Source organism: Gaoshiqia sp. US2, assembly GCF_059705485.1.
Window position 1 is genome coordinate 6,170,412 of the sequence record NZ_AP048550.1, and the last position, 57,671, is coordinate 6,228,082.

Sequence of the window (57,671 nt, forward strand, 5' to 3'; positions counted from 1 at the left end):
ACAGCTATTGCCTCAATAACCCGATGAAGTACACCGACCCGGATGGGGAATTGTTCTGGATATTTCCTCATATTAGCTGGAGCAAGAAGGGAGGGTTAAGTATTGGTTTTTCAGCTGTTTTAGGAATTCCGGGATTAGCCAGTGTTCAGGCAGGAGGGGGTATTAATTTAAAATCAGGTGATCCGTACGCTTTCGCCGGTACCAGTTACATGTTTAATGCAGCTTTTGTTTCCTGGTCCCCTGGGAGTGGCTGGAGTGCCGGATACACAGCAGGAGCTTCAATTTATTCCGGCTTACCCATAAGTACCAATTTCCTGACCGTTGGTGCCAATTACAATATCAGCCATAATCGTTGGAGCGGAAATTTATCTTCTTGGGACGTTAGCCGTGACGGTTTTAGTTTCAATCCTAGTATCTCGGCAGTAGTTCTGCCTGAACAGACAACCAATTTTGTCAGGGGAAAAGGGTTCAGAACAAATGATAAAGTATTGAGTAATTTTGTTGCTGCTGAAAATTATCAGGGGGCTTTGGATTATTTTGGGTTCAAAGGTGAATATGTTGGAGGAGAAGGACAAAGTTATTTCTGGTTTAATAAGAATGACCATTCAAAATATGGAATAAGGTATACAGAGGGAGCATTTGATTCTTATGGTGCATTAATGAACACTTATTTGAAAGAATCCTTTCACATGAGAAGATTTGCACGTAATGGGTTGGATGGATTTGAATTGGCTAATTCTGAGGTGTTTAGTTTTTCAAATATGCCAGAAGAACGATTAGGCGTAATACATCAATACAAGAATCAAGGATTATCTGGATATAACATGGATTATATGGGAGCAATTAGGTATACCGAAAACCGGATGAATATTTTTAATTTATTTAAAGATTATAATCCCCCTTATACATTCACGTCGTACAGTAATAAATGGTGGCATTTTATCTATAAAGTTCCAAGAAGATGGTAAAAACATTATTTTCAATTTTAATATTGATATCCGCGTTAAATGGATTTTCACAAAAGGACACAAGTATTTGTGAGATGGGGTATATATTTGATTCTGGCCCTTTATATAAAGGGGGCGAAGAGACCCTAAGGAGATTTATTCAGTCTGAAATTGTCTATCCTCCAACGGCAATTGCAGATTCGATAGAAGGAATAGTATATGTCTCTTATGTTATAGATACTTTAGGTGACACTAAAAATCATATTATTGAAAAAGGCGTTAGGAATGATTTAGATGCAGAAGCCATTAGGATTACCAAATTAATTAAATATGATAGTCCGGCAAAACTGAATGGGAAGCCTATTTTATTTCATTTTACAGTACCTGTTAGATTTGAAATTAAAAAGATCGAAGATTTCGGGAACAGTAATTTGACTCCTGATTCTTTTATACCTTAGCTTATCTCCATCGCTGGCACGGTTTTATAAACTGTACTTGTGAAAAACAAAACTGATAAGAAGCTGCCCTCTGGTTGGCGGGCGGCTTCTTTTAAACTTTTGCTAACTTAGCTAAGCGTTCTTTGAAAAACTGAAGCCAAAGCTTTTCCCCCTCCGGGGGAAACGGGGCTTTTATCTTGGCGGTGTACGTAAAACAGGGAAGCGGCAGTTGGCAGTTGCACTACATTTGCCGCGACTACCTGGGCAGCATCACCCACCTGGCCGACAGCAACGGTTCTTTGACACAGGAGCTGAGCTTTGATGCCTGGGGGCGCCTGCGCGACCCGGCCAACCAAACAGCCTATGCTCCCGGCAGCGAACCCGAGCTGTTTTTGGGGCGTGGGTACACCGGGCATGAGCACCTGAACTGGTTTGGCCTGGTGAACATGAACGGCCGGCTCTACGACCCGGCAGTGGGGCGTTTCCTAAGCCCCGACAACTACGTGCAGTTGCCCGACTTCAGCCAAAACCTGAACCGTTACAGCTATGCTCTGAATAACCCATTGAAATTTAATGATCCCGATGGAGAATTTTTTTGGTTCGCCGTCGCTATTGGAGCAGTTCTAAATGTAACTTCAAGAGCTATAAGTGGGAAAATTGATAACTTTTGGGATGCGTTTGGTGCCGCTGCTATTGGAGGTTTAGCCGGAGCCGCGGGCTATGGAGCTTTTGCGCAATTTGGAGGAACAGTAAGTTTTCTTAGCGGGGCCGCGTCAGGAGGTGCGGGCGGATTTGTTGGAGGAGCAGGCAACGCATGGCTGGATGGCGCCGGTTTTGGACAAGGGCTTTTGTCCGGTCTTGTGGGTGGTGTCAGTGGAGCAGCCATTGGTGGTATAACCAGTGGGGTTAGTGCATCCCTAAAAGGAAATAATTTCTGGAATGGAACCCCTACCGATAGAACCGTGGCAAAGGTTCTGGCTGCAAAAGTTGCCTCTCCTAAATTGGCTGATAGCTTCCCTGAGGCAAGTCTGAATGTTGGAAGAACCCAAGTGGGAAGAATGCCAGAATCGATGAGACCGTTAACGCCTCTTAGTAGGATGGTAGAAACAAGTGATTCTTATTACAATAAGCTCTATGCCCAAGAGGTTAAAGCATTGGCAGGAAAGCCATATGTTTATGGATCAAATGGTCCAGATTCTTTTGATTGTTCGAGTACCGTCTGTTATGGAATACGTAATGTAAAAAATCCTAAATTTGGAGATTATACTGCTCAGCAGTTGTTTGATTTACATACGGTTTCAACAACGAGCAGAGACCCGGGAATTTTAATGTTTTATGATTGGGGTTCTAATGGATCAATAAACCATGTGACGTCAATTATTGGTAATGGGCAAATGTTACATCCATCATCGGGTTCTGGCATATTGCAAATTATATCGACAACCAAATTAAATAATGTAAATAATCCCACTATTTATTTTAGACAGATAAAATGGTAATACTATGTATAATAAAATTATTTTAGTTGTTTTTGCAATCTTCAGTTTGAACTTTGCAAGTAGGTGTATGATAGGAAAGTCTCAAAGTAGAGAGGAAGTAGAATTTGAGCTAAAGATAGATTCGGCATTTTTACAATCTTTCTCCACAAAAGGATTAAAGCAATTAGATCCGATAAAATCAGTAAGATATGGAGAGAAAGAGAGTATTTACGAATTGTTAAAAAGAAATGCTGAATATTTTGAATATGCTGAATTTAAGGTAAGCGAAGATATTATCGGGAAGGTTATTCTAACTGATTTTACGATTAGCTTTGATGGAGAATTCAAATTGATATTTCTAGCTACTTATGATCTTTCTGGTCATCTAATTGATGCCATCCGGTTGGCAAAGTATGAACTTGTATCGGATACCTTCTATATGGAAACAGCAACTGTTTCGAATCTCCATGTTATAAGACAGATTTATTTTGAAGGTTTTGATGATGATTTTGAAAATGTGATAAAAAAGAAAAGTACAGAAAGGTATGTTATTCAAAAGAATGGAATAATACAAAAAGAGTGATCTTTCCAAAGCCGGGAATCTATTGCAGATATTACTTGAAAAAAGAAGCCGTCCGGCGATTGCCGGATGGCTTCTTTTTATACTTTCGCGAAATTCGTTGAGCGTTCTTTGAAAAACAGGGAAGCGGCAGTTGGCAGTTGTACTACATTTGCCGCGACTACCTGGGCAGCATCACCCACCTGGCCGACAGCAACGGTTCTTTGACACAGGAGCTGAGCTTTGATGCCTGGGGGCGCCTGCGCGACCCGGCCAGCCAAACAACCTTTGCCCCCGACAGCGAACCCGAGCTGTTTTTGGGGCGTGGGTACACCGGGCATGAGCACCTGAACTGGTTTGGCCTGGTTAATATGAACGGTCGGCTTTACGACCCGGCTGTGGGGCATTTCCTGAGCCCCGACAACTACGTGCAGTTACCCGACTTCAGCCAAAATTTGAACCGCTACAGCTATTGTTTGAACAACCCGCTGAAGTACAACGACCCGGACGGGGAATTCTGGCATATCATTATCGGGGCATTGGTTGGTGGGGTGGTAAACCTCGTAGCCAATTGGGATCATATTGATGGCTTTTGGCAGGGGCTGACATCTTTTGCTGTTGGCGCAGGAGCAGGAGCGTTAGTTGCTGGAACAGGGGGTGCAGGGGCCGGTTTCTGGGCCACAGCCGGGGTAAGCGCCCTGGGTGGCTCTGTAACGGCAGGTACCAATAGTATAGTTTCACAAACCGGGAAAAATTTTTCGGGCTTTGAAGATATTAACTGGGGACAAGTTGGCATCAGTTCGGCCATTGGCGGTGCAGCCGGTTTTGGAGGGGGTGCAGCTGGTTATTGGGCCGCAAACTCTTCGATACTGGTAAACAATGTTAGCAGTCCTTTAGCCAGAGCCGCCGTAGTTTCACCCCTTGCGGCCGGTGCCGGACACATAGCCGGGGGAACTGCTGCCGGATTATTTCAGAGGCAAGGCCTTGGAGAAGCATTCGGAAATTCGTTTAAAGGAATTGGCTCCAGTATGGCTCTGGGTGCAGCGCTTGGGATTGCAACAACAGTTGGAGTATCATATGCTAACGGGATAAATCCTCTGACAGGGAAACCGATTGCAACAAAATCACCAGGAGGTATATTGTCTGAGAATGGAGTTTATGGAACACAAAAAGGGCTTAATTCTGACATATCTGACATGTACCTTAAACAAATGGAATCGGGCAATTTTGATTTAAACCACAAAATTGGAGGCTATACCTCAGAGGGTAAATATTATATAGGCGATGGTCATCATCGAATGTATGCCGCTTACAGATTCTACCAGCAAACAAGCGATAGTTTTTATATAAACCATTTGATAAATACTGGTAGATGGACTCCTTCACATCCATCAAATTATGGATTGAAAATTTATAAAATTGATTGATATGCTAACAGTTGTCAGTTTTGAAGGGGATGTAGATTTATCAATAAACCCCTTTAAATTAGAGAAAGGCAGTATTATGTTGCTTTTTATGCCTCCAGGTAGAGATGTTAAGGTATGTGAGGAGCTAGTAGGTTTAACTATTTATCAATATCCATATTGGGTGAAATTTCAATCCGAAAACATAGATGAAGTTGCTCTTCAATTACTCAATAACAACATAGATTATTTGAGAAAATTTCTAACGCAACCATATTCCAAGTTCGCAAAAGAAAATATGGCTTTTCTTTCGGGATGGGATGTTCGATTAATCAATATCTTTTTAAAGAAAAGAATTGACAGCGTTAATTTTATTGAACTCAATACGGCAGGATTATCAATAGGTTCGTTAGAATTAATGTTTGATTTTCTATTAAATGAATTATCCGAGACACACATCGAGTCAACAACGTATATGATAATTGAACCTACTCAAAAAATTGGAAAGATTAATCCAATATTTATAGACAGGAATAACATTAGTACAGTTTTTCAAAAAATCTATCGACAGAAAAGTAAGTAATGTTCCTCCACTGGCGCATTATTGCAAAGTGTGCCGTGAGATAACTAAAAAGAAGCTGCTTGCCAACCGGCGGGCGGCTTCTTTTAAACTTGACAGTAATTTTCAGCACAATTAAGAACATAAAATCAACTTCAATGAAAAAAAACTTAATTTTCTCATGGCCGTACTGGTCGGATTATCGATGACTGCTAATGCCCAAACCGAAAAGGGCAATTTCCTTTTAGGCGCTTCCAGTAGCCTGGATTTTTCATCGTTTTCGGTAAAACTTAAAAACGGCCAAACCAGCGAAGATGCCGGTAAAATGTCGACCCTGGAGTTTTACTCCTGCCGCGGGTTATTTTATTGCCAACAACCTGGCCGTAGGGCTGCAATTATCAGTGAGCAGCGCAAGCGAAAAGGAAAACGGGGATAAATATACCGAAACAACGACTATGCTCCTGCCGTTTGCCCGGTTATATTTCGGCAAAAGCAATGTCAAGCCGTTTGTACAGGCAGCCGTTGGGCCCGGCTGGCAAAAGTGGGGCTACGACGAAAAAGAAACGGGAAACATCACCGGGTATGAGTTGGGCGGTGGTTTGGCAGTATTTATCAACCAGTCTATTTCACTTGATTTCAGCCTGGGGTATGCTTCGGCAACTACAAAACTTGACGACTGGAAAACAACCGCCAAAGGTATTGGTGGCAACATAGGTTTTTCTATCATTTTTTAGAAAATAGCTGATAAATTTTGGCTGATCCGCCCCCGCTGGCGTAGGTTTGCAGCCTGTGTCTTGCTTTAAAAAAGCAAAAGTTTACCTCTTCGCTGGCGCACTTTTGCAAATCGTGTCTTGCTTGCAAAAACAAAAAATGGTTTGTCCTGCTTTCAACGGAGTTTGCCCAAAAGGCCAAAGGCACAAATTGCAAATTTGCGCCAGCGGGGAATTTCATCTCACAAACACTTATTTAGAAATAATATGAATTATGAAATTTTATAAAACAAATGTTAATTGATAACCGGTTTTTCCATAAATTGTGTCGTTAAAAAACAGGAGGATGCAAAAAAACAGCTTGGATTCAGAAAGTTTTACACCAAAGTACGTATAAGAAAAAAGTTTTTCCTGATTCGGAAAGCAAGTTTAATTAATTAAATAACTTATTTTTTATGAAAAAATCCATCTCCCTTTTAATGCTTATCTCTTTTCTGGTAAGTATTTCCTGCTACGCACAACAGGAAATGGCGTTGAAAAGGAAAGTTGCTATCGGGCGTTTTTCAAACGAGACTCAATATGCAAAAAGCGTTTTCTACGACAAGGAAAATGACCCGATGGGAAAGCAAGCGAGCGACATTTTGTCGACCCGGTTAGCTGCTTCCGAAAAATTTCTTTTGATTGAACGCCAGGACTACGACAAAATTGTAAGTGAACTGAACACGAGTGGCGGTATTTCACAAAACATTGGCGCCGATTACCTCATTATTGGCTCAATCACCGAATATGGGCGTAAAAACATTGGCACACAAAAGGTTTTTTCGAGCAGTAAAGAACAAATTGTTGAAGCTGGTGTGAGTGTACGCCTGGTCGATGTATCCACCGGTATTATTATTTACAGCGGCGAGGCCAAAGGTGAAGCTACTGCCGAAGACAAACGGGTGATGGGCTTTGGCCAATCTGCCGATTTCGATGCAACCTTATCGGATAAAGCCATTTCGGCTGCTATTTCAAAGCTGGTCGAAAACATCATCAACAGCTGCATGGACAAACCCTGGAAAGCTTACTTTCTTTCGGTTGAAGACGGCACCTACATTATTTCGGGCGGCAAATCGCAAGGACTAAAAGAAGGCGATACGTTCACGATCATGGCGAGAGGGAAAATGGTGAAAAACCCGCAAACCGGGCTGAATATTGAACTGCCCGGTAAAGTGGCAGGCACAATCCGCATCGATCAAACAATGGGTTCAACGCCTGAGGATGAGATCTCCTTTGCTTCGTTAGTCGACGGAACTATTGACACAGCTGAGTTAGACAAGTATTACATTGTTGAGAAAAAATAATCCCATGAAAAAAATCATCATTTTTATACTTGCCCTGTTTGCCTTTAGCGCGTGCGGACCTCACCAGTACAGTACCCGCTCCGCAGGACAGGACAATTCGTCGTTTGTGGTGGTCGTAACAAACGGACAGGAATACGAAAACGTATCGGTAATAGTCGACGGAACCAGCTACCCGGTTGAAAAAGTGTACAAACTGAAAGCTATCCGGAAAGCCCATCCGGTAGTGATTACCCCCGGAAAACACCAAATTCAGGTGGTGTCGGGAAACAACATATTAACTGACGAAAACATCTTTATCGGATTACAAGAAACCAAAAAAATCATACTTCCATGAAATCGCTAAAGTATACTCTAATTGCAATTTTTGCTTTGGCTGCCTTTTCGTGTACCACCGAAAAACCGCTTTACAACTGGCGTGGGTACGACGATGCAGTATATGCCTATACCAAGACTGCCGACGAGCAGAGTACCGAGAACCTGATTCAGATTTACGAAAAGCTGATCAATAAACCGGGCGGAACACGCAAAGCTCCACCCCCGGGAGTCTGTGCCGACTATGGCTACATCCTGGTTCGAAAAGGCGAGGTAGCCAAAGGCAAAGAACTCCTGATCAAAGAAACCATGATGTACCCGGAATCGAAACCATTTATTGACCGAATTATCAAACGATTTGAAGAATGAAAAATCTACTCTACTTTGTCGTAGCGGCAGTGATACTTGCCAGCTGTTCGAATGCAAAACTGTTACCAAAATCCGAAGCCTATAAAAACATTTACCAGGAGAAACCGCTTTCGGTTTTGTTGCTCCCACCGATCAACAAAAGCACCAAGGTTGAGGCTAAAGAACTTTTCTACAGCTCATTGAGCCAACCCTTAACCTTAAGGGGCTACTATGTAATGCCCCCGCTTTTATCGATGGAAATCTTAAAAGAAGAAAGCGCCTATGATGCCGAACTGTTCATCAACAACTCCATGAAACAGGTTGGCGATTTATTCGGAGTTGATGCGGTGTTATTTACCACCATCCACGAATGGAATAAAACGGCCATCGCCTCGCAGATCAATGTCAAAATTGAATACCTGCTGAAGTCGACCAGAACCGACGAGATTTTGTTTCATCGTACAGGTGATATCACCCTGAACGTTTCGGTCAACACCGGAAGTATCATCGGGAACGTTGTTGGCAGCATGCTGGCCACCGCGCTTACCAAAGAAATTGTGGTTGCCCGGAATTGCAACTATTACACGGTTGCCGATATCCCGTCGGGAAAATACAGCCCCACCTTCGGGCTAGACAGCGAGCTGAAAGCTCAACCGGCTGAGTTTAAACAGGTTCTTAAAAATCAATACTAAGATCTTAGTAAACTATAACAAAGAGGCCCGCCATATTGGCGGGCCTCTTTGTTAACCCATCAAACAAATAATCTTTCCTGTTACTGACGGTTGCGGCTTAACTCCAGGCACTTAGCTCCCGGCGCTTTCCGCTCTCCTCCATTTCCAAGCTTAAGCATATGCCGTGCAAGACGGAGTACCGGAAACCTTCTCCACGAAGGCGGACAGACCACGCACCCGGCAGCTTTCTCCTCAAAAAAGGACACTTAGCCCGCATACCCGGACAGCAAAACCACGAAAGCGGAACCACACTGGCCGGACACACGGAAACAAAAAAACCGGACACGGAAACCTCCGTCACGATTGTGGAAAACTTCTCCACGAAGGTTGAAGGTTGCAGCCCGTAGGCGGAACAAGTAACCTAACCTGAACAAGACGGGTTTAAAGGGTTAAAACAGAACCGGCAGCCTGATTGGGCTGCCGGTTCTGTTTTTATGGGCGGTTTATTTTTTCGCGTTGGAGAAGAAGTCCCGCTGCGCTTTAATCAGGTTCACATAGTTCATCAGCAGGTTTTTGGTTTCGCTGATGATGTTGAAGTACAACACCGAATTGCGGGTGTTCACCTCCTTGTTTTTGATCCGTTTGATTTGGGCTTTTTCCATGATGGCCAAGCGGTTGAAGATGACGTCGCGCTGCCGGATTATGTTTTCAATTTCCTCAAACTTCTCTTCTTTCACGACATGCAGGGTCATATTCACAAAGTCGCTGATTTCGGTCATGAAGACAGACAGTTCCTTCACCTGGGTCTGGACGAACGGCTTATGGTTATTCTCCATGTGCTCGTAAAGCGGTTCCGCCAGGTAAGTCAGCGAGTGCGTGACTTCGCGCAGGTATTCAACAAGTTGTACATACGACTGGCTGATAATCAGCGAATCGCTTTGTTGCAAGGTTTCGATCACATCTGAAACCTTGGTCTTCATCTTCTTTGTCTTTTTATTGAATGTATTGATTCCATCCAGCGCTTCGCGCACATGGACCCGGTCCTCATTCAGAAAACTTTCGATACTCACCGAATACACCTGGTTAATCATCAACACGGAATTCACCACTTGTTTTTTGGTTTTTTCGATTACTTTTTCAATCTCGTCATTAAACGAGATGCTTTCTTCGTCTTCAATTTTTCGGGCCGCAATTTTCTTTTTCAGTACGGTATGGGTACGCACCACCGTGAAAACCGCCAATGCCATAAAGGCAAAAACCATGTAGTTTCCGCCAATGGCAATAATACCGGCGATAAACAGGGATATTGTAAAAGCGATCAGGGCGGTGAGAAACCAACCTCCAACTACGGCAAACACACCCGAGATCCGGTAAACGGCGCTTTCGCGTCCCCAGGCGCGGTCGGCCAGCGAGGTTCCCATCGCCACCATAAAGGTAACGTAGGTGGTTGATAAGGGTAACTTGAGCGAAGTTCCCAAAGAGATGAGGATCCCTGAAACAATCAGGTTAACTGATGCCCGAATCTTGTCGAACGCAGCTTTTTCTTCTCCCCTGACAGGGCGCGCCTCCCGGGCCTGCTCGAAACGGGAATCAATGAAGGTATTAACCCGGTCGGGCAGCCATCTCCGCAAATTTTTATTCACCTGGATGGTCTTTCTGACGATTACCCGGGATAAGATGGAAGAACCAAAACGTTCATCCCCTTCCGTTTGGCGGGATAAATCGACTGTAGTGGCCACCACGTTCCGAGCTTTCCGCGAAGTGATCAGGGTAATAATCATCACCAATCCGGCAATCACGAGCATATATTCAGGCGTCGGCAATTTCCCTTTCAGCATCTCCATCGAAAAGGCGTCGGCGCTAACTCCGCCGGCAGCCCTCCAGGCTGTGAATGACTGGAATCCGGCGAGCGGGACCCCGATAAAGTTCACCAGGTCGTTCCCGGCAAACGCCAGGGCCAGACCAAAGGTTCCAACCAGCACAATCACCTTGGGAATATCAATTTTAAATATCCAGTACAACAATTGCAGAATAATGGTCCAGCCAATGACACTGACCACCAAGAGCATGAAGATATTATTCATCAGGAAATCAACCATTTCTTCCGACATAAAGGTAGCGCCTTTGGCTCCTTTGATGAGCATGAAATAAGTCATCGCCGCAATAGAAAGGCCGCCAAACAAGGCCCCGTAATAACGTAAAGTCCGGTGCATCCGGAACGAGAACACCAGGCGGGAAAGATACTGGACGACGGCGCCTACAACAAAAGCAATGATAACCGAAACCAGGATGCCTGAAATGATCGCCAGCGCCTTTTCGCTGTTGATATATTTTGAAAGCTCTGACAGGCTGCTGCCGGCCTGCTGAATTTTTACCAGCGAAACCGCCACCGCCGATCCAAGCAATTCGAAAACAATAGACACTGTTGTAGACGTGGGAAGCCCGAAAGTATTGAACATGTCCAGCAAAATCACGTCGGTGATCATAACCGCCAGGAAAATGACCATAATTTCGGAGAAAAAGAACATATCCGGGTGGAAAATGCCTTTCCGCGCCACTTCCATCATTCCGCTTGAAAAAACTGCCCCAACCAGTACGCCGAGACTGGCAACTGTAAAGATTAACCACTTGGGAGCCGCTTTCGATCCGATTGCTGAATTCAGGAAATTTACCGCGTCGTTGCTTACTCCCACAACCAAATCAGAAATGGCCAGAGCAAACGTTCCATATACTTAAGACATAAAATGACGGGTGCAAAAATATAAGCTAAGTAACGAGCTACGGGCGTATGGGTGTTAAATTAGCGTTAACTAACCGTCAATTTACTGTTAATGAGTGCGAACATTGTTTTTTATTCTATTTTTGCCGGTAAAATTATGATGAAATGAAAACCTACCCGGTAAAGAGATTAGCTTTCCATATGGCACTGATGGTTACAGTTTTAAGCCTGTTTTTCGGACTGATTCTAAAGTATGCAGATCCCCCGTTTTATATAAACCTGGTTCTGATCGCCATTTTTTTTGCCCTGATCTACTTTGCCGTCAATTTTGTATTCATCAGGTACATCAACAACAAAATTGAACCCATTTACAAGTTTATCCGCGAAATTCCGGCCCGGAAGAAAGATAAAGGGGAGAAAGATCAGGCGAACAGCAACATCATTGGCGATGTGCAAAAAGAAGTGGAAGAATGGGCCAAAAACCAAACACAGGAAATTACGCGTTTGAAAGACCTGGAACGTTACCGGAAAGAATTCGTGGGGAATGTATCGCACGAGCTGAAAACCCCGATTTTTAACATCCAGGGTTACATTCTGACCTTACTGGAAGGCGGGCTGGACGACCCGAAAATTAATAAACTCTACCTGAAACGCACCGAAAAAAGTATCGACCGGATGATCTCCATCGTGGAAGACCTCGAATCGATTACCAAACTTGAATCGGGCGTTCTTCGACTGAGAAAAGAAAATTTCGACCTGATTAAAATGGTCGATGAAGTTTTCGAAATGGAATTGATGATGGCCAATGAGCGTAAGATCCAATTGATCATCGACCGCCCGGAAAATCCGGTCATCGTACACGCCGACAAAAAGCGGATCATGGAAGTAATGACCAACCTGGTAGCCAACGGCATCAAATACGGAAAACGGAAAGGTTTTGTAAAAGTTGGTTTTTACGATTTGAGCGATACCGTGATGATTGAGGTGATGGATAACGGCATTGGGATCGAAAAAAGTGAATTACACCGGGTTTTTGAGCGTTTCTACCGGGTCGACAAATCAAGGTCGAGAGAACAGGGCGGAACCGGATTGGGCCTGTCTATCGTGAAACACATTATTGAAGCCCACAAACAAACCATCAATGTAAAATCGGTTGTCGACGAAGGCACCACCTTCACCTTTACGCTCGAAAAAACCAGATAAACCCGGGTACTTTTAAAAAATTGAAAATTATCTGCACAAATTTGTCTTTTTTCAACCGTATTTGCATAAATTACCGCTGAAAGAGTTTATGTTCGTTCTCACAATTCTTTTAATAAAAATGTAACCCGATTGTTACAAAACAGGAATACCTTTAACCGCTGTTAATACTGCCCATATGAATGACGAAAAATATAAAATACTGCTGGTTGACGACGAAGTTGATATTTTAGAATTTATCAGTTACAACCTTGAAAAAGAAGGATTTAAGGTATACACGGCACAAAACGGGCTGGATGCCATTAAAATTGCCGAGAAAAAACTGCCTCACCTGATTATTCTGGATGTGATGATGCCCGAAATGGACGGAATCGCGGCCTGCGAAGAAATGCGCAAAATCCCGGCCCTGCAAAGCTGCATTATCGCCTTCCTGACGGCCCGGGGCGAAGATTACTCGCAGATTGCAGGATTTGAAGCCGGCGCCGATGATTACATCACCAAACCCATTCGCCCGAAAGTGCTGGTCAGCCGGGTAAAAGCCCTGCTAAAACGAACCGGAAACAGCAGCGCCGGTACTTCTGCACCTGCCGAGAACAGCAATACCATTACCATTGGCAACCTGGTGATCGACAAGGAACGATACATGATTAAGATAGACAATACGGAGATGATCCTGCCGCGTAAAGAATTTGAACTGCTTTCGCTGCTGGTATCAAAACCCGGAAAAGTTTTCACCCGCGAAGAAATTTACTATTCGGTATGGGGAGACAATGTCGTGGTTGGCGACCGTACCATTGATGTTCATATCCGAAAGCTACGCGAGAAAATCGGGAACGACCACATTAAAACCCTGAAAGGGATCGGTTATAAGTTTGTGGAATAAATAATTCCGTCTGCTGCTTCACCAGATCAGCCCAAGAACCAGGTAATTGACAAGGAACCCGAGGAAAAATCCGGCAAAAACCTGAACGAGTGTATGTTTCCCGAGCAATAGCCGCGCAGTTCCGATCAGGCCTGCAATCCCAACCAGTACAATAATCAAGACGGAGGTATTCATACCCAAACGTAAAGAAAGGGCAATGATAGCCCCGATCAGCCCGCCGATTCCGGCCATGTGGGCGCTTATTTTCCAGCGGATGGAAATAAACAGCAGCAGGACAATAATCAGCACCGATGAAATCAGGAAAACGCGGTAAACCGGGTAAATGGGCAAACGGTTCAGAAAATAATAGCCCAAATAATAAAAAATAGCCGTGTAAAGCATGGGTAATACCCGGTCGGTATGTTTATCCAGGTCGAGCTTCACTTTCTTGTTTAAGCTCATAAAACCAATGCTCACCAACGGCAGTAAAAAGGTGCTAAGGAAAACAACCAGCAGGATCAGCTTTTTGGCCTCGAAGGTGAGTAAGGCAAAGTGAAAGTTGGTATTCATCAGTAACAAAAACCCGACTGTCGGGATAATCAGCGGATGAAAGAGGATAGATACTACCCGGGCAGCGAGTTGGAGAATTTTCATCTGTTTATCTTTAAATTCGTGTTTCTATAATTTGCGTATCAATGTCGGTTTTTCAATTGAACCCTCAACGGATGGAACTCGCCAGCATAATCATTCTCTTGTGTGAGAGGTTTGGCTCTCATGGCTCGTTTCATGTTTCCGAAATTTAGAGTTCTTTACGCAAGCGGGCAACCGGAATACCCAATTGTTCCCGGTACTTGGCCACCGTCCGCCGGGCAATCGGGTACGACTTTTCCTTCAGAATCTGCGCCAGGCGGTCATCGGTCAACGGTTTTCGTTTATTTTCACCCATGATACACTCTTCCAGTATTTTTTTGATTTCGCGGGTCGACACCTCCTCGCCGGTGTCTTTTTGCATGCCCTCAGAGAAGAAATATTTCAGGGGAAAAATACCAAAATGGGTTTGAATATATTTGCTGTTCGATACCCTCGAAATGGTGGAAATATCCAACCCGGTCCGGTCGGCAATATCTTTCAGGATCATCGGTCTCATCCGGGTTTCATCACCATCCATAAAATAGTCCTTCTGGAAGTCGATAATTTCCGACATGGTAATCATCAAGGTGTGATGCCGTTGACGAATGGCATCGATAAACCATTTGGCCGAATCCATCTTTTGTTTGACAAACAGCAGGGCATCTTTCTGGTCGCGCGAAATGTTTTTCCGGTTTTCGGTGTACGATTTCAGCATATCCATGTAATGGCCGTTCATCCGCAAATCGGGCACGTTACGCTGGTTGAGCGAAAGCTGTAATTCGCCGTCGTTATTTTCGAGGATAAAATCAGGCACAATCACCTGGTTCGACTTGCTGAGGGGGTTGCTGTACGAACTTCCCGGTTTCGGATTTAGTTTCAGGATTTCGGCGATCGCGTCTTTCAGCTCGTCTTCACTAATTTCATGTTTTTTGAGGATCTTATCGTAGTGTTTCCGGGTGAATTCTTCAAAATTATCTTTGATGATATTCATCGCTAACATCGTGGCCGGGTTGCCTTTCTTTCGCTGAATCTGAAGCAGCAGGCATTCCTGTAAGTCGCGCGCCCCAATACCGGGCGGGTCAAATTCCTGAATGATATCCAGCAATTCTTCCAGTTCGCTCAAGCTCACGTCCATGTTCAGGTTAAACGCCAGATCGTCGCTGATCGAAAGCAGGTCGCGGCGCAGATAACCATCTTCATCAATGTTACCGATGATGTACTCAGCCAGTTTTCGCTGGGTTTCACTCAACTCGGCCAAACCAAGCTGTTCGTTCATCGACTCATGAAAACTGGTTCCGGCCGAGAACGGAATATCAATCTGTTTATCGTCTTTTGAATAATTATTTGCCGCGAGCCGGTATTCGGGAATATCATCCTCATCCATATAATCTTCCAGCGAGAACTCCTCGTTATCGCGGTCGTTTCCCTGATCGTCTTCCTGCATGTCGTTCTCATCCGAAGGAGATTCACTGGTCAGTTCCAATACCGGGTTTTCTTCCAGTTCTTTTTTTATGCGTTGTTCCAGCTGGACAGTCGGAATTTCCAGAAGCTTGATCACCTGAATTTGTTGCGGCGAAAGTTTCTGTAATAATTTTTGCTGTAAGCTGAGTCTCTGAGATGGCATACGTCATTACTTTCTCCAAAATTATAATTTTTATACGAACCCCGTATAGCAGATTTTTAAAATGCAGGACCGATCGGGTCTTTATTCCCTTTTTACCGGCTTGAAGGCGCTTGTTTGTCCATTTTTTTAGGTACACGAACCCGTTTTGGAACTATAAACGCCTGTTCTTTTTTAGTTTGAAGAAAGGCAGGTAAGGAACATCCTTATACTTGACCTTACGATGAAAAGGATAGTAATTGGCGCCAAAGCTAAGCGTCCGAATGTCTGAAGCGGATTTATTCAGAAAGGGCAGGACATGGTCGGTGGCGATGTAGGCTGTTCCTTTAGCCCATTTAACCTGAACCCCCAGCGGAATATTCAGGTAAGATGTGCCCATCGCCGCGTATCCACTACTCACATAAATCTGCCTGGCTACCTGCCATGTTGCCGAAAGCAGGAGGCTGTTATAAGTCAGATCTCCGTGTTTTACCAGCCTGTCGGCAATTCCGACCGACCAATTGGGACTGAACTCGTAATTTAAACCGCCAAAAAACAGCATCGGCAGGGGAACGCCAATCCCGGAAACTACCGTATCGTCTACCTCCACCAGATCACGAAAAGTGTTTTTAAGCGAGATCTCGTCCACCTTTTTCACCAAAACTTCGGTGCCGTCATCCAGCGTTTGCCCGGACACCAGGCTGCTGCTGAGCCTGTTTTGCCCGTCAAGCCTGATCGTTTGCAGGTTATTCTTAAAATTGATTTTTCCCAGGTTAGTTACGCTGGCCGTAAAAGTCAGGTAGGGGTCAATCTGATATTTCAGCCCCAAATCGAGCCCAAATCCCGTGTTTTTTGAGTTTTTCAGGTAATCCGAAACGCTGTAATCTTCGATCCGGGCTAAATCTTTCGTTCCGTCGGCCCGTTCAATAACCCGGACCGGAGCCGAAAACTTCAGGTACCCGGATGAATTGACATAAAAGTTATTGGCATTTTCGACAATCGTGCCGGAAACATCGGAGCTGACAAACGATTTCCCGAAATACAGGTTAGCCCTCGCTCCCACGATGAGTTTATCGCGGATTAGCCGAGTCGCATAACCCAGGCTGTATTGCCTGAAATGAATTCCCTCGGAGGGGAACGCCTGCTGTTTTCCAAGCACAAACAGGGTATCGGAAGCGTCAACAAAAAAGTTTAACAAATTGCCTTTAAGCCGGGCGGTGCCGTAAACACTTTCGCGGACCCTCAGGTTGAATGTGCCCGATTTTGTTTGCAAAGAAAGATTGATCAGGTTGATCTCCGTTTGCAGAAAAGCCTGTCTGGAAGAAACAAGATCTTTTACAATAGCCGTAAATTCTACTTCATCCGCGCTGTCAGGATCGATATCCAGCATTTTTCTTACTGCATCGTGATGGTTGTAACTGATGGAGGTACCTGCAAAAGGAAAAATACTGAAACTGAACTTTTCACGGGTCAGCAGCGATGCCGGATTGTCGTTCGGCCCGTCCTCGCTTTGATAAAGCAACAGGTTCGACTGCGCCCGGGACGGCCCCGCCTGCAACAGAATAAAAACAAAGAAAATGAAAGTATATGCGCTTCCCGGGTGTATCAGCGCCTTGCCCGGTTTTAACAGACTGATTAATTTACCGAAAACCATTTCGGCAAACTCGTTGTTTTTTATTTTGTTGGTTATCAGAAATTTCACGCGTCCGGTATTTGAAAGTTTATCTAAAATATCAGGTGATCCCTTACCTGATCTTATTCTTAAACCCCTACCGCCAGACACAAATATAATTACTTATCGACAAAAACAGACCAATAAATCTTAATTTACAAAAAAATAATACCGTACCGCGTCAACCAGAAAAGCTTCCGTCGATATTAAAACTCGGCATTTTTCGGCGTCCTTGGAAAGGCGATGACGTCGCGGATGTTTCCCATACCGGTAACAAAGAGGATGAAACGTTCAAATCCCAGTCCAAAACCAGCGTGAGGCACGGTCCCAAAACGACGGGTATCCAGGTACCACCACATTTCTTCGGCGGGGATACTCATTTCGTTCATGCGGGCAACCAGTTTGTCATAATCGGATTCGCGTTCCGACCCGCCGATAATCTCGCCAATCTGCGGAAACAACACATCCATGGCAGCTACCGTTTTCCCGTCATCATTTTGCTTCATGTAAAACGCTTTGATCTCTTTCGGGTAGTTGATGAGAATAACCGGTTTTTTGAAGTGTTTTTCAACCAGGTAGCGCTCGTGCTCGCTCTGAAGGTCGATGCCCCATTCAACCGGGAACTGGAATTTACCGTTTTTGTAAGGCTTCGAGTTTTTCAGAATATCGATAGCTTCGGTGTAAGTACAACGCACAAAATCGTTTTCCAGCACAAACTGAAGTTTTTCGATCAGTTCCATCGATCGCTGGTCTTGTGGTTTATCTTTTTCTTCCTGCTGGAGCCGGCTGCTCAAAAATTTGAGATCGTCCATACAGTTTTCAAGCGCGTATTTGATCAGGTATTTCAAAAACTCTTCGGCCAGGTCCATGTTATCGGTCAGCTCATAAAAGGCCATCTCCGGCTCAATCATCCAAAATTCGGCCAGATGGCGGGTGGTATTCGAGTTTTCGGCGCGAAAAGTAGGGCCAAAGGTATAAATCTCGCCCAGGGCCGTTGCTCCCAGTTCGCCTTCAAGCTGCCCCGAAACCGTCAGGTTGGTCGGGCGGCCAAAGAAATCCTGCGAAAAATCCACTTCTCCTTCTTCGGTTGCCGGCGGGTTAACAGCCGGAAGCGTCGAAACCCGGAACATCTGCCCGGCTCCTTCAGCATCCGATGCGGTAATGATCGGTGTATGCAGATAATAAAACCCTTTGTCGTTAAAATACTTGTGAATGGCGAAGGCCATCGCGTGCCGGATGCGGAACACCGCGCTGAAAGTAGCTGTCCGGAACCGCAGGTGGGCATTTTCGCGCAAAAATTCAAGGCTGTGTTTTTTCGGCTGAATCGGGTATTTCTCCGGATCAGCCTTCCCATAAATAATGATTTCACCCGCAATCAACTCCACGCTTTGTCCGCTTCCCTGCGATTCGACCAAATCACCGGTAATGCCCAGCGAGGTACTGGTATTAATATCTTTCAGGAAATCCTCCCCAAATTTTTCAACATCGGCAACAACCTGCAAATTATTAATCGTCGATCCGTCGTTTAAGGCGATAAAATTCACGTTTTTACTTCCGCGTTTGGTCCGTACCCACCCTTTTACCAGTACTTGCTGACCAACTTGTCCGCCGGCCAATACCTCTTTAATTTTCAGTCGTTTCATGTTGTTGTTTGTTTTGCAGGTTTCGATATTCCCCTGAATCTTCTTTTTGTGAAAATTGCTTGTAAGAAAAACGGAACAGGTTGATCATCCGGGTATCTTCTTACAAAATTTAACAGAGAACAAAAGTACATTTTTCTGTTGAAAAACATATGCCGCCCATCATTAAAATTTAAAGCGCTTTCGCTGGCCGGTTTTAACCGTTAAACCATTAGATTTTCAATCAGATATTACGTAAACAGAATTACATGCCAATCTGGTCTGGTCTGTTCGTATAGCAAAAGTGGGTGCATTTCCTCATTGATAACCAGAAAAATATACTTTAATTTACATCACTCTTGATACCAATTGTGGAGACGGCCGATGAAAATTGAAGACAGGATACTATTCGCAGAGATAAAAAACCAAAACAAAAAGGTTTTTGAGGCCTTGTTTCGTGAATATTACCCCTTTTTGACCCGCTTTGCCGAGGGCTTCGTGTTTAACCGGCAGTTGGCCGAGGACATCGTTCAAAACTTGTTTATTTATTTTTGGGAAAACGCCCGGCATCTGCAACTGGATTCGTCGATTAAATCGTATTTCTACCAATCGGTTAAAAACCGTTGTTTGAACCATTTACGCGACTTACAGGTATACGACAAACATAAACTGCTCTATATCGAAGCCAGTTTAAACAGCGAGGACCCGTCGAGCTGGGAGGAAATCGACATTTCCACGCAGGTTCAAGACGCGATTGAATCCCTTCCGCCCCAAATGAGAGAGTTATTTCTGATGAAATACATGCAGGGCGCAAAAACAAAAGACATCGCCGCGCTAAAAGGCATTTCGGAGAACACCATTAAAACCCAGCTGAAACGGGCTAAAGATAAACTCCGGGAAAAACTGTTCCAAACCACCTCCCTGAAATTTTTCCTGTAATTTTTGTCACCCTTTTCTTTCGGTTTCGTGTCACATGGGTAAAAGCGATACTTACACATGGGCAAAACTTATCACCCGATCGACATCGAAGTTATCTGGAAGGTCATTCAAAAGCAGGCGTCGGAAGAAGAGATGAACCGGCTTCAGGGATGGCTTCGCGAAGACGAATCTCACCGTCGTTATTTCCGCGACGCCGAAGAATTTCTCAAGAATGGTTCCTCATTGGCCCATACGCCTTTCGAAATTGACCAGGCATGGAAACAGGTGGAAGAAAAAGCAAAACGGCGTAAGTTAATTGGTCAGGCCCGTTCGGTTGCTGCCGCCGGTATTGCAGCCCTGCTGCTGATTGCTTTACTCTTTTATTATAACAATCAAACCCGGAATCAGTTACAGTATGCCGGTTACGCCGGCGTGATCGCCCCCGGAACCGAAAAAGCCAGTTTGATTTTCGATGACGGAAGAACATTCAATTTGTCGGATAAACTCGATTTCTTTCTGGAAGAAAGAGGAACGGCTATCCGGAATACCCGGGACATGCTCGAATATACCGACTTCGGGAAAAGAACCGGCGAAATGGCTTACAATACCGTGAGCGTACCTCGCGGAGGCGAATTTTCCGTCAAGTTGGCCGACGGTACCCGAATTTGGCTGAATGCAGAAAGTACGCTTCGTTTCCCGGTCAGGTTTGGAAGCGGGGTACGCAAAGTAGAACTCTCAGGCGAAGCTTATTTCGAAGTAGCAAAAGATGAGCAACGCCCGTTTCTTGTCATTTCGGGCGAACAACAGTTGGAAGTACTGGGAACAAGTTTCAATATCAGCTGCTACGAGGAGGACCCGATTATTTTTACTACCCTGGTGACGGGAAAGGTGGCGCTTAGCCTGACCAGACATCCGGAAATAACCCAATTACTTTCACCCAACGAGCAGGGATATTATGCCCGCGGCATTGATCAAATCTCCAAACGACCGGTTGATGTCAGTCAGTACACCGCCTGGAAAGAAGGGCGCTTTATTTTTGATGACGAACTGCTTTCCAATATCATGAAGAAATTATCCAAATGGTACGATGTTGACATTGTTTTTGCCAGTGAAAAAGCCAAACAATCGCGCTTTACCGGAAACCTGCAACGCTATGGCAACTTTGAAGAGGTCCTGAATAAAATAGAAAAAACCAATGAAGTAAAATTTTATGTAAATGGCAGACAAATAACCATTGAGTAAAAAAAAGCGGGAAATGTTCGCACCATCCCCCGCCCTACACTCAGTAATTAACTTAAATGTAGAATTAAACAGTTCGAATTTATGAAAAAAAAACGATGTAATCCTGCTTTTCGAAGTGGGTGGAAAAAATTCTTTCTTATGATGAGAATTACTTTATTTTTCCTCATTCTGGGACTGGTACAAGTCTCGGCGAGTGTTTACTCGCAGCAAACCAACCTAAGTGTCAAACTGGAGAAAGTAAAAGTTGAAGAAGTTCTGAAGAACATCGAAGATCAAAGTAATTTCTACTTTCTTTTCCGGTCCGACCATCTCAAAGATGTTCCGGTGGTCGATGTCGACCTGAAAGGCGCCAGTATTGAACAAATACTCGATAAGGTGCTGGTTCCTTACGGTTTTTCGTATGAAATTGACGACCGGATTGTGGTGATCAAAAAAAACGGCGAAACAACCAACCTGAACGACTTCAGGCAACAACAGGGCGACCGAACCGTTAGAGGCATCGTAACCGACTCCCAGGGAAATACCCTGCCCGGGGTGACCGTCATTGTAAAAGGAACGACCACCGGCGCCATTACCTCTTTCGACGGGACCTATACCTTATCAGGCGTTCCGGCGAATGCAATCCTCCAGTTTTCTTTTGTAGGAATGGAACCACTGGAAGTTGAGGTAAACAACAGAAACCAGCTAAATGTAACCATGCGGGAGCAAACAATTGGTATTGAGGAGGTTGTTGCGATTGGATACGGTGTCCAGCGCAGAGAAGCGGTAACAGGATCTGTAGCATCAATTGGCGGTGAAGCCTTGCGCGACATTCCGGCATCCAATTTCACGCAGGCCCTGCAAGGCCGATTGCCCGGAGTGGAGTTTGCACAAACCTCAACCCGGCCGGGGGCAACCATGCAAATTCGTATACGCGGTACCCGTTCGCTAACTGCCAGCAACGACCCGCTGATTGTACTTGACGGAATCCCATTTGTCGGGTCGATAGGTGAAATCAACACGAACGATATCCAGAGCATGGACATCCTGAAGGATGCTTCGGCAACCGCCATTTACGGTTCACGCGGCGCCAACGGCGTTATTTTGATTACCACCAACAAAGGACAAAAAGGACAAAAGGCAAGAATTGACTACAATGGTCGTCATAGCGTGAATGAAGTTTTTGCCAAATATCCCATGATGAACGGGCCGGAATTTGTTACACTCCGTGCAGCAAGAGGGCAGTTCACGAACGGGCCGGATGAATTTGACAATATCAATACCGACTGGCAGGACTTGTTTTTCAGAAACGGTTACCAGACAAGCCACGATATCGGTCTTTCAGGAGGTACCGCCACTGGAAGCTATAGTTTTAACATCGGCTACCTCCAGGATCAAGGCGTGATACCAACAAACAAATTCACCCGCTACAGTTTGCGCAGTTCGGTTGATCAGGAAGTCGGGAAGTATTTCCGCTTCGGCTTCAACTCAAACAATAACTACAATTTTACGGAAGGCAACCAGGTCGGCCTGTATGGTATGTTAAGCATGTCACCTATTGCCGACCCGTATAACGAAGATGGTACCTTGAAAAGAACTGTCAGAATGCCGTTAGATGAACAGTATGTCATCACGAGGGATGTTGTAGAAGGATTAGAGGATGACTGGTTGGAACACAAACGAGGATACGCTACCTACAACTCAGTATACGGAGAAGTGAAAGTTCCATGGGTTCAAGGTTTGAAGTACCGTGCCACACTGGGCCTGGATTTTATCCAGGTAAACAACGGAAGCTACACGGCCGAAGGGATAAACAGCAGCAACCCGGATACAGAATCAACGGCTTCTATCAGCAATTATCATACCTACCACTGGACCATCGAAAACCTGCTGAGCTACGACCGCATTTTTGCCGACAAACACCGGCTGAATATAGTCGGGCTTTACTCTGCCGAACAAAATACCAGCTTCAACTCGGGTACTAATGCAAAAGGTATCCCTTCGGAGTCTTTCCAGTATTATAGCCTGAGCAACTCGCTTGGCGAGATCACGACAACCAACCCCGAAAACGGAGGCTACACCCAATCCGGCCTGGTTTCGTACATGGGGCGTGTCATTTACGAATATGAGGACAAATACATGCTTTCAGCTACCGTTCGTTCCGATGCCTCGTCAAGGCTGTCCGAAGGACATAAATGGCATACCTATCCTGCTGTGTCGGCCGGATGGAATATCAAGAACGAGCCGTTTATGCGAGACATATCGGTTATTGACCGGTTAAAGATTCGCGTTGGTTACGGACAAACGTCCAACCAGGCTGTAGGTGCTTTCAGTACTCTTGGCCGTTTAAGTTCCAGAGATTACAACTTTGGCGATGCTACTTATGCCACCGGGTATTATGTAACCCAATTGCCCAACCCCAATTTAGGCTGGGAATACTCTGAAACCTGGAATTATGGTATGGACTTCTCCTTACTGAAAAATCGCCTGTCGGGTACCATAGAATACTATGTAACGAATACCAAAGACATTCTGTTGGGCCTTGGCTTGCCTCAAACATCAGGCGTAAGCAGCTATACCGCCAATATCGGCGAAACTCAGAACAAAGGTTTGGAGCTTTCTCTTAACGGTACTATCCTTAACAATGTAAACGGATGGACATGGGAAGCAGGCATTAATCTGTACACAAACAAAAACAAACTGGTAGCTCTTGCTTCCGGACAAGAGAGGGATGAAGGCAACGGTTGGTTCGTAGGTTATAGCATCAATTCGATTTACGACTACGAACGAATAGGCTTATGGCAAGAAAACGATCTACACCGGGATATCCTGGAACCGGGTGGTAATATAGGTATGATCAAGGTGAAATACACCGGCGATTATAACGATGATGGAACTCCGGTAAGGCAAATCGGAGCCGATGACCGGCAAATTTTGGAAGTGGATCCCGATTTTCAGGGTGGGTTCAACACCCGTGTAGCATACAAGGGATTTGACCTGAGCCTTATCGGGAGCTTCCAGAGCGGTGGCATCCTCGTCAGTACTCTCAACGGACCGAGCAGCTATCTCAATTTGATGACCGGTCGCAGGGGGCAAATTAAGGTGGACTACTGGACACCCGATAACACCGGTGCCAAGTATCCGAATCCAGCTGGTGTGATAAGTGGTGATAATCCGAAATATCTCAGCACAATGGCATACTTTAATGGTTCATTCCTGAAAGTGCGCAACATTTCACTTGGGTATAACTTCAACCAATCTTTGCTTAAGAACTCGGGGGTCAATATGCGCATGTACGTCACGGTACAGAACCCGTTTGTGATGTTCTCAGACTTCAATAAAGAAATGGGCCTGGATCCTGAAACCAACTCACGCGGTGACCAAAATGTGGCAACAGGTGGTTACAATAACCGTATTTTGACGGTAGGTTTTAACTCGCCATCAACCCGGAACTACATCATTGGAGTTAATTTGACATTCTAAATAAATGAAAACGATGAAGCACATAAATATAAAAACGATCATAGGAACAGCTTTGATGACAGTGTTCCTGGTAGGGTGTTCTGATATTTTAGAGGAAGAACCACGCAGCATTTTTGAACCCGGTTATTTCAAGACTGAAAAGGGTGTTAATGGCGGGCTGACAGCGCTGTATGCACACCTGCGCTACATATACGGTAATGCCTACTACTATAACTCGGGTGTAACCGGTACTGATGAAGCAACTTATGCCCAGAGCGCGGATGGAAATTTCAAGGTAATGGACATCAGCGGACAAGGGAACATTACGTCCACTGACACCGGGGGCACCGGTACTTTGTGGAACAATGCATTCCCGGCAATCAACACCGCCTCAGGTATTATTGAAAATGCCGAAGCAGTTGGTCTCGATGCATCCCTGATTGCTGAGGCCCGTTTTTTCAGGGCATTCGACTATTTCATGCTGGTACAAACTTATGGTGGGGTGCCTCTCGATCTGGGCGCGGGAGAATTGCAATTCAACACATCTCCGGTGAGGGTATCTGTGCGCAATACCGTGCCGGAGGTTTACACCAAAGCCATATTTCCAGATTTGCTGACTGCTGTCAACGATTTACCGGATGTTGGGCGTTTAACAGGTACCGTGACAAAAACGGTTGCACGCCTGTTTCTGGCAAAAGCTTACCTGACCTACGCCTGGTGGCTGGAAAATCCAAACAACATCCCTACCTATCCGGAAACTCCCCGTACTGACCCTAACGGGCATGATGTACAGTGGTATTTCCAACAGGCTTATGACGTAGCTACTACCGCCATTGACAATCCGGGCTCTTACGGCTTAATGCCAACATTTTATGAATTACATGTGGGAGGAAACGAACGCAACAAAGAAATGTTGTTATACGCCGACCATACCGAAACAAGCGAAAAATATAACGGAGCAAGCCTGACTTATGGCAGCGGCGGCAACGCAGATAATTTTGCGGCCTGGATGATGACCTGGAACTATACGGAAATCAGAAGTGCCACAAACCCGGATGGGACTGGTTCAGCAAGCACTGTCCTGCGCGAAGCAGTCCAGGACCTTGGGCGTCCATGGACACGTATGTGCCCGACCATTGAGGCTTTTGTAAACACTTTTGCCAACAAAACGGAGGATTCCCGCTTCGATGCATCATTTACAACTGTTTACCGTGGTAACTGGCCTGCAGGTGGTAACAAAGCCGAATTTTACTATGGTGCAAACGGCTTGAAAGTTTACCCGGGTGACCCCATATTAACCTTCCTTTCCGAAGAACCAGCCACGCCGATTACTTATCCTACCGGAGCAGGGCCAAGCAATGTTGGAGGAGGAACTTTGCCCGGAAGAGCGGATTATGTGATCGCGCCAAGCGGAATTAGCCGGGTGGTATATCCCGGAACCTGGAAGATGAGTACTTATCGTACCGACAACGCCGGTACGGTGGGACAACCCAACGCAGCGATTACCCGGCCGTTTAATATTGCCAAATTCTCCGAACTCTACTTCATAGCAGCCGAAGCAGCTGTGAAGGGCGCAACCACAAAAGCTGGTAAAAGCGCCAGGGAATTAATCAATGTAATACGGGCTCGTGCCGGGAAGTGGAGTTTCGACAGGTTTAATCATGTTGAAAGAATAGAAGATCATAGCGCTGCCATGATTGCCGCAACACCCGCAATTATTGATATCAACTATATTTTGGCAGAAAGCTCACGTGAGTTTTACGGCGAGGGTTTCCGCTGGTTTGATTTGGTCCGTACCCAGAAATGGACAGAATTGGCAACGACGTACAAAATAGCGTCAAGCACCAAAGGAGACCATAATGCCCAAACATTTACGCGCAATATTCAACCATATCATTACCTGCGCCCCATCCCGCAAGGCCAGCTTGATGGCATGGAAATGACCGATACTGAAAAAGCAGCCTATCAGAACCCCGGCTATTAAGCCCCGGTTTATTCCCGGCTTGCCGGGTACTTCAAAAAAGGAGTTGTGCCAGATACAACTCCTTTTTTGAAAATCAATTTTATACCAGGAAAGAGTGTTATCCTGAAAAAAAAGACGATTGATGAGACGATTTACCGCCAGCTCCATCGTTTGGGGCCTATTGCTATTCCTTATAGCCTGTAACCCTGTCCGGACAGATGCCTTGGGAGAGGACGGATCGAAATTATGGTTTACGACCATGACCCCGGCAACGGAAGCGCTGAAGGAATGCCCTGTTTCTGTTTGTATTCAGCAGGAATCAAGTGTTTTTTCGATGATCAGCGAAGAACTGCAAAACGGCTTGAACTTACTTTTTGATACCGCGATTCCGTTCAGCAAACACCTGCAGGAAGGAGCAGTGTATGTGGCAACGTCCCAACTCAAAAATATCACGCGGTTTATCGACGCAAATGAATTCAACTCTCTGGGAGACGACGGCTTTATTATCCGGTCATTTTCATCACCGAAAATGGTTCTCATTGCCGCCAACACCGAACACGGCGCCTTATATGGCGTATTCAGTTATCTTAGGTTACTGCAAACCACCGACAGTTCACTTCATTATATCGACATCAAAGAAATTCCGTCGTACCGGCGCCGTATTCTGAACCACTGGGATAACCTGAACGGCAGCGTAGAACGCGGGTATGCCGGACATTCAATTTGGAAATGGGATGAACTACCCGGAAAAATCAGTCCGCTCTACAGACAATACGCCAGGGCCAATGCGTCAATTGGCATCAACGGAACCGTGTTGAATAATGTGAATGCCAGCCCGGAAATTCTGAAGCAGGAATACCTGTTAAAAGTCAAAGCAATAGCCGATGTCCTCCGACCCTACGGTATGAAAGTTTATCTTGCAGTCAATTTCTCTTCTCCCAAAGAGCTGGATGGCTTAGCGACGGCCGATCCGTTTAATCAGGACGTGAAAGACTGGTGGCAAAAAAAAGCTGCTGAGATTTACCGGTTGGTCCCTGACTTTGGCGGTTTCCTGGTGAAAGCCAACTCGGAAGGTTTGCCTGGTCCGCAGGATTTTGGCCGTACGCATGCCGATGGCGCAAACATGCTGGCCGACGCCCTGGCTCCTTTTGGAGGAATCGTGATGTGGAGGGCTTTTGTTTATAATCCCGGAGGAGACGACCGGGCCAAGCAAGCTTATAACGAGTTTATGCCATTGGACGGAAAATTTCGCCCGAATGTGATGATCCAGGTGAAAAACGGTCCAATTGATTTTCAGCCGCGCGAACCGTTCAGCCCCTTGTTTGGCAACATGAAGCAAACCAGCCTGATGCCTGAATTGCAGATTACCCAGGAATATCTTGGCTTCTCGGATCACCTCGTGTATTTAGGTACCCTTTTCAATGAATTTTTGGATGCAGACACCTATACCCTTGGAAAAAATACAACGGTCGCACGCCTGACTGACGGCTCCGTCTTTCACCATTCAATGACCGGAATTGCCGGCGTTGCCAACATTGGAGACAACACCAATTGGTGCGGCCATCACTTTGCGCAGGCCAACTGGTATACTTTTGGCCGTTTGGCCTGGAACAACAGCTTAAGTGCGAAGGAGGTTGCCTTGGAATGGCTGAAACAAAGCTTTACGCACGATCAGCAATCTCTTGCCGAACTGTCCGGGCTGATGATGCAATCCCGGGAAGCCGCAGTCAATTACATGACCCCTCTCGGACTTCACCACCTGATGGGATGGGATCATCATTACGGCCCTGAGCCCTGGGGTACTGTTCCCGGCGCCCGGCCAGACTGGCTTCCTTCCTACTACCACAATGCCGACCGCACAGGAATCGGCTTTAACCGTACTTCCACCGGAAGCAAGGCCATTAACCAGTATGCCGAACCGCTCCGGTCGATGTTTGATGATCCGGCGCTTTGCCCGGAGGCCTTCTTGCTTTGGTTCCACCATCTCCCCTGGGATTACACGCTTCGCAACGGGAATGACTTATGGACCGAATTGTGCTGCAAATACAGTTCGGGAGTTGATGCAGTCAGGAGGTTTCAGAAAATTTGGGAGAATAACCGGGAAAACATGGACCCTCAACGATTTGCCGACGTGACGAAAAAACTGGCCATCCAGGCTGAAGAAGCCATTTGGTGGCGGGATGCCTGTTTGCTTTATTTTCAAACTTTTTCCCAGCAGCCGATTCCACCCGAACTTGACCGGCCGGTCCATCAGCTTGATGAGTTGAAAAAATTAAGATTTGATTTGAAACATCACAATTAAAACGGCTTTATTCCGCTATCGGTGATAAAAATAAACGAATGAAAATCAGAAAACTAATCCTTCTTGCTTTACTCTTCCTGACAGCACAGCCCGCAAAACCGGAAGTGCGCTTGCCCCGCCTGATCAGCAGCGGCATGGTCCTTCAGCGCGACACGCCGTTAACGATTTGGGGTTGGGCCGACCCTTCGGAAAAGGTAAAAGTTGAGTTCGTCGGGGAAACTTACCAAACCAAAGCCGATAAACAGGGAAACTGGCAGTTGGAGCTTCCGGCTATGACCGCTGGTGGCCCTTACCTGATGAAAGTGAATGTCCTTGAAATCAGCGACATTTTGGTTGGCGATGTCTGGCTGGCATCGGGGCAGTCGAACATGGAACTGCAAATTCGCCGGGTGATGGATTTGTATGCTGACGAAATTAAGCAGGTTGATAACCCCAACATTCGGCTGTTCCGCTCGTCCACCCGCAAAGAACCGGATACGGCGCAGGCCGATTATCCCGATGGCTTGTGGTTGCCCGCCACGCAGGAAAATATCATGGATTTTTCGGCTGTCGCCTGGTTTTTTGCCCATGAACTGTACCAAAAGTATCAGGCGCCGGTTGGCATCATCAGCACGGCCATTGGCGGCTCTCCGGCCGAAGCTTGGCTCAGCGAAGAAGCGGTAACCGGCTACCTGGATCAATGGCTGGCCAACCAGGCCCGGATGGACTCCATTCGTGCCAAACGCATCGCCGAAGAAGGGGAAACTCCTCCTTTTAACTGGGGTCTTGAAGTGAATAAACATGATCCGGGGGTTGGCCGTTGGTCGAAAGCGGCGGTGGATGTTTCCGGCTGGCCAAACATTTCATTGCCGGGTTACTGGGCAGATAAAGGCGTGGAACTTCGCAACGGGTCCATTTGGTTTTACAAGGAATTTGAGGTGGCCGATTCGCTGGCAGCGAAAGAAGCCATCCTTCGCCTGGGATGCATCATCGACAGCGATTCGGCTTTTGTGAACGGCAGCTTTGTGGGTACGGTTTCCTATCAATATCCTCCCCGAATTTATTCGATACCGAAAGGTCTGTTGAAGCCCGGTAAAAATAAGCTAATGGTCCGCGTGTTTAGCCAGGGCGGTCGCGGTGGTTTTGTAGAGGAAAAGCCTTACGAAGTCCGTATCGGTTCGCAAACCATTGATCTGACCGGCGATTGGAATTATCACATCGGCGCTGTGCTGAACCCGCCCCGCGGACAGGGTGGCGGCAGTTTTCGGCCCGGAGGTTTATACAACAGCCTCATCCATCCTGCGCTTGGTTACAGCCAGAAGGGGGTGATCTGGTACCAGGGTGAAACCAATGCCGGACGCGGACTGGAATACCGGCAGCTTTTCAGGGATTTGATTACCGACTGGCGCAGACAATTTGACCAGCCCGAGCTGCCTTTTTTGTATGTGCAACTGGCTAATCTCGGAATCCCCGGCAAACAGCCGGTTGAAAGCGGCTGGGCTACCCTGCGCGATGCACAACGGCGGGCGCTGGAATTGCCCGCTCCCGCGCGATTGCATCGCGTGGTTTTCAGTATTCCGGCCCTACTTAACGAAGACGACTTCAACAAACCTTTTTCTCCCGCATAATCAACAGCGCTGCTATATAAATAATCTTCTGCCCTGAAAACCAATCCTGCTTCAACCGGATTGTAACGGGTGTAATCTATTTTTTCATCAATTACTATTAAATTTCAACTAAAAATCGATAGATTTAAGTTACACAGCATAATTCTGTTGCTGATTGAATAACTTTGAACAGCATTTGACAACCTGTTTAAAAAACTTGTTTTTCATTAAAAAGCAGTAGAAATGTTCGATAAACTGAGTGCCTGCAAATACCTTCCGTTGATTATTTTCGTGTTCGCATGGGTTTTGTACCTGAGCAACATCGGGGGCGTAAGTATTTATATCCTGGATGAAGCCAAAAACTCGGAATGCGCCCGTGAAATGCTGGAGCGGTCAGATTTTGTTGTGCCGACCTTCAACGGTGTTTTGCGCGCCGATAAGCCGCCGCTGCACTACTTCTTCATGATGTTGGGCTATTCGGTTTTCGGGGTGAACCCTTTTGCAGCGCGTTTTTTTTCCGCTTTTTTCGGGGCGCTCACAGTTTTGGTCACTTATTTGTTTGCCCGAAAATTTGCCGGGGCGCCGGCTGCCTTGCTCACAGCCATCGTATTATTGGCTTCGGTGCATCTTAGCATTCAGTTTCACCTCGCTGTTCCCGATCCTTACCTGGTTTTTTTCATGACGGCCGCTATCCTTTCATTTTACCTGTTTTTAAAGGAAAAGAAAGCAATAGGCGGACTTGCGCTCTATGCTTCCGTTGGGCTCGGAACGTTAGCGAAAGGTCCTGTCGCCATTGCCCTTCCCGGCTTAATTTTTCTCTTGTACCTCATTTTTGCCAAAAAATTAAAGTGGGGCATTGTTCGCCCGCTCCGACCGTTTCTCGGAGCAATATTGGTCCTGTTGGTTGCCTTGCCCTGGTATATCCTGGTACACCTGAAAACAAACGGGGCATGGACGGAAGGGTTTTTTCTGCAACACAATCTTGGCCGCTTCACCGACGAGATGGAGGGACATGGCGGAAATTTCATGGTTACCGTGCTTTATGTGCTGATCGGGTTGTTTCCGTTTTCGGTGTTTCTGCCCCAGGCTATCCGGCAAAGCTTTAAAAATCGAAGGGACGATTTTGTCCTTTTTAATTTGGTTGCCGGTCTTTCCATCGTTGGTTTCTTCATGCTGTCCAAAACCCGCCTCCCCAATTATACCGTGCCGGCCCTGCCGTATCTGGCAATTCTGACGGCAATCTTTATCCGAGCGAAACTGAATGCCCCAAAAACGTTTCGTGCTGGCGTGTGGATTGTTTTCGGCATCTCCCTTGTTTTGGTACCGGGCATACTCATTGCATTAAAAGCGGACCCTTCGCTTGCAGACATTTATGCAATCGGGTGGTACTTTTTGCCTTTTCCCCTCATTGTCGCGGCGGCGGTCATCTTCTTTTACCGCGAAAGAACTGTTACGGCGCTCAACCTGATCATGCTGGGCGGCCTGACTGTGGCTGTCACGTTCTTCGGGTTTGCCTTTCCTGAAATTGATAAACAGAACCCGGTAGCCAAAAGCCTTCATTTAATCGATGGGAAAGAAGTGCGCTACTTTGGTAAGTTCAATGCTTCTTTTTCGTTCAACCTGAAAAAAGAAATACCGGGGCTGGAAGAACAGGGGATCAGGCCTTTTTTGGAAGAATACCCGGAGGGCGTAATTATTTCAACCAAAAAAAAAATCAGCCAAATTCAGTTGCCTGACAATGCAGGGATCGGTTTTTCATCGCACGATGTTTTCGAATCGCCGGTTACCGTTTTGATTACCAGGAAAAAGTAGACAAACCACGGCGCAACCGGTGAAATATAAAAGGATATTCGAACACGCGGCGGGTATTCAGTTTCACGATGTAGTCGCCTACCCAAATGGTTGCAGAAGTGCAAAGCAGCCCTAAAACCGAGCCGGCATACACATCGACGAAGAAATGCTGGCAAAGGTAAATGCGGCTAAGCCCAACCATCATGGCAACGAAGACAAACAAAACCCCGGCATATTTTTTACCGGTAAAATAAGCCAGCAGGCCCGTCGTCGCAAAAACGGTCATTGTATGGCCAGAAGGAAAACTATGCAGGAGGTTACAGTCGGTAAGTTGGACCACGCGGTAAAAAGCTTCCGGCCCGAAATACTTTAACGGACGCACGATATCGGAAAAAAGGAAGTTCTTGAAAATTCCGGTTACCAATCCAACCAAGGCCAGGTTGAACAGCAACATCAACGTGTAGCGCAACTTGTACAGCGCAAAACCGAGGGCAACGATAACGGCGGTACTTCCCGACCCCAGTTGGGTAATCCATTCAACAGCCCGGTCCCATTCCATTCGCGAATATTTGTTGACAAACAACACCACATCGCCATACCGGACGGTCAACAAAACCACCAATCCGGCAAACAGGGGGATAGCATAAGAAAATATGTACCAGCGAAAACCTGCGTTTCCGAACAACTTACCTTCCTTCTTGAAAAGTTCCATATCCCTGAAGTTTTAAACTGTTGCTTTCTTTCGTTTCAATCGTCCTGAAAAGTAGCTTCAGGACCCGATTTTAAAACTCAAAGCTATCGGCTAAGGATTAAGCGACGAATAACATTCGGTTACAATTTATTCAAATTTTAGTATCCCGTATGAAGGTGATTTTACTAGAGTTAAACCGTCTTTTGACCAAAAAGAAGGAAAACTTTCAAAATAACTTCCCCGAAATAGAACCAATCAACTACCTTTATTGATAAAGCAATTAGAAGGTTATCAAAAAGCAGGGCAAACGCATTTAAGAAAGTTTGGTTTAAGCCATAAGCTCCTGCCGAGGAGCTTGGTTTCCTCATAACTCTTCATTATGTTTGAATGATTAATATTTTTGAAAGGCGGGTTTTGCATGTTGTAAATGGCCCGCCTTTCGTTTTGCTAATATACTAAATATCTGTTGATTAGTTACATGATTGGATAAAAGATTTGCCAGTTTTGCTATATTAATAAGAAGACAGAAGAACAAATTTCAGAAGCATGGAAGAGTTCGCTTTTCCACCAGATTTTCAGCAAGGTGAGCGAACCAAGAAGGACAAACAGGGGTAATTTCCGGCACCAGTTGCATGACATCCTGTTGCTGGTACTGTCCGCCGTTTTGTGCGGAATGGACGAATGGGAGGAAATCGCGGACTTTGGCCTGGAACAGCAGCATTGGTTGCGCAAGTACGGCTCTTTTGTTTATGGCATTCCCTCGCACGACACGCTTAACCGGGTTTTTTCGGCCATTGACCCAGTTGAGTTTTCGGCCTGTTTTTCCCAGTGGGCCAACAGTTTGCGGGCTCAATGCGACCAGGAGGTGGTTGCTATTGATGGCAAGCGCATGTGCAACTCCCATTATTTAACCAATCCGGCGATACACATGGTCTCTGCTTTCGCCACCCAAAACGGGCTGTGCCTGGGACAGGTAGCCACTCAGGAGAAAAGCAACGAGATCACGGCCATTCCCCAACTGCTTTCTCTCCTGGATGTCAAAGGGTGCATCGTGACCATTGATGCAATGGGCTGCCAAAAGAACATTGCCTCGAAAATATTAAAACAGGGGGCCGATTATATTCTTGCAGTCAAAGGCAACCAGCCGTCGCTCGAAGAAGGTATTCTGGATACAATCCGGTTCAATAAATCCATCAGTTCCGATGTAGATGTTGATTGCGGGCATGGCCGGATCGAAACCCGCGAATGCTCTGCGTACAGCAACCTTGAGATGATCGAAGGCGCGGATCAATGGGAAGGGCTGAAAACAATTTTCCGGATCGATTCTCAAAGGGTTATCAAGTCAACCGGAGAAACTTCCCGGCAAACAAGATATTACATATCAAGTCTGGAAGCCCAGGCAAAACAGTTCAACACCTGGACACGCAACCACTGGGCTATCGAGAACAACCTGCATTGGACTTTGGATGTAGTCTTTGGCGAAGATCAATCCAGAAAAAGAAAAGGTTATGCCGCCCAGAATTTTAACACCATACGAAAAACAGTCATGGCTTTGCTGGTAAACGAGCAACATTGGAAAGCCAGCAAAAAGAGAAAAAGATCAAAAGCTTTACAGAACAAAAAATACAGGGAAACTTTACTCAAAATTTAAATGCGTTTGCCCTGTATCAAAAGGTACCCTTGTATCATATTGCCAATTATTTGGGAATTGGTTACAGGTTTTGGAGCAAATACTAACCGATATGAAGAAGCAGCACATTCGTTCTTTACGCAATCGTGGTAATTATCCATTGCGAGTACTTGGCATTGGCCTTGCCTCTCCTGTCCACAGATTATTCCCTAAAGCCCTGGCATTCCTATACCCCCGGCATCCACCCAATACAGCACCTGCAATACCTCCATAAATGGCTCCTTGTCCGGCCATCTCCCAGGCTTTATCCCACCCACCGGTTGTCAGCCCGGTAACAAAATCTCCCAGTGCACCGGCTGCCGTGCCTCCAAATGGGTGGCGGATTTGTCAATGGTTCCGTCAGAAACCTGATATGGGTAGGATATTCCGTTGTGCCAACTTTCTTCCGTCCCATCCGGGACGGGATTATATCTGAATCTTGGCTTTTCTACCCATATTTGGCGCCTAAAGGCGCTTATCAGACTTCATCCTGGTATTCCTGCCGGGTTAAATATTCCCTCCAGAGATTTGATAAGGGGTAGCAAATTATTGTGGACCAAATGTTTGGGGCTTCGTGGAATTTTGTCGTACACCAGGTCCCAACAGCGCCACCGGTAAATCCTCCGGCAGCCCCTACGATTGCAGCGGCTAAAAGCGGACTTGCCATTCCTGCCGTAGCGATAGTTGCCACACCCGCAACAACTATAGTTGCCACGAGGGTTACTGCTTTAGCATTTTGAGCCATCCATTTTCCAAGCTGGCTTAGCCAGGTATACCCAGTCGGGTCGATATATTTTAGAGGATTGTTTAAGCAGTAACTCAAAGAACGTATCGGGTTAATAATATAATTCCCTTTCTGAATTCCCCTCCCTTGGAGGGGCCGGGGAGGCGTTTAAAGGAGCCGCCCGCCAACCGGAGGACAGCTTCTTTACAGTTTTGATTTCACGGCACACGTTGCAGAAGTGCACCAACGGAGTGTGCCCGTTTTTAAAGTTTATACCCGATTTCTAAAGTCAAATAAGGAAAGTCATTATACGTTCCGTCGTACACATCTACCTGGTACTTTGTGCCCCCCGTGAAAAAAAGATGCCCCGACAAATAGTATTCTATCAGTATGCCAATGTTTATTACAGGTGTTGTAATATTGTCGTCAATGCTTACATTGAAAGGCGCCCCGGTTGCTGTACCCGATCCGCCAGAAGCGCCTTGTGACGAAACATATCCATCGATCTGTTCATGAAATACCCCTACTCCCGCATAGGGCAAAAGGCATACGTTTTTTGATAAAATGACATTATACCCCAAATTTAGGTTTAGCGCATAGTAAGTGTTGTAATACTCCTTTTGAAAATTGTCCTCAAATATCCCGTGATACTTTTGAAAAAAGTAGTTCATGTCAGATAAAAACATCACGTTTCCCCAGGTGTTTGTTTTAAAGCCTGCCCCAACCCCCTGATTCCCGGATTTGTGTAAATGTTGATAGCTGATGGATAGGGAACTGTTATCCTGAGATGAAGCATGAGAAACGATGAACATCAGGACGGAGATAATAAATATTAATCTTTTCATGTCATAGTGATTTGTGTTTGTTACTTTCCGGCATTATCATCTGCTTACAAAGCAATCGTATGTCATACAATAATAATTTGTTTTTTTAATGTTTATACAAAATTGAATGTTTGGGTAAAACTAAGGGCCCCGCCCGGAAAAAGATGGAATCCTCAATTTATTCTACCCGGCTCATCCGGATATGCGGCAAACCATTCAAGGCGGCTGTACCGGATTTAATCGGTCCAGCCGCTACCTGCTTTTACATATCTCAATAAACAGGGTTTACAATAGTACTCCGACACAATAGGGAAAGATAGGATACTCACTACTGTTTAACCTGTTTTTTCAGAGCTTTAATGGCTTCCTTGCTGATTACTTTGCTTTCATCCTTTGCCAACAGCTCGAGAACTTTCGTAGCCGTTTGAGATTTCCTCAGGCTGGCGCCGATTACAAATCGGCGCCTTGCCCATCAAGGCAAACTTTTGCTTTTTCAAAGCAAGGCACGGGTCACAGACCCGCGCCAGCGGGGGGATAGCCAATAAATTGTTCATTAGTTGCTCGACAGTTGATAGTCACCGTAAGAATCTTTTATTAAAATTCAATGCAAATAATACTGCCAAGCTAATTAAAATGGCAGTGTCAAAAGGAATAATCAGCTAGTACAAAAATTGCTGTGAAGGTAAAAAATGCATATTAATTCCAGATAATTTTAGTTGAATAGGGTGTACGACAAAATCCACTTTTTTTCAAAAAAGAAGGGTTATAAACTGATAACTAATATCATATATTTATAACCCTAAAAAAAACATTGTGAAACCAAACTTACAAAAAGTAGCTGAAGAAATGATTTTGAAACTGGAAAATTTTGCAAAGGAAAATTTCCAAACAGATGCTTATCATTTTGAAATATGTGCAGGCTGGGGTCAAAATTAGTTTTTGCTGAAGCCAGTGAGGAGTTCTTGCGATTTTTGGATATCGATATATCGGATAAGCAGATTGAACGGGTATGTCATTGTTATGGGGAAAAGCTTGATGAGTTGGACCGGGCCAATGCTATCATTACGGAAAGCAAATTAATTTTGAAATGAAATTGTTTGTCGGCTGTTTAATAAAACTGTGACTGAAACTTAATCTTGTTAAAATTCATTAATAAAACATAAATCATAAGGCAACATATATGTTACAAACTAACCGGATATTAGCAGGCAAACATATAGCCAATGGATCGAAGAAATTTTCTAAACAAATCGCTGACGGCAGGTTTGGTTTTTAGCAATCTTGGTTCTTTTGCGGAAAACAACGAAAATCGTCAAAAAAGTTTTCGAATCGTACATATTACCGATACACATATTTTTCCTTCAGAAAAGGTTGAAGCCGCATTACGTGTTTTAACCGGTAAAATCAACTCAATGAAGGAAAAACCGGATTTTATTTTACACACCGGCGATCATATCATGGACTCGCTTAAACAATCAAAGGAAAATGTTCAAAAGCAGTGGGAGGCATGGACAGGGTATTTTAAAGATCAACTACAGTACCCTTTGTACAACTGTATCGGGAATCATGATGTGTGGGGTTGGGGGCTGGATGATATGTCGGTGACAAACGACCCGCTTTTCGGCAAATCATGGGCAATGTCAATGCTTGGGCTTTCTGAAAGGTATTACTCGTTTGAAAACAAAGGATGGAAATTTATATGCCTTGACAGTCCGTATTATATTGAAAAGAATCATACTTACACAGCCCGGCTTGACGAGGAACAATTTGAATGGTTAACGCTGGAATTGGAAAAAACCAGCCCAAAAACACCTATATGTATTGTTTCGCATATTCCAATTTTATCGGCATCGGTTTTTTTCGATGGCGAAAATTCAAAAACCGGAAATTGGGAAGTTCCCGGAGCATGGATGCACATTGATTCGAAACGGATAAAAGATTTGTTTTACAACCATCGTAATGTAAAAGCAGCGCTTAGCGGACATGTTCACCTGGCCGATAAAACAGAATATCTCGGAGTTCATTACCACTGCAACGGGGCGGCCTGCGGTGGTTGGTGGAATGGAAATTACCAGGAATTTGAACCTTCGTACGCAGTTATTGATTTTTATGATAATGGGGTGATAAACACCGAATTAATATCATATCAATATTGAACCGGATATACATACCAAAAACTAAAATAAGGTGTTGCTATTCACCTTTGGCAACTGAAACTTATTAGAGATCAAAATATTGAAAATTAACTAATTGATGTGAAGAGTCGCGCCAAAATCGGATTAGTATGCTTAAAAAACAAAATTACTTAATGCTTAAAAAACAAACTTATTGTATGAAACAAATTCTTTTTATTATTGGATTTTTGGTTTGGGCAACATGTGTCTGGTCCCAAAACATTCAAATCAAAGGAAAAGTAACTGACAACTCCGGAAGTCCGCTACCGGGGGTAACTGTTATGGAAAAAGGAACAACAAACGGTGCAGTAACCAATCAGGATGGGCTTTTCCAGATGAATGCATCCTCAACCGGCACTTTGTCATTTTCTTTTATTAGTTACAGAATGATGGAAATCGCCATTTCAGGAAGAAATCAAATTGATGTTGTACTGGAAGAAAGTGTTCAGGCTATCGACGAAGTAATCGTTACTGCGCTTGGTATCAGCCAGGAAAAAAAATCAATTGGTTATACCACTCAAACGGTTGACGCCAGGGAAATTACCAGCGTGAATGCCCCTAATATGGGAAACATGCTGAGCGGTCAGGTTGCTGGTTTAACTGTGAACACCAAAACCGGAATGTTCCAGGCGCCTGATATTTCGCTGCGTGGAAAATCGCCGTTAATTGTTATTGATGAAATCCCGGTGGAAACCAACTTTTTTGATGTTTCTTCCACTGATATTGAAAACATTGTAGTATTAAAAGGCCCCACTGCTTCTTCACTTTACGGTTCACGCGGACGAAACGGCGCAATTCTGATAACCACAAAAAATGCTGATAAAGAAGGTTTGGAGATTACTGTTTCCAACAACACGATGGTTTCTGCAGGGTACACCGTTTTCCCGAAAACACAGACGGAATATGGTAACGGTTCAAACGGACAGTATGAGTTCTGGGACGGGCAGGACGGTGGTATTTCCGATGGTGATATGATTTGGGGTCCAAAATTTTCCGACAATCTGAAGATTGCCCAGTGGAACAGTCCGATTTATGACAACGTAACAGGCGAAACTATTCCATGGTGGGGTGATGTTTCTGGAACCCAGTACGATAATAAATCGCGTTATTCAAGAGTGCCGATTGCATGGGAATACCACAATAACCTGAAGGATTTTATGCGGACAGGTGTAATTTCAACTACCAATTTTGCAATTGCTTCAAAAAGTAAAAATGCATCCACCCGGTTTTCAGGCTTTTATCAGTCGGAAAAAGGACGGGTTCCGAATTCGGAATTAAAAACCGGCGGGTTAACTTATCATGCTCTTTACAACCTTGCTGAAAACTTAACTTTCGATACAAAACTCTCATATAACAAAGTTGTATCACCTAACTACCCGCGTTACGGATACGGTCCTAAAAACCACATGTACACCATTTTAATCTGGATGGGCGACGATGTAAACGGAAAGGAACTTAAAGAACATCTTTATATTCCGGGACAGGAAGGATACCGGCAGGCCAACTTTAATTATGCATGGTATAACAACGTTTACTTTGCTGCCAACGAGCTGAATCAGGAGTTCGACCAAAATACCATTAACGGGCAGGTAAAATTGAAATGGGACATTACCGAAAACCTGAGTCTGCAGGGAAGAAGCTCGGCCGTTTTAAAACATATTTTCGAAGACAGGGAAAGTCCCAAGACTTACCTGAACTATGGCGACCCGCGCGAAGGCGACTATAAAACATGGAATACCGACCAGGTAAACGTGGACAACGATGTGTTGCTTTCGTTTAATAAAGATTTCTCCGAAAAATTCGGATTGAGCGCGAATGCAGGTGCTTCAATGTTTTATAAAAAATACCAGCAGGAATACAATGCAACTGACGGGCTGGTTGTTCCGTGGGTTTACAGTTTGAACAACTCGCTCGGAAATGTAAAAGCTTCTACTTATCTCGAAGAAAGAGAAATCAGGAGTGTTTTCGGAACCTTAACCATGGATGCCATGAATTCATTTTTCCTTACTCTCACCGCACGAAACGACTGGTCATCAACGCTTATCGAATCAAACAACTCGTATTTTTACCCGTCGGTTTCGCTGAGTGCACTGGTTTCCAATCTTGTTCAACTCCCCAAAGTTGTTGATTATCTGAAACTCTATGGTTCGTGGGCCGAAGTATCGAGCGACCTGTCGCCTTACCAAACTTCCTCATATTACAGCAATGCCGGAATGTATGATGGTAATTCGATGGTAAGTTATCCTTCGGTGATTGTGAATCCGAATATCAAACCCGAGAAATCGACGTCATTCGAATTAGGTCTTTCGTCGGTATTCTTTAAAAACAGAATGACTTTTGATGTTACTTACTACAATATTGTTGACGAAAACCAGATTATCAATCTTCCTACTTCACAGGCAAGTGGCTTCAGTTCCCGAAAAGTAAACGGGAATCAATACACAACCAACGGTGTTGAGGTAATGCTGAATGCCAATCCGGTTAAGAAAAATAATTTCCGTTGGGATGTGGGTTTAAACTGGTCAACCAGTGTTAAAAAGCTGACTGAAATTTACGGAGGCGCAAATAAATACGGCAATTATTCGCTGAACGAACGGGTCGATAATTACTACGCCACAGGTTGGATGAAAACCGCCGATGGAGAACTGATTGTTTCTGAATCGAACGGGTTGCCAACAAGAGACTCGTATGCACAACTGCACGGTCACCTGGATCCCAATTGGAGATTTGGTTTACAAAACCACTTCAAGTATAAAAAACTGTCGCTCGATGTGAATATCGACGGTGTTGTTGGCGGTGTAATCAACTCGCTTACCGTAGAAAAAATGTGGTGGGGTGGTAAACATCCTTATTCAACTGAATACCGCGATGCTGAATACGCTGCCGGCAAACCGGTTTATGTGCCTGATGCTGTTAATGTTGTAAGTGGCACACTCACAAGGGATACCGATGGGAATGCGATTTCAGACACCCGGGTTTACAAACAAAACGCAACTGCCGTGAGTTGGCAAACCTGGAGTCAGAATTATCCTTACCGCGCAAAAGTAACCGAAAGTGAAAGCAAAACATTCGCCAACGTTTTCGACCGCAGTTATGTGAAACTGAGAAAAGTAGCTTTTAATTACGACCTTACCAGTTTGATAAATATCTCCGCTTTCAAAAAAATTGAAGCCACAGCGTACGGCTATAACCTGCTGATGTGGAAAAAGGCAGATATCATCGACCCCGATTACGGCGACGATAACAATTTACAGGATCCTTCGTCGAGATATGTTGGCCTTGGATTAACAGTTACATTTTAATTAAGCAATGAATCAAAAATGACTCTTATTATGAAAAAGTATATTTTAACCATATTTCTTTTTGCACTGATTTTTAGCTCGTGCAGCGATCTGACAGAGTTAAATATTAATCCGAACAATGTGCCTGAAACACACCCTCAGCTTCTGTTAACCAACATCGAGTGGAATGCTTTTCAGGTAGCAGGAGTGTCACCTATGTATGCTTCGCGTATGATTGTTCAAACCGATGGTGAAAACGAGAACCAGTATTACAAATGGAGCAGGGGTGGTTTTGAGAATTACAACCAGCTCAGGAACATTACTAAAATGATCCAGGAAGCGGAAAGGATTGAAAGTCCGGCATACATTGCTCTCGGAAAATTCTTTCGTGCATATTACTTTTTCGGATTGACGCTTACTTTTGGCGACGTTCCTTACAGCGATGCTTTAAAAGGCGAAACCGATGAAATTTATACACCCGGGTACGATTCACAAAAAGAAGTCCTCAAGGGTATTTTGAATGAACTAAAAGAAGCCGATGAACTTTTGGCCAGCGATAACAGCATCATTGCCGGTGACGTTATTTACAACGGAAATACCAGTCAGTGGCGGAAAGCTGTCAATTCATTCCGTTTAAAAGTACTCATGATGCTTTCGAAAAAAGTAACGGATTCCGATTTGAATGTGGTGACAACTTTTGCCGGTATTTACAACAATTCACCGCTTATTGAATCGAATGCCGATAACGGACAGTTAAAGTTTATTGATGAACTTGGCAGTCGTTATACCGAATACAACAGCAGCAGCTACGGTTCGGCAAGGTATATCGATTCAACATTTATACAGCGATTGCAGGACAGGAAAGACCCGCGTTTATTTGTATTCTGCGGACAAACACGCGTAGCCAAGGAAAACGGCTTAGCCATCAATGACTTTACAGCTTACGAAGGCGGCGACCCGATTGCACCTTACAACGAAGTTAACCTGAAAGCTGCTGCCGGTAAAGTTTCGAAAGTTAACCTGAGATACACCACCGACCCAACCACCGAGCCGCATATGTTTATGAGTTATTCCGAGCTGCAGTTGATTCTTGCAGAGGCAAGTGTCAGAGGTTGGATTAATTCTTCAGCAAAAGAACATTACGATAATGGGGTAAAGGCATCTTTCGAATTTTACAATACTTATGCTTCAGAATATGCTGATTTTGTAAGCAGCGCTGCTGCCGGAGCTTATCTGGCAGAGCCGCTGGTTGACTTTTCAAAAGCCTCGGGCAACGAAGCAAAACTTGAGTTGATTATGATGCAAAAATACATTCCTTCGTTTTTGCAGGGAGGCTGGAGAATGTACTTCGACCAATTGCGGACAGGATATCCTGTATTCAGAACGCAGGTGGGAGTTACGCCTCCGCTCCGTTGGATGTACCCAACCGGCGAATACCAGAACAACAGTGCAAATGTTACAGTTGCAATTACAAGTCAGTACGGCGAAAGCAACGATAATATCAGGGCAACTCCCTGGTGGCTGCAATAGGTTTTTTTCATAGGATCAAGTGTTATTGGTTTGCCGGTTTTATGCCGGCAAACTTTTTAATTCTTGTATAAAAGCAGGTTATGAAACGAAGAAGCTTTCTGGTTCATTCACTGGGAACAGCAGTTTTTACCGTAGGGACTGGCCATCTTTCAGGTGCAAATAATCCGGGAAAAAATAATTTCTGTTCCGAAAAAATAATACGCGAAGCTCATCGCGGTTTTAGTCAGCTGTATCCTGAAAATACACTATTGGCTTTCGAACAAGCCATTAAAACCGGAGCTGACCGTATTGAACTTGATTTGAGTATGAGCTCCGACAGGCAAATGGTTGTTATGCACGACGAAACTGTTGACAGGACAACCAGTGGAAAAGGACTTGTGTCGTCATTAAATTTAACGGAACTGAAACAACTTGATGCAGGCTCATGGAAATCACCTGAATTTAAAGGACTTGAAATACCAACTTTGGAAGAAGCTTTTAAAGCTATCAGGGGAAATTGTTTTGTGAATATCGATTTGAAAGATGCCACAGCCATTGAACCAATGGTGCGACTGGCCGAAAAAATGGATATGATTGACCAGATTGTAATTACCGGCAAAATTCCGGAATGCACTACTGCAATCAGAAAGGGCAATTCCACGGTTACAATGTTTCATGAACTTTCTGATGATATGGTTCTGACTCAGCCAAAACTGGCTGTAAAGAGAATTCGGGAACACCAGTTACCGGGCAGCCTTATTTTTTATAAAGCTGCTAATGAATTGTTTATCCGCGAAAGTAAACTTCACGGACTTTCAGTTGGGGTTTGGGGAGTTCTTGAGGGAAACGACATACTTAACCTGATTGAACTCGGTGTGGATTCTATAATGACTGATAATCTGCTGTTGCTTAATAAAATCTTAAACCAAAAACAATAACTGAAAACATAATTCATTTTGTCTGATTGATTTTCCCCGCGCAGAATCTGAAACTGTAAAATTCTTTGTCGTTTGTCATAAATAAAACTGTCCTGTATTTTTCCGAAAGGAGAAACTTACAGGACAGTTATTTTAAACAATTTCCCCGTTTTTTTTGCCATAATCAAATTAGTGCTAATGATTCTTTGAATATTAGTACTTAAATTTCGCCTGATATAACAATTAATAATAAACACGTTTGCTCATGAACAAAGAAAATTTCATCTCTCAAATGCATCAGTATCATATAATTTTCAGGGAGAATGGATTTTGGCCGGTTCGGCAGTATTTAACAACGATTACGAAACCGGTGTGCAGGTAAAATTCCCGTTAAAAACCTTTAACCGACACGGATTAATTGCAGGTGCAACAGGAACAGGAAAAACGAAATCACTACAGGTTATTGTCGAAGAATTACCGAATGCAGGGGTGCCGGTTTTGGTGATGGATATAAAAGGCGATTTAAGCGGTTTGGGCACTCCCGGCAAATTCAATCCAATCATTGAAAAAAGAGAAAAGATCATCGGGTTTAACTGGGAAGGAAAAGGTTTTCCGCTGGAGTTTGTAAGCATTTCTGATGAATCGGGTGCAAAAATGAAAGCCACTGTTTCGGAATATGGCCCGGTTTTGCCAAGCCATTTTCCAAGCTTGGTAAACCATGTATACCCATTTAAATCGACATATTTAAGCGGATTATTCAGACAGTAGCCGTATCTGTTAAAAGATTGGCTGTTATCCGGGGCTTGTATATGAATATCCGGGCTCAAAAACCTCCCCACTGCCGGGTCGTAGAGCCTGCCATTCATATTCACCAGGCCAAACCAGGGCAGGTGCTCATGGCCGGGGTAGCCGCGGCCCAAAAACAGGTTGGGTTCGCTGCCGGGAGCATAGGCTGTTTGGTTGGCCGGGTCGCGCAGGCGCCCCCAGGCATCAAAGCTCAGCTCCTGTGTCAAAGAACCGTTGCTGTCGGCCAGGTGGGTGATGCTGCCCAGGTAGTCGCGGCAAATGTAGTACAACTGCCAACTGCCGCTTCCCTGTTTTTCAAAGAACGCTCAACGAATTTCGCGAAAGTATAAAAAGAAGCCATCCGACAGTTGCCGGATAGCTCCTTTTTATTCCTATTTTTTTGCACATTTTGTAAAAACGCGCCAGTAGGGAGAGTAAGTAAAACACTTACTCCGTCTCAGGATAATTGACCGGATATTTATTTCCCCTCAAAAGTTCTAAAATCCCTAATGGGTTAATTATTATGCCAATGTATGACTTTCTGTTTTCGCCTTCCAATTTTCCGACACGGGTAAAATCCCTGTCGTTGATGCGCCAGACATACCATTTGTCAGAAACTTTTATCGGTTCTTCTCCAATCCCTGAACCATAGTCGTTGGTATCCCTAAATAAAATATTGGCGGTGTTTCCTATTTCGATTGCATTTCCAATCTTATCCCAAACGTTCATTTTTAAGCCTAACTTCGTAACGCAATGGGCATAAAACTCTACTTCTTCATCTATAATTTCTGATAGATCAGGATCGGCGCTAATTGGATACACTTTTTTAAAAGCCCTGATTACATCACTATTTAGCTGCGTTAAATCAAAGGCAACCAGCTGAAAGTATTTCTTGTTGCTGTTGTCTATCTTGACAGAAAAAACATCACCTATTTTCGTATTTGCTCTTGTCATTTGATACTATATTATCACCAATATTTTGGTGCAATTGAATTAACCTTATTTAAAAGTAGGCCACCATTCTTTTGTAAGCCATACTGATTGATCAATTGTTGCTCCCAAATTCTTGCACCCGTTCTTGATAAGCCTGATGCTCCGTCAACCACACGATAGTCTAATAACGATCTTGCTGTGCCAGAATTTAAGTGCTCTGCAAACCTTACCTCCGGTGCCCGTTGGGTGATACCGACATATCTGGTAGTGCCTTCTGCATCTAACCCTTGATACACAACATTTGTTCCCGGTTTTGTCCCGACAAAGTTCACCTCCCTCATTTCCGGTTTAGGGAGGCTGAGTGTTGAACCGGAACCTCTTTCAACCGATGAGGGCATATCCTGCAACTGCGTGCGCATGCCCTCGGTGTTCAGTTTGACATCCGAACCATTAAACGGCAGGGCTGGCATTGGTTTTACCTCGGGCATCGGCAAAAAAGCCCCCTTCCCGTTCTCCGGCAATTGCCGGAGAAGGCTTGGCTTCAGTTTTTCAAAGAACGCTCAACTAAATTAGCAAAAACTTTAAAGAAGCCGCCCGCCGGTTGGCAAGCAGCTTCTTTTTAGTTATCTCACGGCACACTTTGCAATAATGCGCCAGTGGAGGAACATTACTTACTTTTCTGCCGATAGATTTTTTGAAAAACTGTACTAATGTTATTCCTGTCTATAAATATTGGATTAATCTTTCCAATTTTTTGAGTAGGTTCAATTATCATATACGTTGTTGACTCGATGTGTGTCTCGGATAATTCATTTAATAGAAAATCAAACATTAATTCTAACGAACCTATTGATAATCCTGCCGTATTGAGTTCAATAAAATTAACGCTGTCAATTCTTTTCTTTAAAAAGATATTGATTAATCGAACATCCCATCCCGAAAGAAAAGCCATATTTTCTTTTGCGAACTTGGAATATGGTTGCGTTAGAAATTTTCTCAAATAATCTATGTTGTTATTGAGTAATTGAAGAGCAACTTCATCTATGTTTTCGGATTGAAATTTCACCCAATATGGATATTGATAAATAGTTAAACCTACTAGCTCCTCACATACCTTAACATCTCTACCTGGAGGCATAAAAAGCAACATAATACTGCCTTTCTCTAATTTAAAGGGGTTTATTGATAAATCTACATCCCCTTCAAAACTGACAACTGTTAGCATATCAATCAATTTTATAAATTTTCAATCCATAATTTGATGGATGTGAAGGAGTCCATCTACCAGTATTTATCAAATGGTTTATATAAAAACTATCGCTTGTTTGCTGGTAGAATCTGTAAGCGGCATACATTCGATGATGACCATCGCCTATATAATATTTACCCTCTGAGGTATAGCCTCCAATTTTGTGGTTTAAATCAAAATTGCCCGATTCCATTTGTTTAAGGTACATGTCAGATATGTCAGAATTAAGCCCTTTTTGTGTTCCATAAACTCCATTCTCAGACAATATACCTCCTGGTGATTTTGTTGCAATCGGTTTCCCTGTCAGAGGATTTATCCCGTTAGCATATGATACTCCAACTGTTGTTGCAATCCCAAGCGCTGCACCCAGAGCCATACTGGAGCCAATTCCTTTAAACGAATTTCCGAATGCTTCTCCAAGGCCTTGCCTCTGAAATAATCCGGCTGCAGTTCCCCCGGCTATGTGTCCGGCACCGGCCGCAAGGGGTGAAACTACGGCGGCTCTGGCTAAAGGACTGCTAACATTGTTTACCAGTATCGAAGAGTTTGCGGCCCAATAACCAGCTGCACCCCCTCCAAAACCGGCTGCACCGCCAATGGCCGAACTGATGCCAACTTGTCCCCAGTTAATATCTTCAAAGCCCGAAAAATTTTTCCCGGTTTGTGAAACTATACTATTGGTACCTGCCGTTACAGAGCCACCCAGGGCGCTTACCCCGGCTGTGGCCCAGAAACCGGCCCCTGCACCTCCTGTTCCAGCAACAAACGCTCCTGCTCCTGCACCAACAGCAAAAGATGTCAGCCCCTGCCAAAAGCCATCAATATGATCCCAATTGGCTACGAGGTTTACCACCCCACCAACCAATGCCCCGATAATGATATGCCAGAATTCCCCGTTCGGGTCATTATATTTCAGCGGGTTGTTCAAACAATAGCTGTAACGGTTCAGGTTTTGGCTGAAGTCGGGCAACTGCACGTAGTTGTCGGGGCTTAGGAAACGCCCCACTGCCGGGTCGTAAAGCCTGCCATTCATGTTCACCAGGCCAAACCAGTTCAGGTGCTCATGCCCGGTGTACCCACGCCCCAAAAACAGCTCGGGTTCGCTGTCGGGGGCAAAGGTTGTTTGGCTGGCCGGGTCGCGCAGGCGCCCCCAGGCATCAAAGCTCAACTCTTGTGTCAAAGAACCGTTGCTGTCGGCCAGGTGGGTGATGCTGCCCAGGTAGTCGCGGCAAATGTAGTGCAACTGCCAACTGCCGCTTCCCTGTTTCACGTACACCGCCGGGGCCGAGTAAGCATCGCCGCCAAGGTACAGCTTTTCTTTGGTACCGCCAACGCCCAGGTCTTTTTCGTAGCAAGCGCCCAGGTAATGGCGTACCAGCTGGATGACGCCGTTTTGTTTCAGTTCCATCTTTACCCGCTGGCCTTCGGCATTGTAGGTAAAGCCGGCCAGGTAGCCGTTTTCGGCGATGTTTAGCGGTTGTTCAAACGAGCTGTAAGTTATATTTTGGTTGCGCAGGGGCACCGCATTGGTGGACAGGTCGGCGCCCGACAAGGCGTAGGGCTTACTGCTGTTGGTATAATAAAAGGTACCCACATCGGTTTTCCCGGCCAGGTTGCCCTTGGCATCGTAATTTGCCGTGTAAGTTCCGTAACCGGTCAGCCGGTTTAAGCCATCGTAGTCAAAACTTTCTGTTTTATTCCGTTTATTGTCTTTCCGGCTAAGCAGGTTGCCAGTGGCAGCTTCAAAGCTGTAGGTGGCATCCATCAGGCTGCCTGCTGCGCGGCCGGTGGGTATGCCGTAGTCGTTAAAAGCGTACTGCCGGGCAAACGGGCCGGTGGTAACGGCAGTTGGCAGCCCCAGGGCATTTTGGGTCGTTAGCTTAAAAATGGAGGTGGCGCCATTCAGCTTAATTTCGGTCAGCTCGCCGTTGGCGTAGCTATAATGCTCGCTGGTGATGGTCCCGTCGGTAGTTTTATAGGTCAGTGTCTCCGGGTTGCCATCTGTTTTATAGGTATAGCTTTTTTCGAGCCACAGGCCGTCGGCGCCGGTTTCTTTTTCGGTTTTTAACCGGTTGTAAACATCGTAGGTATAAACTATTGCTGTGCCGTTGTTGCTGGTAACCGTTTCCAGGAGGCCGTCGGTATTATAATTGTAGCTGGTCGAAAACTCCGGGTAGCTTTTAGAGATTATCCTTCCATAATTGTCGAAAAGCATGTCGGTCACCCGCCCTTCGGCGTCAATTTGCTGGTTCAGGTTGCCGGAGGCATCATAATTATAGGTTGTTATCCCGGCCGAAGGATCGACGATTGTTTTTTGCCGCCCGTATTCGTCGTAGGTAAAACTGGTAGTGACATTGCCGGGCGCGAGGACAGACGATGGTTGCCCGTCGGGACGGAGGGTGTAAGTTATGGCGCCGCCCGGGTCTTCGGCCTTAACCAGTTTGCCCAGTGCATCGTAGGTACGGGCAGAGGCAATGCCTTCGCTGGTCGTGGTTGTTTTAAGCCCGTCGTACGAGTAGCTTATTGTTTTACCAGAGGCCTTGGTTACTGATAGCGGCCGGTCGTAGCTATCGTAGGCATAGGTGTTCCAGAACGATGCGACGGAGCCGGTAAAGGGCAGCGAGACTTTCTGCAAACGGCCGTAGCTGTCGTACAACTGATCGGTTTTAGACCATAACCCGTCGAAGCGTTGCACTGCCTGGCGTACTTCGCGGCCAAAGGTATCGTACCAGGTTTTTTGTGTGGCCTGCCCCGTTGTTGTTTGGGTAATACAGTACAGCCCATTGGTACCTGCAGCATCCCAACTGTAAGTGGTTTCGGTAACCAGTCCCAGGGGATTTGTTTTTGTTTTCAGCCGTCCTAACTCGTCATACACCAGGTTGGTTTGCTGTCCTTTATGGTTTTTGGTGTAATCGGGCAGGCCGTTAGCCCCGTAGTGGGTTTCGGCGGTAAAGCCCATCGGGTCGGTTTCGCTGACCAGGTGACCAAAAGCATCGTACACATAGGTAGAAATTAACTGGGCCGATGAGAAATGGCTCTCACGCCTGGTCGTTACTTTGCCAAAGCTGTCGTACGCAAAGGATTCCTGCCCAATCGCTTTCCCATCGACTCTGTACACTTTGACAGTTGGGAGCCCTCTGCTGTAAACCGGGTAGAAAAAACCGGTTGAAGAGCTGGTCCCGTTCCGGGTAGTTGTTATGGTTTGATCATGCAGGAAGCCCAACAAATACAAGGCATCGCTGGTCGAGTTTGAAAAAATGTTGTCGGTGGTTACCGTAATGTTACCGTCCAAACTAACTGTTTCGCGGGTCGGGTTTCCGTAAGTATCATAGGTGTAACTGCTTGAAGTGTTTGTCTTTTTCAGTTTATCGTAGGTGGTTTTTTGGGAGAGCCGTATTTTAAGTATTTTATTGGCCTGTACCGTAACCGAAAACTGGTACGTGTTTTTGGCGGTTGGCGATTCGTCGGTTTTGGGAACCATGTAATTGTACGGGTCAGTTTCCTGAACAAACGACCGCCCCCGGATGTTGTCGTAGCTACTGATGCGCCCGAACCCGCGGAAGCCAAGCCCCTGTTTGTGGATGACGGCATTAGAATAATTGTACGAAACCGACTCCTTTTGCTGCCCGTTCAGCCACACTTCCTGTGATGACAGCGCCCACAGGGGGCCGTTGAGGTTCTCATAAGGAAAAACCGCCCCGGAACCTTTAGTGTAAACAGGTCCGCTATTGTTATATGCCTGGCTGTTAAGCTTCCGGTAATCGTTGCGGTATTCTACACCCAAACTACCAACAACTGTTGTCAGCATTCGTTCACGGGTATCATCCCTGGGGAATACATACTTGGTTACTATACCGTCTTTCAAGCATAACAACTGGCTAAACACGTTCCGGCTAACAATACTGGTTGGTATTAGCTTGGAATAAGACGTTTTTGAAGTGTATGTTTCATACGACGAGGAAGGAACCCCGTTTTTCGTCAGGTAAGTATAAAAGCCAGATGTGGTGTACCGAATCAAATCTGTAAGTCCGTCGCCATTGACATCCTGGAGCAATTCTCCATAATTCTCGGTCGTTGAATGCGTCGGTCCGTAAAACGTCGTTTGCAAAAACTGCCCGTTGCCCATTGAGTGATAAATGGACCAGGAACTGCCGCCCGAAGTCGGCGACACGAGCAGGTCGACCAGTCCGTCGCCGTCAAACTCGCCCGGCATCAGGTTGCGCCCGGCCAGGTTGGTCTTTTTCAGCCCGGTGTAAGTGGCTACTTTACGCATGGTATAGGTTGAGCCGGAAACATCGAAGGTATAAATGTTGGTCCCCGAATCGTTTATCAGGCACACGTCGCTTTTACCGTCCCCATCGTAGTCCATTACAAACAAGCGATCGGTATTATCAAAAGCAGCCTGCGAATCGGTCTGTCTTACCCCAACAAAATCGACCACATAAGGGAACACATAGCTTTCAAAAAGTTTGGTATTGCTTTCCAAATCAAAGAGATAACATTTTGAAGTAATGCTTGTATTACCGATAGGATTGTTACATGATACTGCTAGTACCTCCATCTTTCCGTTCCCGTTGAAGTCGCCGGTAAAATAAAATTTCGGATGGATGCTTTTCCCCCCGTCAGCATCGGTCAGAACAGTCGAAAAGTTATACGTGCGGGTATATTTTAAGGCTAAGCCTGAATATAGGTTAGCCGTATAAACCTTAAAACTTAGTTGATCGTAGCTCCCGTTTACCTTATCGTTTACTTTCACCACTTCTTCTTCGTATTTCCCGTCGACATCAGCGCAGAAAATATCGATAAAACCGGGTTCTGTTGTCAGGTTTGGCATCGGAGACGCCAGTGAACCGGATAATCCGGCGTACAGAAAAATCTTCTCATTGCCTGTATAATAATTGTCATACCGGTTTTGGGAGTGACGGAACGTTGTTTTATTCCGGTAATGGTTCCAGTAAGGGTTTTTGTTGGGCAAAGAAATCATCCCGTCATCGTCCGATCCATAGTCAAATTTGCCCTTGGTTACCCGGATCAAACCGGGGGAAGAACCAGCCTCAAACCATTCCAGGAGCTGAACATTACCTGATGTATAAGCAGTCTGGTTGTTGTCCGTGCCGTAGGAAAACAGCAGGGGATTGAACGAATTACTCCCCGTCGAATAGTCTATCCGGCTGACCGCCGAATTGTTTTTTATGGTTGTGTAGCCAATTGAGTAGGAGTGCAGGATATTGCTGCCGTACTTACAATTGATTTTGGTTAACCTGCGGTTTTCGTACAGCTGCAAACCTCCGCTGTACGTGTAAAAAGCATCAGGCCGGGTGGTATCATATTCAAAACTGACACTGGCCCCGGCATTGTCGCCGTAAGTTATATTGCTGATATAATACCGGTAAAACCAGAAATAACCATAACTGACAGTATTCCCTTGCAAATCGGTCATTTTAGTAAGGGGGTATTCCAGGTTCTGGCTGTCGTAGTTTTCTGTATCACCATAAATGCCCTTGTTGCCGTTGGGATAAAGCACCTCGAAATACGAAACAATACCATCGGAAAGGTAGGCGATTGCTTTTATTTGTCCTTGTTCAGTTTCATAACGGTAGGTTGTGGCTGTACTCCCGGTTTTTATCAACCGGACGCCATCCAGGGCAAAGGCATCGTCTTTATTCCTGTTTATCCCGCCTGAAGCCCCGTCATAGTAAATGGATTTGTTTATCCGCGTAATTGACGACAAACCGCCTAAACTCCATCCAACTCCAAGAGGGCCGTTTCCACCGGAACTGTTATAAACCATTGCCAATTGGGGCTGAATACCTTTGGGGCCAGGATAAACATCAACGGGAACCTGGTAAGTGGCTCCCCCTGCCGGCGATGTGCCCGGGATAATCGGGATTTCGCCAACCCCTTTGGATTGGTCAATGCTGACAGAAAGTGTATAGGCAAGAGGCGCCGCACCCTGGCTGACAATACCTGTGGCGGCTGTTTCATTTGTTTTATCATCATTGCCGACAGGAGGGGCTGGTGATTGTTTTATTTCCGGATCGGGATAAAGCGCTTTTTTTACCGAATCTTCCCATAGGTCGAGCTGTTCATCGGTCCAGTTTTCCAGGTCAGGCTTCGACACTTTCTTTTTTGGCTGTGCCTGGCCTTCAAAAGAGAGGAAGATGGCCAGCAGGAACAAAGTTATTCCGTATCCCATGTAGTATTTTGTGTTCATAGCGAGTCAAAATATTGCAAGTTATTTTTTAATAATCTTCCAGGTCGAAGTTTCTGCCCCAAGGGTGATTTTCATCAGGTAGTAGCCAGCCGGGTGGGCGCTAAGGTCAACAGGGGTCAAGCCGTTTTCAATCCGCCTGGTCAGGATTTTCCGGCCGTTCATATCGGTAACGGTAATCGCCCCTTCAGGCAGATTTCCCGTATTACTGATGCTGACAGACAATAATCCTTCTGTCGGATTTGGGTAAATCTTTATTTCCTGTTCCGCAAGCGTCTCTTCAAAAACTTGCTGTTCCTGCATTGCACTTTTGGACACGTAAGCCGATTTCAGTTCAATAACCCGCTCAATCCGGTTCCCGGCATTGTCGTAATGGTAAATAATATCCTGGGCATACAAGCCGGCGCCAAACGTGCATGCCAGGAAAAAACTAATAAGTACAATTTTTCTCATGTGGTCAATTATAAATTAATGTATCAATTAAATATGTTCTCATATTTTCCGGCCCTTGCCTTCCATACACCGTGGAAAAGGCTTCCGCGGACCGTGGAAGGCCCCAGGCTGGCGCCGATTTGTAACCGGCGCCTTGCCCATCAGGGCAAATTTTTGCTTTTTCAAAGCAAGGCACGGGTCACAGACCCGCGCCAGCGGAGGTTTGCAAAACCGCGCCAGCAGGGGTGAGCTATTCCAAATTAAAATGCTGTTTGACAGCTAAAGTAATATCATTTAAGTGAGGCCGTTTTTTCAATTCTGCTAATAAATCTTCTTCCGTATTAACAGCTTGTACTTTCTCAACCAATTTACTTTGTAGCATTTCTTTCAATGCCTTTATTCTTTCTTCATCGGAGATGTTACTTTCGAGGTCTAATAAGAATGTAATCCTTTTCCTTTCTTCAACATCAAGGGAAGTAACTCTATTATACACGTGCATCATAAGATTGCCTAAAGGAATTGAATTTAGAATATACCCATAATTGACATAAAAAACATTGCTATAATTCGACTTCTGTAAATTTACCATCTTGGTAATTAAACCTCCATTAATTACCCAATAGTTGCCTTTCTTCTTAAATCCAATTGGCACGAGTATTTCACTCAAAATATTTGCTAATTCTCTTTTCTCCATGTGTAGGTTTTAATAAGTATCTAAAACCGTTTTCCAAATTGTACCCGGGTACTCTCTTTCAAAAATGGCTTTATAGTTATTCAATTGTTTTATGCCTAATTGAACTGACCTTGGATTGAAAGGCTTTAATTCATAAATAGTTTTTTTACCAAAATCCACAAAGTCGGGACGTATTCCCTTAACGCCTGTAAATTCTTTAAAGGTGGTTACACCATCTGCAAGACCTGCTTTATAACTGGAATGCATTTGCTGACCTAGTTGTAGGCTTGATTTAGTATATTGAGGAGTTCCTGCCCCCTGCGAAACAAAGTTCACCTCCCTCATTTCCGGTTTGGGGAGGCTGAGTGTTGAACCGGAGCCTCTTTCAACCGATGAGGGCATATCCTGCAACTGCGAGCGCATGCCCTCGGTGTTCAGTTTGACATCCGAACCATTAAACGGCAGGGCTGGCATGGGTCTTACTTCCGGCATCGGCAAAAAAGCCCCCTTCCCGTTCTCCGGCAATTGCCGGAGAAGGCTTGGCTTCAGTTTTTCAAAGAACGCTCAACTAAATTAGCAAAAACTTTAAGGAAGCCGCCTGCCAGTTGGCAGACAGCTTCCTTGCAGTTCATTTCCGCGGTGAAAACCTTATTCAAATCCAGGATAAAAGAAACTAAACTTACCTGTTTTCATTCGCTCGACTACATCAAAAGGATTTACAACAATTCCGAGCTCAGCTTTTCGGTTTTCACCTTCCAACTTACCAACCCTGGTAAAATCAGGGTCACCTATCCGCCATACATACCACTTCTCGGAGATTTTGACTTGTTCTCCCGGTTTACCACCAGAGTCATTGGTATCTCTGAATATTATGTGCCCAAGTTCTCCCACATTACTTATATTCCCAACCTTTTCCCATAAATTCATTTTTATCCCTAATTTGGTTACGCAGTGGGTATAAAACTCAATTTCTCCGCTTATTATTTCCTGTAGTTCAGGGCGGGCATCAATGGGGAAAGTTCTGGTGAACGAGCGTATTACATCACTATTCAGTTGGATCAGGTCAAATGCAATTAATTGGAAGTATTTCTTTTTGAAGTCATTAATTTTGACTTCAAAAACATCTCCTATTTTAGTATATATTCTGGCCATTGTTTTATCATTAGTAATTAATACCATATTGAGACCAATTTTTGGGGGCTATAGAGTTGATTTTATTCAGCAAACCGCCATCTCTTCCCAAACCATATTGGTTTATCAAAGTTTGTTCCCAGATTCGGGCCTGTTCACGAGTTAGGCCCGTCGCTCCATCAATGACACGATATTTAAGTAACTCCTTTCCTGTGCCAATTGAATTTAGATGCTCTGCAAACCTTACCTCCGGTGCCCGTTGGGTGATACCGACATATCTGGTAGTGCCTTCTGCATCTAACCCTTGATACACAACATTTGTTCCCGGTTTTGTCCCGACAAAGTTCACCTCCCTCATTTCCGGTTTAGGGAGGCTGAGTGTTGAACCGGAACCTCTTTCAACCGATGAGGGCATATCCTGCAACTGCGTGCGCATGCCCTCGGTGTTCAGTTTGACATCCGAACCATTAAACGGCAGGGCTGGCATTGGTTTTACCTCGGGCATCGGCAACTTGCCAGTGAGGAAACTCCGCCCATGCAGCGAGGCATTTACCCCTTGTATCAACCCGCCGGTAGCCATCGAGATAGCTAAGCCGCTAAAGAACTGTTTGGCTGTGGGCAAAGCATCGCCGAAGTAGCCAAAGTTGCCCAAACTGCTAACCGCGGTGCCGGCAATATAGGCTGCGCCTCCGGCAAGCGCCCCGCCAACAAAGCCACCTGCCGATTGGCGGACAGCTTCTTCTTAGTTTAGTTTCATAGAACACTTTGCAAAAACGCAGCCGCGAGTACCTTAATAATTTATCAGCCAGTTATTTTCTACTGTGAGTAATCCTTAAAATTAAGTTCTTAAAATAGGTACACGCTTCTTCTTCTTTTACAAACACTTGGTTTTCAAAAATTGCACCTCGTTCACTCATATATACATTCCAATTTCCATCACTTTGTTCAATGTGATAAACTTGAGTGGGAAATCTTAGTTCTAAGATATTTTTGTACCTCATTTTTATAATATCAAAAGGATGATATAGTTCGACGTAGCCTTGGAAGTATTTCTTGTGTGAGATTATGTAATTTTTAAGTTCTTTTATATTCATTAGTAGGCGATTTTTAAATACCCATTTTGCAGCAGATAGTTGATATTTTGATCAAACATGTATTGAGTGCCTCCTCCCGGGGAGTTAAACCAAAATGATCCTGAAGCAGAGCCTTCTAACGCAGGCAAGGGTTTCATTACTTCATAAGTGGTCAATTGAGACTGTTTAGCATTAGGAGGCAAAGATCGAGCATCAAATGAAGTACCTTCGGGAGCAGCAAACCTTCCGTATTCATCACCATACCGATCAATCTTAGTGCCTTTATCTAATATAGTTTGTTGGGGATTTCCATTGAATCCGTTGTTCTTAGGCCACATTGTTTTCCCGTTAAGAGGATTCATTCCTTTGAAAAAGGAAACTCCAACTGTTGTTGCAATCCCAAGCGCTGCACCCAGAGCCATACTGGAGCCAATTCCTTTAAACGAATTTCCGAATGCTTCTCCAAGGCCTTGCCTCTGAAATAATCCGGCTGCAGTTCCCCCGGCTATGTGTCCGGCACCGGCCGCAAGGGGTGAAACTACGGCGGCTCTGGCTAAAGGACTGCTAACATTGTTTACCAGTATCGAAGAGTTTGCGGCCCAATAACCAGCTGCACCCCCTCCAAAACCGGCTGCACCGCCAATGGCCGAACTGATGCCAACTTGTCCCCAGTTAATATCTTCAAAGCCCGAAAAATTTTTCCCGGTTTGTGAAACTATACTATTGGTACCTGCCGTTACAGAGCCACCCAGGGCACTTACCCCGGCTGTGGCCCAGAAACCGGCCCCTGCACCTCCTGTTCCAGCAACAAACGCTCCTGCTCCTGCACCAACAGCAAAAGATGTCAGCCCCTGCCAAAAGCCATCAATATGATCCCAATTGGCTACGAGGTTTACCACCCCACCAACCAATGCCCCGATAATGATATGCCAGAATTCCCCGTTCGGGTCATTATATTTCAGCGGGTTGTTCAAACAATAGCTGTAACGGTTCAGGTTTTGGCTGAAGTCGGGCAACTGCACGTAGTTGTCGGGGCTCAGGAAACGCCCCACTGCCGGGTCGTAGAGCCGGCCATTCATATT

At 45.1% G+C, this 57,671-nt stretch carries 48 protein-coding genes and 1 pseudogene (2 of these 49 cut by a window edge); 28 read left to right on the plus strand and 21 right to left on the minus strand.

Features of this window, described 5'->3' with window-relative positions:
- From AC6H3C_RS24665 to AC6H3C_RS24715, 11 genes are all read left to right on the plus strand, one after another.
- Window positions 1-968, plus strand: partial view of an RHS repeat-associated core domain-containing protein gene (locus AC6H3C_RS24665; RefSeq protein ID WP_497518369.1) — the 3' portion only. It extends 5,275 nt beyond the left edge of the window; 968 of the gene's 6,243 nt are visible here — the last part of the coding sequence; its start codon lies off the left edge, out of view; it ends in the stop codon at window positions 966-968.
- Entirely contained in the window at window positions 962-1,405 is a 444-nt protein-coding gene (locus tag AC6H3C_RS24670; protein WP_497518370.1) for an energy transducer TonB, read from the plus strand. Before AC6H3C_RS24665 ends, AC6H3C_RS24670 begins: the two co-directional genes overlap by 7 nt.
- A 182-nt stretch (window positions 1,406-1,587) precedes the next feature.
- Window positions 1,588-2,883 (plus strand): RHS repeat-associated core domain-containing protein, encoded by a 1,296-nt coding sequence (locus tag AC6H3C_RS24675; protein ID WP_497521294.1) that lies wholly within the window; start codon window positions 1,588-1,590, stop codon window positions 2,881-2,883.
- 4 nt (window positions 2,884-2,887) lie between these two features.
- Window positions 2,888-3,445: a hypothetical protein gene (locus AC6H3C_RS24680; protein ID WP_497518371.1), complete on the plus strand. Its 558-nt coding sequence runs from the start codon at window positions 2,888-2,890 to the stop codon at window positions 3,443-3,445.
- Window positions 3,446-3,582: 137 nt separating this feature from the next.
- Window positions 3,583-4,848 carry an RHS repeat-associated core domain-containing protein gene (locus AC6H3C_RS24685; protein ID WP_497518372.1) on the plus strand — a complete coding sequence of 422 codons (1,266 nt, stop codon included), beginning with the start codon at window positions 3,583-3,585 and terminating at the stop codon, window positions 4,846-4,848.
- A 1-nt stretch (window position 4,849) separates the two neighbouring features.
- Window positions 4,850-5,407 carry a hypothetical protein gene (locus tag AC6H3C_RS24690; RefSeq protein ID WP_497518373.1) on the plus strand — a complete coding sequence of 186 codons (558 nt, stop codon included), beginning with the start codon at window positions 4,850-4,852 and terminating at the stop codon, window positions 5,405-5,407.
- 290 nt (window positions 5,408-5,697) lie between these two features.
- Window positions 5,698-6,117, plus strand: coding sequence for an outer membrane beta-barrel protein (locus tag AC6H3C_RS24695; RefSeq protein ID WP_497518375.1), 420 nt, complete (start codon window positions 5,698-5,700; stop codon window positions 6,115-6,117).
- Window positions 6,118-6,548: 431 nt separating this feature from the next.
- Window positions 6,549-7,436 (plus strand): CsgG/HfaB family protein, encoded by an 888-nt coding sequence (locus tag AC6H3C_RS24700; protein ID WP_497518376.1) that lies wholly within the window; start codon window positions 6,549-6,551, stop codon window positions 7,434-7,436.
- 4 nt (window positions 7,437-7,440) lie between these two features.
- Window positions 7,441-7,770 (plus strand): hypothetical protein, encoded by a 330-nt coding sequence (locus tag AC6H3C_RS24705; RefSeq protein WP_497518377.1) that lies wholly within the window; start codon window positions 7,441-7,443, stop codon window positions 7,768-7,770.
- Entirely contained in the window at window positions 7,767-8,117 is a 351-nt protein-coding gene (locus AC6H3C_RS24710) for a DUF4810 domain-containing protein (RefSeq protein ID WP_497518378.1), read from the plus strand. The genes AC6H3C_RS24705 and AC6H3C_RS24710 overlap by 4 nt, the downstream gene beginning before the upstream one ends.
- The gene (locus AC6H3C_RS24715) at window positions 8,114-8,788 is read left to right on the plus strand and encodes a GNA1162 family protein (protein ID WP_497518380.1); all 675 of its coding nucleotides are present in this window, start codon (window positions 8,114-8,116) and stop codon (window positions 8,786-8,788) included. The genes AC6H3C_RS24710 and AC6H3C_RS24715 overlap by 4 nt, the downstream gene beginning before the upstream one ends.
- Window positions 8,789-9,270: 482 nt before the next feature.
- Here the strand turns inward: AC6H3C_RS24715 and AC6H3C_RS24720 are convergent, their stop codons facing one another.
- Window positions 9,271-11,460, minus strand: a complete 2,190-nt coding sequence (locus AC6H3C_RS24720; RefSeq protein ID WP_497518381.1) for an inorganic phosphate transporter — start codon at window positions 11,458-11,460, stop codon at window positions 9,271-9,273.
- Between the two features lie 191 nt (window positions 11,461-11,651).
- Between AC6H3C_RS24720 and AC6H3C_RS24725 the strand changes: the two genes are divergently transcribed.
- The gene (locus tag AC6H3C_RS24725) at window positions 11,652-12,689 is read left to right on the plus strand and encodes a sensor histidine kinase (RefSeq protein ID WP_497518382.1); all 1,038 of its coding nucleotides are present in this window, start codon (window positions 11,652-11,654) and stop codon (window positions 12,687-12,689) included.
- A 175-nt stretch (window positions 12,690-12,864) separates the two neighbouring features.
- Window positions 12,865-13,569: a response regulator transcription factor gene (locus AC6H3C_RS24730; RefSeq protein ID WP_497518383.1), complete on the plus strand. Its 705-nt coding sequence runs from the start codon at window positions 12,865-12,867 to the stop codon at window positions 13,567-13,569.
- An 18-nt stretch (window positions 13,570-13,587) separates the two neighbouring features.
- Here AC6H3C_RS24730 and AC6H3C_RS24735 read toward each other — a convergent pair whose 3' ends face one another.
- The 4 genes from AC6H3C_RS24735 to asnS form a co-directional block, all read right to left on the minus strand.
- Window positions 13,588-14,202: a hypothetical protein gene (locus AC6H3C_RS24735; protein WP_497518384.1), complete on the minus strand. Its 615-nt coding sequence runs from the start codon at window positions 14,200-14,202 to the stop codon at window positions 13,588-13,590.
- 145 nt (window positions 14,203-14,347) lie between these two features.
- Entirely contained in the window at window positions 14,348-15,802 is a 1,455-nt protein-coding gene (gene rpoN / locus AC6H3C_RS24740; protein WP_497518385.1) for an RNA polymerase factor sigma-54, read from the minus strand.
- A 151-nt stretch (window positions 15,803-15,953) separates the two neighbouring features.
- Window positions 15,954-17,480: a DUF5723 family protein gene (locus AC6H3C_RS24745; RefSeq protein WP_497518386.1), complete on the minus strand. Its 1,527-nt coding sequence runs from the start codon at window positions 17,478-17,480 to the stop codon at window positions 15,954-15,956.
- Window positions 17,481-17,656: 176 nt separating this feature from the next.
- Window positions 17,657-19,093, minus strand: a complete 1,437-nt coding sequence (asnS, locus tag AC6H3C_RS24750; protein WP_497518388.1) for an asparagine--tRNA ligase — start codon at window positions 19,091-19,093, stop codon at window positions 17,657-17,659.
- Between the two features lie 360 nt (window positions 19,094-19,453).
- Here asnS and AC6H3C_RS24755 point away from each other — a divergent pair, with 360 nt between their 5' ends.
- The 7 genes from AC6H3C_RS24755 (at window position 19,454) to AC6H3C_RS24785 (ending at window position 32,333) form a co-directional block, all read left to right on the plus strand.
- Complete coding sequence (locus AC6H3C_RS24755; RefSeq protein ID WP_497518389.1) at window positions 19,454-20,008, plus strand: RNA polymerase sigma factor; 555 nt, start codon at window positions 19,454-19,456, stop codon at window positions 20,006-20,008.
- A 57-nt stretch (window positions 20,009-20,065) separates the two neighbouring features.
- Complete coding sequence (locus AC6H3C_RS24760) at window positions 20,066-21,229, plus strand: FecR family protein (protein ID WP_497518391.1); 1,164 nt, start codon at window positions 20,066-20,068, stop codon at window positions 21,227-21,229.
- A gap of 138 nt (window positions 21,230-21,367) precedes the next feature.
- On the plus strand, window positions 21,368-24,691 hold the full coding sequence (locus AC6H3C_RS24765; protein WP_497518393.1) for a TonB-dependent receptor: 3,324 nt from the start codon (window positions 21,368-21,370) through the stop codon (window positions 24,689-24,691).
- A gap of 13 nt (window positions 24,692-24,704) precedes the next feature.
- Complete coding sequence (locus tag AC6H3C_RS24770; RefSeq protein WP_497518394.1) at window positions 24,705-26,654, plus strand: RagB/SusD family nutrient uptake outer membrane protein; 1,950 nt, start codon at window positions 24,705-24,707, stop codon at window positions 26,652-26,654.
- Between the two features lie 121 nt (window positions 26,655-26,775).
- Entirely contained in the window at window positions 26,776-28,935 is a 2,160-nt protein-coding gene (locus AC6H3C_RS24775) for an alpha-glucuronidase family glycosyl hydrolase (RefSeq protein WP_497518395.1), read from the plus strand.
- A gap of 38 nt (window positions 28,936-28,973) precedes the next feature.
- A complete protein-coding gene (locus AC6H3C_RS24780) occupies window positions 28,974-30,542 on the plus strand; it encodes a sialate O-acetylesterase (RefSeq protein ID WP_497518397.1) in 1,569 nt (522 codons plus the stop codon).
- Between the two features lie 222 nt (window positions 30,543-30,764).
- Entirely contained in the window at window positions 30,765-32,333 is a 1,569-nt protein-coding gene (locus AC6H3C_RS24785; RefSeq protein ID WP_497518398.1) for an ArnT family glycosyltransferase, read from the plus strand.
- On the opposite strand, the gene AC6H3C_RS24790 is transcribed toward AC6H3C_RS24785, so the two are convergent.
- Together AC6H3C_RS24790 and AC6H3C_RS24795 are read right to left on the minus strand one after the other, a co-directional pair.
- Window positions 32,317-33,024 carry a phosphatase PAP2 family protein gene (locus AC6H3C_RS24790; protein WP_497518399.1) on the minus strand — a complete coding sequence of 236 codons (708 nt, stop codon included), beginning with the start codon at window positions 33,022-33,024 and terminating at the stop codon, window positions 32,317-32,319. The two genes, AC6H3C_RS24785 and AC6H3C_RS24790, sit on opposite strands and share 17 nt — an antisense overlap.
- Before the next feature lie 170 nt (window positions 33,025-33,194).
- Window positions 33,195-33,371, minus strand: coding sequence for a hypothetical protein (locus tag AC6H3C_RS24795; RefSeq protein WP_497518400.1), 177 nt, complete (start codon window positions 33,369-33,371; stop codon window positions 33,195-33,197).
- A gap of 203 nt (window positions 33,372-33,574) precedes the next feature.
- Here AC6H3C_RS24795 and AC6H3C_RS24800 point away from each other — a divergent pair, with 203 nt between their 5' ends.
- Window positions 33,575-34,654, plus strand: coding sequence for an ISAs1 family transposase (locus tag AC6H3C_RS24800; protein WP_497521271.1), 1,080 nt, complete (start codon window positions 33,575-33,577; stop codon window positions 34,652-34,654).
- A gap of 496 nt (window positions 34,655-35,150) precedes the next feature.
- Here the strand turns inward: AC6H3C_RS24800 and AC6H3C_RS24805 are convergent, their stop codons facing one another.
- A complete protein-coding gene (locus tag AC6H3C_RS24805) occupies window positions 35,151-35,495 on the minus strand; it encodes a hypothetical protein (RefSeq protein WP_497518401.1) in 345 nt (114 codons plus the stop codon).
- Between the two features lie 164 nt (window positions 35,496-35,659).
- The gene (locus AC6H3C_RS24810) at window positions 35,660-36,241 is read right to left on the minus strand and encodes a hypothetical protein (RefSeq protein ID WP_497518402.1); all 582 of its coding nucleotides are present in this window, start codon (window positions 36,239-36,241) and stop codon (window positions 35,660-35,662) included.
- Window positions 36,242-36,685: 444 nt separating this feature from the next.
- Here AC6H3C_RS24810 and AC6H3C_RS24815 point away from each other — a divergent pair, with 444 nt between their 5' ends.
- The 7 genes from AC6H3C_RS24815 (at window position 36,686) to AC6H3C_RS24845 (ending at window position 44,869) form a co-directional block, all read left to right on the plus strand.
- On the plus strand, window positions 36,686-36,883 hold the full coding sequence (locus tag AC6H3C_RS24815) for a LuxR C-terminal-related transcriptional regulator (protein WP_497518403.1): 198 nt from the start codon (window positions 36,686-36,688) through the stop codon (window positions 36,881-36,883).
- Between the two features lie 150 nt (window positions 36,884-37,033).
- Complete coding sequence (locus AC6H3C_RS24820; protein WP_497518405.1) at window positions 37,034-37,156, plus strand: hypothetical protein; 123 nt, start codon at window positions 37,034-37,036, stop codon at window positions 37,154-37,156.
- 287 nt (window positions 37,157-37,443) lie between these two features.
- On the plus strand, window positions 37,444-38,376 hold the full coding sequence (locus AC6H3C_RS24825) for a metallophosphoesterase family protein (protein WP_497518407.1): 933 nt from the start codon (window positions 37,444-37,446) through the stop codon (window positions 38,374-38,376).
- Window positions 38,377-38,552: 176 nt separating this feature from the next.
- Window positions 38,553-41,696, plus strand: a complete 3,144-nt coding sequence (locus tag AC6H3C_RS24830; protein ID WP_497518408.1) for a SusC/RagA family TonB-linked outer membrane protein — start codon at window positions 38,553-38,555, stop codon at window positions 41,694-41,696.
- A gap of 30 nt (window positions 41,697-41,726) precedes the next feature.
- Window positions 41,727-43,205: a SusD/RagB family nutrient-binding outer membrane lipoprotein gene (locus AC6H3C_RS24835; RefSeq protein WP_497518410.1), complete on the plus strand. Its 1,479-nt coding sequence runs from the start codon at window positions 41,727-41,729 to the stop codon at window positions 43,203-43,205.
- Between the two features lie 80 nt (window positions 43,206-43,285).
- On the plus strand, window positions 43,286-44,122 hold the full coding sequence (locus AC6H3C_RS24840) for a glycerophosphodiester phosphodiesterase (RefSeq protein ID WP_497518412.1): 837 nt from the start codon (window positions 43,286-43,288) through the stop codon (window positions 44,120-44,122).
- Window positions 44,123-44,473: 351 nt separating this feature from the next.
- Window positions 44,474-44,869, plus strand: coding sequence for a helicase HerA-like domain-containing protein (locus tag AC6H3C_RS24845; RefSeq protein ID WP_497521295.1), 396 nt, complete (start codon window positions 44,474-44,476; stop codon window positions 44,867-44,869).
- On the opposite strand, the pseudogene AC6H3C_RS24850 reads toward AC6H3C_RS24845, so the two are convergent.
- The 12 genes and pseudogenes from AC6H3C_RS24850 to AC6H3C_RS24905 all read right to left on the minus strand — a co-directional run.
- Window positions 44,839-45,177, minus strand: a pseudogene (locus tag AC6H3C_RS24850) (RHS repeat domain-containing protein); the annotation flags it as partial. The gene AC6H3C_RS24845 and the pseudogene AC6H3C_RS24850 sit on opposite strands and share 31 nt — an antisense overlap.
- Before the next feature lie 157 nt (window positions 45,178-45,334).
- Window positions 45,335-45,841 carry a hypothetical protein gene (locus tag AC6H3C_RS24855; RefSeq protein WP_497518413.1) on the minus strand — a complete coding sequence of 169 codons (507 nt, stop codon included), beginning with the start codon at window positions 45,839-45,841 and terminating at the stop codon, window positions 45,335-45,337.
- Between the two features lie 14 nt (window positions 45,842-45,855).
- The gene (locus AC6H3C_RS24860) at window positions 45,856-46,290 is read right to left on the minus strand and encodes a hypothetical protein (RefSeq protein ID WP_497518414.1); all 435 of its coding nucleotides are present in this window, start codon (window positions 46,288-46,290) and stop codon (window positions 45,856-45,858) included.
- 197 nt (window positions 46,291-46,487) lie between these two features.
- A complete protein-coding gene (locus AC6H3C_RS24865) occupies window positions 46,488-47,045 on the minus strand; it encodes a hypothetical protein (RefSeq protein ID WP_497518373.1) in 558 nt (185 codons plus the stop codon).
- A gap of 1 nt (window position 47,046) precedes the next feature.
- Entirely contained in the window at window positions 47,047-53,283 is a 6,237-nt protein-coding gene (locus AC6H3C_RS24870; RefSeq protein ID WP_497518416.1) for an RHS repeat-associated core domain-containing protein, read from the minus strand.
- A 21-nt stretch (window positions 53,284-53,304) separates the two neighbouring features.
- Entirely contained in the window at window positions 53,305-53,733 is a 429-nt protein-coding gene (locus AC6H3C_RS24875; protein ID WP_497518417.1) for a T9SS type A sorting domain-containing protein, read from the minus strand.
- 229 nt (window positions 53,734-53,962) lie between these two features.
- Complete coding sequence (locus AC6H3C_RS24880; protein WP_497518419.1) at window positions 53,963-54,406, minus strand: DUF4304 domain-containing protein; 444 nt, start codon at window positions 54,404-54,406, stop codon at window positions 53,963-53,965.
- Window positions 54,407-54,415: 9 nt separating this feature from the next.
- On the minus strand, window positions 54,416-54,808 hold the full coding sequence (locus tag AC6H3C_RS24885) for a hypothetical protein (protein WP_497518420.1): 393 nt from the start codon (window positions 54,806-54,808) through the stop codon (window positions 54,416-54,418).
- Window positions 54,809-55,033: 225 nt separating this feature from the next.
- Entirely contained in the window at window positions 55,034-55,564 is a 531-nt protein-coding gene (locus AC6H3C_RS24890; RefSeq protein WP_497518421.1) for a hypothetical protein, read from the minus strand.
- Entirely contained in the window at window positions 55,548-56,138 is a 591-nt protein-coding gene (locus AC6H3C_RS24895; protein ID WP_497518422.1) for a GIY-YIG nuclease family protein, read from the minus strand. Before AC6H3C_RS24895 ends, AC6H3C_RS24890 begins: the two co-directional genes overlap by 17 nt.
- A 187-nt stretch (window positions 56,139-56,325) precedes the next feature.
- Window positions 56,326-56,610 (minus strand): hypothetical protein, encoded by a 285-nt coding sequence (locus AC6H3C_RS24900; RefSeq protein ID WP_497518423.1) that lies wholly within the window; start codon window positions 56,608-56,610, stop codon window positions 56,326-56,328.
- Window positions 56,610-57,671, minus strand: partial view of a glycohydrolase toxin TNT-related protein gene (locus tag AC6H3C_RS24905; protein ID WP_497518425.1) — the 3' portion only. The gene runs 240 nt beyond the window's last position; 1,062 of the gene's 1,302 nt are visible here — the last part of the coding sequence; its start codon lies beyond the right edge, outside the window; it ends in the stop codon at window positions 56,610-56,612. Before AC6H3C_RS24905 ends, AC6H3C_RS24900 begins: the two co-directional genes overlap by 1 nt.

Bases quoted from the DNA above. Each gene is read 5' to 3' on its own strand.
- AC6H3C_RS24670 (WP_497518370.1), top strand. From the start codon at position 962: ATGGTAAAAACATTATTTTCAATTTTAATATTGATATCCGCGTTAAAT.
- AC6H3C_RS24680 (WP_497518371.1), top strand. From the start codon at position 2,888: ATGTATAATAAAATTATTTTAGTTGTTTTTGCAATCTTCAGTTTGAAC.
- AC6H3C_RS24690 (WP_497518373.1), top strand. From the start codon at position 4,850: ATGCTAACAGTTGTCAGTTTTGAAGGGGATGTAGATTTATCAATAAAC.
- AC6H3C_RS24695 (WP_497518375.1), top strand. From the start codon at position 5,698: ATGCCGGTAAAATGTCGACCCTGGAGTTTTACTCCTGCCGCGGGTTAT.
- AC6H3C_RS24700 (WP_497518376.1), top strand. From the start codon at position 6,549: ATGAAAAAATCCATCTCCCTTTTAATGCTTATCTCTTTTCTGGTAAGT.
- AC6H3C_RS24705 (WP_497518377.1), top strand. From the start codon at position 7,441: ATGAAAAAAATCATCATTTTTATACTTGCCCTGTTTGCCTTTAGCGCG.
- AC6H3C_RS24710 (WP_497518378.1), top strand. From the start codon at position 7,767: ATGAAATCGCTAAAGTATACTCTAATTGCAATTTTTGCTTTGGCTGCC.
- AC6H3C_RS24715 (WP_497518380.1), top strand. From the start codon at position 8,114: ATGAAAAATCTACTCTACTTTGTCGTAGCGGCAGTGATACTTGCCAGC.
- AC6H3C_RS24725 (WP_497518382.1), top strand. From the start codon at position 11,652: ATGAAAACCTACCCGGTAAAGAGATTAGCTTTCCATATGGCACTGATG.
- AC6H3C_RS24730 (WP_497518383.1), top strand. From the start codon at position 12,865: ATGAATGACGAAAAATATAAAATACTGCTGGTTGACGACGAAGTTGAT.
- AC6H3C_RS24735 (WP_497518384.1), bottom strand. From the start codon at position 14,202: ATGAAAATTCTCCAACTCGCTGCCCGGGTAGTATCTATCCTCTTTCAT.
- rpoN (WP_497518385.1), bottom strand. From the start codon at position 15,802: ATGCCATCTCAGAGACTCAGCTTACAGCAAAAATTATTACAGAAACTT.
- asnS (WP_497518388.1), bottom strand. From the start codon at position 19,093: ATGAAACGACTGAAAATTAAAGAGGTATTGGCCGGCGGACAAGTTGGT.
- AC6H3C_RS24755 (WP_497518389.1), top strand. From the start codon at position 19,454: ATGAAAATTGAAGACAGGATACTATTCGCAGAGATAAAAAACCAAAAC.
- AC6H3C_RS24760 (WP_497518391.1), top strand. From the start codon at position 20,066: ATGGGCAAAACTTATCACCCGATCGACATCGAAGTTATCTGGAAGGTC.
- AC6H3C_RS24765 (WP_497518393.1), top strand. From the start codon at position 21,368: ATGATGAGAATTACTTTATTTTTCCTCATTCTGGGACTGGTACAAGTC.
- AC6H3C_RS24770 (WP_497518394.1), top strand. From the start codon at position 24,705: ATGAAGCACATAAATATAAAAACGATCATAGGAACAGCTTTGATGACA.
- AC6H3C_RS24775 (WP_497518395.1), top strand. From the start codon at position 26,776: ATGAGACGATTTACCGCCAGCTCCATCGTTTGGGGCCTATTGCTATTC.
- AC6H3C_RS24780 (WP_497518397.1), top strand. From the start codon at position 28,974: ATGAAAATCAGAAAACTAATCCTTCTTGCTTTACTCTTCCTGACAGCA.
- AC6H3C_RS24785 (WP_497518398.1), top strand. From the start codon at position 30,765: ATGTTCGATAAACTGAGTGCCTGCAAATACCTTCCGTTGATTATTTTC.
- AC6H3C_RS24790 (WP_497518399.1), bottom strand. From the start codon at position 33,024: ATGGAACTTTTCAAGAAGGAAGGTAAGTTGTTCGGAAACGCAGGTTTT.
- AC6H3C_RS24795 (WP_497518400.1), bottom strand. From the start codon at position 33,371: ATGAGGAAACCAAGCTCCTCGGCAGGAGCTTATGGCTTAAACCAAACT.
- AC6H3C_RS24810 (WP_497518402.1), bottom strand. From the start codon at position 36,241: ATGAAAAGATTAATATTTATTATCTCCGTCCTGATGTTCATCGTTTCT.
- AC6H3C_RS24825 (WP_497518407.1), top strand. From the start codon at position 37,444: ATGGATCGAAGAAATTTTCTAAACAAATCGCTGACGGCAGGTTTGGTT.
- AC6H3C_RS24830 (WP_497518408.1), top strand. From the start codon at position 38,553: ATGAAACAAATTCTTTTTATTATTGGATTTTTGGTTTGGGCAACATGT.
- AC6H3C_RS24835 (WP_497518410.1), top strand. From the start codon at position 41,727: ATGAAAAAGTATATTTTAACCATATTTCTTTTTGCACTGATTTTTAGC.
- AC6H3C_RS24840 (WP_497518412.1), top strand. From the start codon at position 43,286: ATGAAACGAAGAAGCTTTCTGGTTCATTCACTGGGAACAGCAGTTTTT.
- AC6H3C_RS24855 (WP_497518413.1), bottom strand. From the start codon at position 45,841: ATGACAAGAGCAAATACGAAAATAGGTGATGTTTTTTCTGTCAAGATA.
- AC6H3C_RS24860 (WP_497518414.1), bottom strand. From the start codon at position 46,290: ATGCCAGCCCTGCCGTTTAATGGTTCGGATGTCAAACTGAACACCGAG.
- AC6H3C_RS24865 (WP_497518373.1), bottom strand. From the start codon at position 47,045: ATGCTAACAGTTGTCAGTTTTGAAGGGGATGTAGATTTATCAATAAAC.
- AC6H3C_RS24870 (WP_497518416.1), bottom strand. From the start codon at position 53,283: ATGAACACAAAATACTACATGGGATACGGAATAACTTTGTTCCTGCTG.
- AC6H3C_RS24875 (WP_497518417.1), bottom strand. From the start codon at position 53,733: ATGAGAAAAATTGTACTTATTAGTTTTTTCCTGGCATGCACGTTTGGC.
- AC6H3C_RS24880 (WP_497518419.1), bottom strand. From the start codon at position 54,406: ATGGAGAAAAGAGAATTAGCAAATATTTTGAGTGAAATACTCGTGCCA.
- AC6H3C_RS24885 (WP_497518420.1), bottom strand. From the start codon at position 54,808: ATGCGCTCGCAGTTGCAGGATATGCCCTCATCGGTTGAAAGAGGCTCC.
- AC6H3C_RS24890 (WP_497518421.1), bottom strand. From the start codon at position 55,564: ATGGTATTAATTACTAATGATAAAACAATGGCCAGAATATATACTAAA.
- AC6H3C_RS24900 (WP_497518423.1), bottom strand. From the start codon at position 56,610: ATGAATATAAAAGAACTTAAAAATTACATAATCTCACACAAGAAATAC.